The 56,224-nt window shown below is 56.3% G+C and carries 55 protein-coding genes, 1 pseudogene and 1 other annotated feature (1 of these 57 cut by a window edge); of the genes and pseudogenes, 35 read left to right on the forward strand and 21 right to left on the reverse strand.

The annotated features are described in order from the left end of the window. The 4 genes from dnaA to gyrB all read left to right on the forward strand — a co-directional run bounded on the left by dnaA (position 1) and on the right by gyrB (position 6,161). Positions 1–1,401, forward strand: coding sequence for a chromosomal replication initiator protein DnaA (gene dnaA / locus GUC22_RS00005; protein WP_004871826.1), 1,401 nt, complete (start codon positions 1–3; stop codon positions 1,399–1,401). Between the two features lie 4 nt (positions 1,402–1,405). Beyond that, the gene (gene dnaN / locus GUC22_RS00010) at positions 1,406–2,506 is read left to right on the forward strand and encodes a DNA polymerase III subunit beta (protein ID WP_004107206.1); all 1,101 of its coding nucleotides are present in this window, start codon (positions 1,406–1,408) and stop codon (positions 2,504–2,506) included. A 138-nt stretch (positions 2,507–2,644) separates the two neighbouring features. Next, a complete protein-coding gene (gene recF / locus GUC22_RS00015; RefSeq protein WP_160183305.1) occupies positions 2,645–3,718 on the forward strand; it encodes a DNA replication/repair protein RecF in 1,074 nt (357 codons plus the stop codon). Between the two features lie 28 nt (positions 3,719–3,746). Further along, the gene (gene gyrB / locus GUC22_RS00020; protein WP_024360548.1) at positions 3,747–6,161 is read left to right on the forward strand and encodes a DNA topoisomerase (ATP-hydrolyzing) subunit B; all 2,415 of its coding nucleotides are present in this window, start codon (positions 3,747–3,749) and stop codon (positions 6,159–6,161) included. A 33-nt stretch (positions 6,162–6,194) separates the two neighbouring features. On the opposite strand, the gene GUC22_RS00025 is transcribed toward gyrB, so the two are convergent. Beyond that, positions 6,195–7,130, reverse strand: a complete 936-nt coding sequence (locus GUC22_RS00025) for a LysR family transcriptional regulator (protein WP_024360549.1) — start codon at positions 7,128–7,130, stop codon at positions 6,195–6,197. Positions 7,131–7,239: 109 nt separating this feature from the next. Here GUC22_RS00025 and GUC22_RS00030 point away from each other — a divergent pair, with 109 nt between their 5' ends. The 9 genes from GUC22_RS00030 (at position 7,240) to GUC22_RS00070 (ending at position 16,393) form a co-directional block, all read left to right on the forward strand. Then, the gene (locus tag GUC22_RS00030; protein ID WP_024360550.1) at positions 7,240–8,265 is read left to right on the forward strand and encodes a zinc-dependent alcohol dehydrogenase family protein; all 1,026 of its coding nucleotides are present in this window, start codon (positions 7,240–7,242) and stop codon (positions 8,263–8,265) included. Positions 8,266–8,379: 114 nt separating this feature from the next. Then, positions 8,380–9,192, forward strand: a complete 813-nt coding sequence (gene yidA, locus GUC22_RS00035) for a sugar-phosphatase (RefSeq protein WP_004871821.1) — start codon at positions 8,380–8,382, stop codon at positions 9,190–9,192. Between the two features lie 243 nt (positions 9,193–9,435). Beyond that, positions 9,436–10,125 carry a D-galactonate utilization transcriptional regulator DgoR gene (gene dgoR, locus GUC22_RS00040; protein WP_049131997.1) on the forward strand — a complete coding sequence of 230 codons (690 nt, stop codon included), beginning with the start codon at positions 9,436–9,438 and terminating at the stop codon, positions 10,123–10,125. Then, complete coding sequence (locus GUC22_RS00045; RefSeq protein WP_004871818.1) at positions 10,122–10,997, forward strand: 2-dehydro-3-deoxygalactonokinase; 876 nt, start codon at positions 10,122–10,124, stop codon at positions 10,995–10,997. Before dgoR ends, GUC22_RS00045 begins: the two co-directional genes overlap by 4 nt. Beyond that, the gene (locus GUC22_RS00050) at positions 10,981–11,598 is read left to right on the forward strand and encodes a 2-dehydro-3-deoxy-6-phosphogalactonate aldolase (RefSeq protein ID WP_160183306.1); all 618 of its coding nucleotides are present in this window, start codon (positions 10,981–10,983) and stop codon (positions 11,596–11,598) included. The genes GUC22_RS00045 and GUC22_RS00050 overlap by 17 nt, the downstream gene beginning before the upstream one ends. Beyond that, a complete protein-coding gene (dgoD, locus tag GUC22_RS00055) occupies positions 11,595–12,743 on the forward strand; it encodes a galactonate dehydratase (protein WP_004871813.1) in 1,149 nt (382 codons plus the stop codon). Before GUC22_RS00050 ends, dgoD begins: the two co-directional genes overlap by 4 nt. Positions 12,744–12,837: 94 nt before the next feature. Continuing rightward, positions 12,838–14,148 (forward strand): MFS transporter, encoded by a 1,311-nt coding sequence (locus GUC22_RS00060; protein ID WP_160183307.1) that lies wholly within the window; start codon positions 12,838–12,840, stop codon positions 14,146–14,148. A 14-nt stretch (positions 14,149–14,162) separates the two neighbouring features. Further along, positions 14,163–15,107: a 2-hydroxyacid dehydrogenase gene (locus GUC22_RS00065; RefSeq protein WP_160183308.1), complete on the forward strand. Its 945-nt coding sequence runs from the start codon at positions 14,163–14,165 to the stop codon at positions 15,105–15,107. Between the two features lie 59 nt (positions 15,108–15,166). Then, positions 15,167–16,393 carry a DUF3748 domain-containing protein gene (locus GUC22_RS00070; RefSeq protein WP_049132000.1) on the forward strand — a complete coding sequence of 409 codons (1,227 nt, stop codon included), beginning with the start codon at positions 15,167–15,169 and terminating at the stop codon, positions 16,391–16,393. A 1-nt stretch (position 16,394) separates the two neighbouring features. Here GUC22_RS00070 and GUC22_RS00075 read toward each other — a convergent pair whose 3' ends face one another. Next, entirely contained in the window at positions 16,395–16,727 is a 333-nt protein-coding gene (locus GUC22_RS00075) for a YceK/YidQ family lipoprotein (protein ID WP_004871809.1), read from the reverse strand. Between the two features lie 298 nt (positions 16,728–17,025). Further along, positions 17,026–17,101: a sequence feature (ROSE (Repression Of Heat Shock gene Expression) occurs in the 5'-region of heat shock genes and acts as an RNA thermometer to modulate expression.), on the forward strand. Between GUC22_RS00075 and ibpA the strand changes: the two genes are divergently transcribed. From ibpA to GUC22_RS00095, 4 genes and pseudogenes are all read left to right on the forward strand, one after another. Beyond that, complete coding sequence (ibpA, locus tag GUC22_RS00080; protein WP_004126917.1) at positions 17,095–17,508, forward strand: small heat shock chaperone IbpA; 414 nt, start codon at positions 17,095–17,097, stop codon at positions 17,506–17,508. Its footprint overlaps the feature before it by 7 nt. Before the next feature lie 118 nt (positions 17,509–17,626). After that, positions 17,627–18,055 carry a small heat shock chaperone IbpB gene (gene ibpB / locus GUC22_RS00085; RefSeq protein WP_004126915.1) on the forward strand — a complete coding sequence of 143 codons (429 nt, stop codon included), beginning with the start codon at positions 17,627–17,629 and terminating at the stop codon, positions 18,053–18,055. A 138-nt stretch (positions 18,056–18,193) separates the two neighbouring features. Further along, positions 18,194–19,017, forward strand: a pseudogene (gene dinD / locus GUC22_RS00090) (DNA damage-inducible protein D). Positions 19,018–19,118: 101 nt separating this feature from the next. After that, on the forward strand, positions 19,119–20,780 hold the full coding sequence (locus GUC22_RS00095) for a putative transporter (RefSeq protein WP_004126911.1): 1,662 nt from the start codon (positions 19,119–19,121) through the stop codon (positions 20,778–20,780). Here GUC22_RS00095 and GUC22_RS00100 read toward each other — a convergent pair. Further along, positions 20,748–21,494, reverse strand: coding sequence for a GntR family transcriptional regulator (locus GUC22_RS00100; protein WP_004871803.1), 747 nt, complete (start codon positions 21,492–21,494; stop codon positions 20,748–20,750). The two genes, GUC22_RS00095 and GUC22_RS00100, sit on opposite strands and share 33 nt — an antisense overlap. A 341-nt stretch (positions 21,495–21,835) precedes the next feature. On the opposite strand from GUC22_RS00100, the gene GUC22_RS00105 reads away from it, so the two are divergent. The 5 genes from GUC22_RS00105 to GUC22_RS00125 all read left to right on the forward strand — a co-directional run bounded on the left by GUC22_RS00105 (position 21,836) and on the right by GUC22_RS00125 (position 26,184). Then, positions 21,836–23,458: an alpha-glucoside-specific PTS transporter subunit IIBC gene (locus tag GUC22_RS00105; protein WP_004871802.1), complete on the forward strand. Its 1,623-nt coding sequence runs from the start codon at positions 21,836–21,838 to the stop codon at positions 23,456–23,458. After that, complete coding sequence (locus GUC22_RS00110) at positions 23,455–24,777, forward strand: 6-phospho-alpha-glucosidase (protein WP_004871800.1); 1,323 nt, start codon at positions 23,455–23,457, stop codon at positions 24,775–24,777. Before GUC22_RS00105 ends, GUC22_RS00110 begins: the two co-directional genes overlap by 4 nt. A 180-nt stretch (positions 24,778–24,957) precedes the next feature. After that, positions 24,958–25,305, forward strand: a complete 348-nt coding sequence (locus GUC22_RS00115) for a YidH family protein (protein WP_004126880.1) — start codon at positions 24,958–24,960, stop codon at positions 25,303–25,305. Beyond that, complete coding sequence (locus GUC22_RS00120; RefSeq protein WP_049087033.1) at positions 25,295–25,657, forward strand: DUF202 domain-containing protein; 363 nt, start codon at positions 25,295–25,297, stop codon at positions 25,655–25,657. Before GUC22_RS00115 ends, GUC22_RS00120 begins: the two co-directional genes overlap by 11 nt. Next, a complete protein-coding gene (locus tag GUC22_RS00125) occupies positions 25,654–26,184 on the forward strand; it encodes a hypothetical protein (RefSeq protein ID WP_004871787.1) in 531 nt (176 codons plus the stop codon). Before GUC22_RS00120 ends, GUC22_RS00125 begins: the two co-directional genes overlap by 4 nt. Positions 26,185–26,237: 53 nt before the next feature. Here the strand turns inward: GUC22_RS00125 and dsdA are convergent, their stop codons facing one another. Further along, positions 26,238–27,566, reverse strand: coding sequence for a D-serine ammonia-lyase (dsdA, locus tag GUC22_RS00130; RefSeq protein ID WP_160183309.1), 1,329 nt, complete (start codon positions 27,564–27,566; stop codon positions 26,238–26,240). A 17-nt stretch (positions 27,567–27,583) separates the two neighbouring features. Continuing rightward, the gene (gene dsdX / locus GUC22_RS00135; protein WP_004126868.1) at positions 27,584–28,921 is read right to left on the reverse strand and encodes a D-serine transporter DsdX; all 1,338 of its coding nucleotides are present in this window, start codon (positions 28,919–28,921) and stop codon (positions 27,584–27,586) included. Positions 28,922–29,144: 223 nt separating this feature from the next. On the opposite strand from dsdX, the gene dsdC reads away from it, so the two are divergent. Beyond that, on the forward strand, positions 29,145–30,074 hold the full coding sequence (dsdC, locus tag GUC22_RS00140) for a DNA-binding transcriptional regulator DsdC (RefSeq protein WP_154911185.1): 930 nt from the start codon (positions 29,145–29,147) through the stop codon (positions 30,072–30,074). A gap of 245 nt (positions 30,075–30,319) precedes the next feature. On the opposite strand, the gene emrD is transcribed toward dsdC, so the two are convergent. The 4 genes from emrD to tisB form a co-directional block, all read right to left on the reverse strand. Beyond that, positions 30,320–31,504 (reverse strand): multidrug efflux MFS transporter EmrD, encoded by a 1,185-nt coding sequence (emrD, locus tag GUC22_RS00145; protein ID WP_024360558.1) that lies wholly within the window; start codon positions 31,502–31,504, stop codon positions 30,320–30,322. 177 nt (positions 31,505–31,681) lie between these two features. Beyond that, on the reverse strand, positions 31,682–32,515 hold the full coding sequence (locus tag GUC22_RS00150; protein ID WP_004133095.1) for a DMT family transporter: 834 nt from the start codon (positions 32,513–32,515) through the stop codon (positions 31,682–31,684). 70 nt (positions 32,516–32,585) lie between these two features. Then, positions 32,586–33,032, reverse strand: a complete 447-nt coding sequence (locus GUC22_RS00155) for a GNAT family N-acetyltransferase (RefSeq protein WP_004133098.1) — start codon at positions 33,030–33,032, stop codon at positions 32,586–32,588. Between the two features lie 70 nt (positions 33,033–33,102). Next, complete coding sequence (tisB, locus tag GUC22_RS00160; RefSeq protein WP_064362772.1) at positions 33,103–33,192, reverse strand: type I toxin-antitoxin system toxin TisB; 90 nt, start codon at positions 33,190–33,192, stop codon at positions 33,103–33,105. 582 nt (positions 33,193–33,774) lie between these two features. Here tisB and ivbL point away from each other — a divergent pair. The 3 genes from ivbL to ilvN all read left to right on the forward strand — a co-directional run bounded on the left by ivbL (position 33,775) and on the right by ilvN (position 35,955). Next, positions 33,775–33,870, forward strand: a complete 96-nt coding sequence (ivbL, locus tag GUC22_RS00165; protein WP_004107123.1) for an ilvB operon leader peptide IvbL — start codon at positions 33,775–33,777, stop codon at positions 33,868–33,870. A 102-nt stretch (positions 33,871–33,972) separates the two neighbouring features. Next, a complete protein-coding gene (ilvB, locus tag GUC22_RS00170) occupies positions 33,973–35,661 on the forward strand; it encodes an acetolactate synthase large subunit (RefSeq protein ID WP_160183310.1) in 1,689 nt (562 codons plus the stop codon). Between the two features lie 3 nt (positions 35,662–35,664). After that, on the forward strand, positions 35,665–35,955 hold the full coding sequence (ilvN, locus tag GUC22_RS00175; protein ID WP_004107116.1) for an acetolactate synthase small subunit: 291 nt from the start codon (positions 35,665–35,667) through the stop codon (positions 35,953–35,955). 52 nt (positions 35,956–36,007) lie between these two features. On the opposite strand, the gene GUC22_RS00180 is transcribed toward ilvN, so the two are convergent. Continuing rightward, positions 36,008–36,880, reverse strand: coding sequence for a DUF6708 domain-containing protein (locus GUC22_RS00180; protein WP_116944291.1), 873 nt, complete (start codon positions 36,878–36,880; stop codon positions 36,008–36,010). 301 nt (positions 36,881–37,181) lie between these two features. Between GUC22_RS00180 and uhpA the strand changes: the two genes are divergently transcribed. From uhpA to GUC22_RS00205, 5 genes are all read left to right on the forward strand, one after another. Continuing rightward, a complete protein-coding gene (gene uhpA, locus GUC22_RS00185) occupies positions 37,182–37,775 on the forward strand; it encodes a transcriptional regulator UhpA (RefSeq protein ID WP_004107112.1) in 594 nt (197 codons plus the stop codon). A gap of 17 nt (positions 37,776–37,792) precedes the next feature. Further along, entirely contained in the window at positions 37,793–39,274 is a 1,482-nt protein-coding gene (uhpB, locus tag GUC22_RS00190) for a signal transduction histidine-protein kinase/phosphatase UhpB (RefSeq protein ID WP_172616323.1), read from the forward strand. A 9-nt stretch (positions 39,275–39,283) separates the two neighbouring features. Continuing rightward, positions 39,284–40,603, forward strand: coding sequence for an MFS transporter (locus GUC22_RS00195; RefSeq protein ID WP_004133107.1), 1,320 nt, complete (start codon positions 39,284–39,286; stop codon positions 40,601–40,603). 145 nt (positions 40,604–40,748) lie between these two features. Further along, entirely contained in the window at positions 40,749–42,140 is a 1,392-nt protein-coding gene (uhpT, locus tag GUC22_RS00200; protein ID WP_004126843.1) for a hexose-6-phosphate:phosphate antiporter, read from the forward strand. 211 nt (positions 42,141–42,351) lie between these two features. Next, positions 42,352–42,804: a DUF1198 domain-containing protein gene (locus GUC22_RS00205; protein WP_049087028.1), complete on the forward strand. Its 453-nt coding sequence runs from the start codon at positions 42,352–42,354 to the stop codon at positions 42,802–42,804. 84 nt (positions 42,805–42,888) lie between these two features. On the opposite strand, the gene GUC22_RS00210 is transcribed toward GUC22_RS00205, so the two are convergent. Continuing rightward, positions 42,889–43,212 (reverse strand): helix-turn-helix domain-containing protein, encoded by a 324-nt coding sequence (locus GUC22_RS00210; protein WP_160183311.1) that lies wholly within the window; start codon positions 43,210–43,212, stop codon positions 42,889–42,891. Further along, on the reverse strand, positions 43,196–43,555 hold the full coding sequence (locus GUC22_RS00215) for a type II toxin-antitoxin system RelE/ParE family toxin (protein ID WP_116944295.1): 360 nt from the start codon (positions 43,553–43,555) through the stop codon (positions 43,196–43,198). Before GUC22_RS00215 ends, GUC22_RS00210 begins: the two co-directional genes overlap by 17 nt. A 212-nt stretch (positions 43,556–43,767) precedes the next feature. On the opposite strand from GUC22_RS00215, the gene nepI reads away from it, so the two are divergent. Continuing rightward, positions 43,768–44,949, forward strand: a complete 1,182-nt coding sequence (nepI, locus tag GUC22_RS00220) for a purine ribonucleoside efflux pump NepI (RefSeq protein ID WP_024360566.1) — start codon at positions 43,768–43,770, stop codon at positions 44,947–44,949. Positions 44,950–45,067: 118 nt separating this feature from the next. Here nepI and GUC22_RS00225 read toward each other — a convergent pair whose 3' ends face one another. The 4 genes from GUC22_RS00225 to GUC22_RS00240 all read right to left on the reverse strand — a co-directional run bounded on the left by GUC22_RS00225 (position 45,068) and on the right by GUC22_RS00240 (position 48,608). Then, entirely contained in the window at positions 45,068–46,447 is a 1,380-nt protein-coding gene (locus GUC22_RS00225) for a carbohydrate porin (RefSeq protein WP_004133118.1), read from the reverse strand. 102 nt (positions 46,448–46,549) lie between these two features. Next, the gene (locus tag GUC22_RS00230; RefSeq protein WP_004855598.1) at positions 46,550–46,852 is read right to left on the reverse strand and encodes a PTS lactose/cellobiose transporter subunit IIA; all 303 of its coding nucleotides are present in this window, start codon (positions 46,850–46,852) and stop codon (positions 46,550–46,552) included. A 107-nt stretch (positions 46,853–46,959) separates the two neighbouring features. Beyond that, positions 46,960–48,285: a PTS sugar transporter subunit IIC gene (locus GUC22_RS00235; RefSeq protein WP_116944078.1), complete on the reverse strand. Its 1,326-nt coding sequence runs from the start codon at positions 48,283–48,285 to the stop codon at positions 46,960–46,962. Between the two features lie 11 nt (positions 48,286–48,296). Next, positions 48,297–48,608, reverse strand: a complete 312-nt coding sequence (locus GUC22_RS00240; RefSeq protein WP_004133123.1) for a PTS sugar transporter subunit IIB — start codon at positions 48,606–48,608, stop codon at positions 48,297–48,299. A 294-nt stretch (positions 48,609–48,902) separates the two neighbouring features. Here GUC22_RS00240 and GUC22_RS00245 point away from each other — a divergent pair, with 294 nt between their 5' ends. Further along, complete coding sequence (locus GUC22_RS00245) at positions 48,903–49,844, forward strand: LacI family DNA-binding transcriptional regulator (protein ID WP_004133125.1); 942 nt, start codon at positions 48,903–48,905, stop codon at positions 49,842–49,844. Between the two features lie 20 nt (positions 49,845–49,864). On the opposite strand, the gene GUC22_RS00250 is transcribed toward GUC22_RS00245, so the two are convergent. Continuing rightward, positions 49,865–50,158 (reverse strand): YicS family protein, encoded by a 294-nt coding sequence (locus GUC22_RS00250; protein WP_024359674.1) that lies wholly within the window; start codon positions 50,156–50,158, stop codon positions 49,865–49,867. A gap of 209 nt (positions 50,159–50,367) precedes the next feature. On the opposite strand from GUC22_RS00250, the gene GUC22_RS00255 reads away from it, so the two are divergent. Next, the gene (locus GUC22_RS00255) at positions 50,368–51,333 is read left to right on the forward strand and encodes an Rpn family recombination-promoting nuclease/putative transposase (RefSeq protein ID WP_116944077.1); all 966 of its coding nucleotides are present in this window, start codon (positions 50,368–50,370) and stop codon (positions 51,331–51,333) included. Further along, positions 51,333–51,590 carry a hypothetical protein gene (locus GUC22_RS00260; RefSeq protein ID WP_004133131.1) on the forward strand — a complete coding sequence of 86 codons (258 nt, stop codon included), beginning with the start codon at positions 51,333–51,335 and terminating at the stop codon, positions 51,588–51,590. The genes GUC22_RS00255 and GUC22_RS00260 overlap by 1 nt, the downstream gene beginning before the upstream one ends. A 3-nt stretch (positions 51,591–51,593) precedes the next feature. On the opposite strand, the gene GUC22_RS00265 is transcribed toward GUC22_RS00260, so the two are convergent. The 4 genes from GUC22_RS00265 to GUC22_RS00280 form a co-directional block, all read right to left on the reverse strand. Then, positions 51,594–52,496 carry an EamA family transporter gene (locus tag GUC22_RS00265; protein WP_024359676.1) on the reverse strand — a complete coding sequence of 301 codons (903 nt, stop codon included), beginning with the start codon at positions 52,494–52,496 and terminating at the stop codon, positions 51,594–51,596. A gap of 278 nt (positions 52,497–52,774) precedes the next feature. Then, the gene (gene murP, locus GUC22_RS00270; protein WP_160183312.1) at positions 52,775–54,208 is read right to left on the reverse strand and encodes a PTS N-acetylmuramic acid transporter subunit IIBC; all 1,434 of its coding nucleotides are present in this window, start codon (positions 54,206–54,208) and stop codon (positions 52,775–52,777) included. A 24-nt stretch (positions 54,209–54,232) separates the two neighbouring features. Beyond that, on the reverse strand, positions 54,233–55,135 hold the full coding sequence (murQ, locus tag GUC22_RS00275; RefSeq protein ID WP_004133138.1) for an N-acetylmuramic acid 6-phosphate etherase: 903 nt from the start codon (positions 55,133–55,135) through the stop codon (positions 54,233–54,235). Positions 55,136–55,296: 161 nt separating this feature from the next. Then, a protein-coding gene (locus tag GUC22_RS00280) for a multidrug effflux MFS transporter (RefSeq protein ID WP_160183313.1) crosses the window boundary here: on the reverse strand, positions 55,297–56,224 show its 3' portion. It continues 239 nt past the right edge of the window; 928 of the gene's 1,167 nt are visible here — the last part of the coding sequence; its start codon lies beyond the right edge, outside the window; the stop codon is at positions 55,297–55,299.

A 56,224-nucleotide genomic window follows, 5' to 3' on the forward strand; every position in this document is an offset into this window, starting at 1 on the left:
GTGTCACTTTCGCTTTGGCAGCAGTGTCTTGCCCGATTGCAGGATGAGTTACCAGCCACAGAATTCAGCATGTGGATACGCCCTTTGCAGGCGGAGTTGAGCGATAACACGCTGGCACTGTATGCGCCAAACCGTTTTGTGCTCGATTGGGTAAGGGATAAATACCTCAATAATATCAATGGACTCCTCAATGATTTTTGCGGTGCGGATGCCCCACAGCTGCGGTTTGAGGTAGGCGCTAAGCCAGCCGTTCAGATGCAGAGAGGTACGGTAAGCGTTGCGGCCGCAGCGCCCGCGCAGCAGATCCAGACGGCGCGCGTTGCGCCGACGATCGTGCGTCCGGGCTGGGATAACGTTCCGGCGCCGGCAGAACCGACCTACCGCTCTAACGTCAATGTAAAACACACGTTTGATAACTTCGTCGAAGGTAAATCCAACCAGCTGGCTCGCGCGGCGGCGCGTCAGGTTGCGGATAACCCCGGCGGCGCGTACAACCCGCTGTTCCTTTATGGCGGCACCGGCCTGGGTAAAACCCACCTTTTACATGCGGTTGGTAACGGAATTGTGGCGCGTAAACCCAATGCGAAAGTGGTTTACATGCACTCCGAGCGCTTTGTACAGGACATGGTAAAAGCCCTGCAAAACAACGCTATTGAAGAATTTAAGCGCTATTACCGCTCCGTTGACGCCCTGCTGATCGATGACATTCAGTTTTTCGCTAATAAAGAGCGCTCGCAGGAAGAGTTTTTTCACACCTTTAACGCCCTGCTGGAAGGCAATCAGCAGATCATCCTGACGTCGGATCGCTATCCGAAGGAGATCAACGGGGTTGAGGATCGTCTGAAATCACGCTTCGGCTGGGGGCTGACGGTCGCGATCGAGCCGCCAGAGCTGGAAACCCGCGTGGCGATCCTGATGAAAAAAGCCGATGAAAACGACATCCGCCTGCCGGGCGAAGTGGCGTTCTTTATTGCTAAGCGCCTGCGCTCTAACGTACGTGAGCTTGAAGGGGCGCTGAACCGCGTTATCGCCAACGCTAACTTTACCGGCCGGGCGATCACCATCGATTTCGTGCGCGAAGCGCTGCGCGATCTGCTGGCTTTACAGGAAAAACTGGTCACCATCGACAATATTCAAAAGACGGTGGCGGAGTATTACAAAATTAAGGTAGCGGACCTGCTGTCTAAACGCCGCTCCCGTTCGGTGGCGCGCCCCCGCCAGATGGCGATGGCGCTGGCAAAAGAGCTGACCAACCACAGTCTGCCGGAAATCGGCGACGCGTTTGGCGGCCGCGACCATACCACCGTCCTGCACGCTTGCCGCAAGATTGAGCAACTGCGTGAAGAAAGCCACGATATCAAAGAAGATTTTTCCAATTTAATCAGAACATTATCCTCGTGACGCTATGAAATTTACCGTAGAACGTGAACATTTATTAAAACCGCTGCAACAGGTGAGCGGTCCTTTAGGTGGTCGTCCGACGCTACCGATTCTTGGCAACCTGCTCCTACAGGTTACCGATGGCGCGCTGTCGCTGACCGGTACCGATCTGGAAATGGAAATGGTCGCGCGCGTTGCGCTGATTCAGCCGCACGAAGCGGGAGCTACAACCGTTCCGGCGCGTAAATTTTTTGATATCTGCCGCGGCCTGCCTGAAGGCGCGGAGATCGCGGTCCAGCTGGAAGGCGAGCGCATGCTGGTGCGTTCCGGACGCAGCCGCTTTTCGCTCTCGACGCTGCCTGCGGCGGATTTCCCGAACCTCGATGACTGGCAGAGCGAAGTTGAATTTACCCTGCCGCAGGCGACCATGAAGCGCCTGATCGAAGCGACGCAGTTTTCGATGGCGCACCAGGACGTTCGCTATTACTTAAACGGTATGCTGTTTGAAACCGAAGGTAGCGAACTGCGCACCGTGGCGACAGACGGCCACCGCCTGGCGGTCTGCTCGATGCCGCTGGAAGAGTCCCTGCCCAATCATTCGGTGATCGTGCCGCGTAAAGGCGTGATTGAGCTGATGCGTATGCTCGACGGCGGCGATACGCCGCTGCGCGTGCAGATCGGCAGCAATAATATTCGCGCTCACGTTGGCGACTTTATCTTCACTTCAAAGCTGGTGGATGGTCGTTTTCCTGACTATCGCCGCGTACTGCCGAAGAATCCGGATAAGCATCTGGACGCCGGCTGCGATATTCTCAAGCAGGCCTTTGCCCGCGCGGCGATTCTTTCTAACGAAAAATTCCGCGGCGTGCGCCTGTACGTCAGTGAAAATCAGCTGAAAATCACCGCCAATAACCCGGAACAGGAAGAAGCGGAAGAAATTCTTGATGTCACCTATGCCGGGACCGAGATGGAAATCGGCTTTAACGTCAGCTATGTGCTGGACGTCCTGAACGCGCTGAAGTGTGAGAACGTGCGCATTCTGCTGACCGATTCCGTTTCGAGCGTGCAGATTGAGGATGCGGCCTCCCAATCCGCAGCATACGTCGTCATGCCTATGAGGCTGTAGAAAATATCGGGCTATCTTACTTGTTATTCTGGCTCCGGGCAGTGCTCGCAATCCTCACGTACTTTAGTACGCTCCGGTTGCTGCGCGCTGGCCGTGACCAGACTAACTGCGCCGATAACGCCCTGCTTATGAGCTGATATGTCGCTATCCCGACTTCTAATCAAAGACTTCCGCAATATTGAAAATGCGGATCTCGCCCTCTCTCCCGGCTTTAATTTCCTGGTTGGCGCCAACGGCAGCGGCAAAACCAGCGTACTTGAAGCTATCTATACGCTCGGCCATGGTCGGGCGTTTCGTAGTTTGCAGATTGGCCGCGTGATTCGTCACGAACAGGAGTCCTTTGTCCTGCACGGTCGCCTGCAGGGTGAAGAGCGTGAAGTATCTATCGGCCTGACGAAAGATAAGCAGGGCGACAGCAAGGTGCGTATCGACGGTACCGACGGGCATAAAGTGGCTGAGCTGGCGCACCTGATGCCGATGCAGCTGATTACGCCGGAGGGGTTTACTTTACTCAACGGCGGCCCCAAATACAGAAGAGCGTTCCTTGACTGGGGATGCTTTCACAACGAATCCGGATTCTTTACCGCCTGGAGCAACCTGAAGCGCCTGGTGAAGCAGCGCAACGCCGCGCTGCGTCAGGTCAGCCGCTATGCCCAGCTGCGGCCATGGGATCTGGAGCTGATCCCGCTGGCAGAGCTTATTAGCCGCTGGCGGGCCGAATATAGCGCCGCTATCGTCGAAGACATGGCGGATACCTGTCGGCAGTTTTTGCCGGAGTTCGCTCTCACCTTTTCTTTCCAGCGCGGCTGGGAGAAAGAAACGGATTATGCCGAGGTGCTGGAGCGAAATTTCGAACGCGATCGCATGCTAACCTATACCGCCCACGGCCCGCATAAAGCGGATTTCCGCATTCGTGCCGACGGCGCGCCGGTAGAGGATACATTGTCACGCGGGCAGCTTAAGCTGCTGATGTGCGCCCTACGACTGGCGCAAGGCGAGTTTCTGACCCGCGAAAGCGGGCGGCGGTGCCTGTACCTGATAGATGATTTTGCCTCGGAACTTGACGACGCGCGGCGCGGGCTGCTTGCCAGCCGCTTAAAAGCCACGCAGTCGCAGGTTTTCGTCAGCGCCATTAGCGCTGAACACGTTATGGACATGTCGGACGAAAATTCGAAGATGTTTACCGTGGAAAAGGGTAAAATAGCGGATTAACCTAAGATAAAATGAGCGAGAAACGTTGATGTCGAATTCTTATGACTCCTCCAGTATCAAAGTCCTGAAAGGGCTGGATGCGGTGCGTAAGCGCCCGGGTATGTATATCGGCGACACGGATGACGGCACCGGTCTGCACCACATGGTATTCGAGGTTGTGGATAACGCTATCGACGAAGCGCTCGCAGGTTACTGTAAAGACATCGTTGTTACTATCCACAGCGATAACTCCGTCTCCGTCCAGGATGATGGTCGCGGTATTCCGACCGGTATTCACCCGGAAGAGGGCGTGTCGGCGGCGGAAGTGATCATGACCGTTCTGCACGCGGGCGGCAAATTCGATGATAACTCGTATAAAGTTTCCGGTGGTCTGCACGGCGTAGGCGTTTCCGTGGTTAACGCCCTGTCGCAGAAGCTGGAGCTGGTCATTCAGCGCGATAACAAAATTCATCGTCAGATGTATGCGCACGGCGTGCCGCAGGCGCCGCTGGCGGTGACCGGCGAAACCGAAAAAACCGGCACCATGGTGCGTTTCTGGCCGAGCTACGAAACCTTCACTAACGTGGTCGAATTCGAATACGAGATTCTGGCAAAACGCCTGCGCGAGCTGTCGTTCCTGAACTCCGGGGTGTCGATTCGCCTGCGCGACAAGCGCGACGGTAAAGAGGATCATTTCCACTACGAAGGCGGTATTAAAGCGTTCGTAGAATATCTGAATAAAAACAAAACGCCGATCCACCCGAATATCTTCTATTTCTCCACCGAAAAAGACGGCATCGGCGTTGAAGTTGCGCTGCAGTGGAACGATGGTTTCCAGGAAAACATCTACTGCTTTACCAACAACATTCCGCAGCGCGACGGCGGTACCCACCTTGCAGGCTTCCGTGCGGCGATGACCCGTACCCTGAACGCCTACATGGATAAAGAAGGCTACAGCAAGAAAGCGAAAGTCAGCGCCACCGGCGACGATGCCCGTGAAGGCCTGATCGCTGTGGTCTCCGTGAAGGTGCCGGATCCGAAATTCTCCTCGCAGACCAAAGACAAGCTGGTCTCCTCTGAGGTGAAATCGGCGGTCGAACAGCAGATGAACGAACTGCTGAACGAATACCTGCTGGAAAACCCGTCTGACGCCAAAATCGTGGTCGGTAAAATCATCGACGCGGCGCGCGCGCGCGAAGCCGCACGTCGCGCGCGTGAGATGACCCGCCGTAAAGGCGCGCTGGACCTGGCGGGCCTGCCGGGCAAGCTGGCGGATTGTCAGGAACGCGACCCCGCGCACTCTGAACTGTACTTAGTGGAAGGGGACTCGGCGGGCGGTTCTGCGAAGCAGGGGCGTAACCGTAAGAACCAGGCGATTCTGCCGCTGAAGGGTAAAATCCTCAACGTTGAGAAAGCGCGCTTTGACAAAATGCTCGCGTCTCAGGAAGTAGCGACGCTGATTACCGCGCTGGGCTGCGGCATTGGCCGCGATGAGTACAACCCGGACAAACTGCGCTACCACAGCATCATTATCATGACCGATGCGGACGTCGACGGCTCGCACATTCGTACGCTACTGTTGACCTTCTTCTATCGCCAGATGCCGGAAATCGTCGAGCGCGGCCACGTCTACATCGCCCAGCCGCCGCTGTATAAAGTGAAGAAAGGCAAGCAGGAACAGTATATTAAAGACGATGAAGCGATGGATCAGTACCAAATCTCCATCGCGCTGGATGGCGCAACCCTGCACACCAACGCCAACGCGCCGGCCTTAGCCGGCGAGCCGCTGGAGAAACTGGTTGCCGAGTATAACGCCACGCAGAAAATGATCGGTCGTATGGAGCGTCGCTTCCCGAAAGCGCTGCTGAAAGAGCTTGTCTATCAACCGACGCTGGCGGAAGCCGACCTGAGCAACGAGCAGGCGGTGACTCGCTGGATCAATACCCTGGTGAGCGAGCTGAATGAGAAAGAGCAGCACGGCAGCCAGTGGAAATTTGATATCCGCGAGAACGCAGAGCTGCAGCAGTTTGAGCCGATTGTTCGCGTGCGTACCCATGGCGTGGACACCGACTACCCGCTGGATCACGAGTTCATTACCGGGCCGGAATACCGCCGTATCTGCGCGCTGGGCGAAACGCTGCGCGGCCTGATTGAAGACGATGCCTTTATCGAGCGCGGCGAGCGCCGCCAGCCGGTTGCCAGCTTCGAGCAGGCGCTGGACTGGCTGGTAAAAGAGTCCCGTCGCGGCCTCTCTATCCAGCGCTATAAAGGTCTGGGCGAGATGAACCCGGATCAGCTGTGGGAAACCACTATGGACCCGGATAGCCGCCGCATGCTGCGCGTGACCGTGAAGGATGCGATTGCCGCTGACCAGCTGTTCACCACCCTGATGGGTGACGCCGTTGAACCGCGCCGCGCCTTTATCGAAGAGAACGCCCTTAAAGCGGCGAACATCGACATTTAATCGTTGTTACACCGCCAGACTCAGGCCGCGCGTTTAGCGCGGCTTTTTTATGGGCGCAGGCATATCCAGCGACATCGCGGACGGTAAACGGCTGGCGAGCGTATCGACGGCAATTCGCACCCTCAGCGGTAGATGCGGCGTCTGTTGCCAGACCGCGTGAATGTCGAAGCGCACATCCGGCGCCTGCTTTAACAGCGGGACGAGTTTTCCCTCATGAATGTCTTTGCTGACCATCCAGCAGGGCAGCCATGCAATGCCGTGTCCGGCCAGCGCAGCGTCGCAGATCGCCTGCAAATCATCCATATTGAGCGATGAATGGGGTGTAAAGGTATGCGAGGCACCTTCGTTATCCATCAGCTGCCAGGATAGCACTCTGCCTGCCTGCAGATAGTTAATGGCCGCATGATGGGGCAAATCATCAACGCTTTGCGGGGTACCCTTCTTCTGCAGATAATCCGGCGCGGCGCACAGTACCATGCGGTGTTCTCCCAGCCTTCTGGCGACCAGAACGCTGCTGTCCTGAAGCGTGCCGTTACGTACCGCCATATCAAACCCTTCCTCGACGAGATCCACGACCCGGTCGCTGAATGACATCTCCAGCTCAAGGCCTGGATGTTCCTGCGCCAGCGCGATCAGCAGCGGGGCGACGCACTGGCGACCAAACAGCACCGGCATGGCAACGCGCAGGCGGCCGCTGACCTGCTGTTTGCCCGTTTCCAGCAGCGATTCTGCGCCCCGAATTTCCTCCAGCGCCCGCAGGCAACGTTCATAAAAAAGGGCGCCGTTGTCGGTCAGGCTTTGGCTGCGGGTCGTACGTTGAAACAGACGTACCCCCAGTCGTTCCTCAAGGCGAGCGATGCTCTTTCCCACCGCCGAGCGCGACAAATGTAAACGGATTGCGGCCTGCGCAAAACTGCCCGCCTCAACGGCGGCTACAAAAACCGGAATATCCTTCAGCGTATTGGACATAGATTGTTTCTTTTCTGGCGTCAATAGTGGGAAAAGTTATCGCCACTGGTGACGCTGAGTCAACGGTAGACTGTCGATACTGAAGCTTATTTGATGCCAGGAGAAAAAAATGACAGAGACAATGCAGCGCTGGTCGATGAACGCCCTCGGGCGCGAGAATCTCAAACTCACCCAGGCGCCCGTGCCGCAGCCAGGGCCAGGAGAAGTCCGCGTACGGGTGAATGCCGTTGCGCTCAACTACCGCGATAAAATGGTTATCGAAGGCTCCATGCCGATCGCGCTTTCCTTCCCGTTTACCCCGGCATCCGATATGGCAGGCGTGGTGGAAAGTACGGGAGAGGGTGTCACGCGTTTTAAACCCGGCGCTCGCGTCATCTCGACCTTTTTCCCGGAGTGGATCGACGGTAGGCCAACAGCGGACGCCCGCACTTTGCCCTATAAAACGACCGGCGGTTACTTTCAGGGGATGCTGGCTGAGTACGTGATTGTGAATGAAAACGGGCTGGTGGCCGCCCCGGAAACCCTGGATGACGCAGAGGCCAGCACCTTACCCTGCGCCGGGCTTACCGCATGGTTCGCGCTGGTGGAGCGCGGTCATTTGCGCGCCGGACAATCGGTGCTGGTGCAGGGCACGGGCGGTGTGGCGATATTCGCTTTGCAAATTGCCAAAGCGCAGGGGGCGGAGGTTTTTGTCACGTCGGGAAGCGATGAAAAACTGGCGCGGGCCAAACAACTCGGCGCCGATTATGGCATCAACCGGCTTAAAGGCGACTGGGCTGAAGGGATATACGAACTGACAAACGATCGCGGCATTGACCATATTATTGAAACCGTTGGTGGGGAGAACCTGAGGCATTCCCTGCGCGCCGTGGCGGTTCATGGGCGTATTTCGGTCATCGGCGTGCTGGCCGGCAGTGAAATCTCGCTGTCCGCGGGCGAACTGTTGCTGAAATCCCCCGTGATTCAGGGGATTGGCGTCGGGCACCGTCGTGCGCTGGAAGATTTCGTTCGCGCCGTTGACGTGACCGGGTTGAAACCTGTGATCGAGCACCGTTACCGCTTTAACCAGCTTGAACAGGCGCTAGAACACCTCGATCGCGGCGCGTTTGGTAAAATTGTCCTCACCCGCGAGTAATATCTCGTCCCCGGGTTTTGCCTAAAAGGGGGGATTCTGCTGTGCAATGTAGCTCTATTTTTGTGGGCTTAATCGCGTTAGCATGAGTAAGGACTCATCTTACCCGGGGATTTCATGGCTATTAAACTGATTGCAATCGATATGGACGGCACGCTGCTGCTGCCTGACCATACTATCTCTCCTGCGGTGAAAACTGCGATTGCCGCAGCCCGTGAACGCGGCGTCAACGTGGTACTGACCACCGGCCGCCCTTACGCTGGCGTGCACAGCTATCTGAAAGAACTGCATATGGAGCAGCCAGGAGATTACTGCATCACCTATAACGGCGCTTTAGTGCAGAAGGCGAGCGACGGCAGTACCGTTGCGCAGACCGCGCTGGGCTACGACGACTACCGCTATCTGGAACAGCTGGCCCGCGATGTCGGCTCCCACTTCCACGCGCTCGATCGCAACACTCTGTACACCGCGAACCGCGATGTGAGCTATTACACGGTACATGAATCCTATGTGGCGACGATCCCGCTGGTTTTCTGCGAAGCCGAAAAGATGGATCCGAATATCCAGCTGCTGAAAGTGATGATGATCGATGAGCCGGCGATTCTGGACAAGGCTATCGCCCGCATTCCGGCTGAAGTGAAAGAGAAATACACCGTGCTGAAAAGCGCGCCGTACTTCCTTGAAATTCTTGATAAACGTGTCACCAAAGGCACCGGCGTGAAATCGCTGGCCGATGCGTTGGGTATCAAAGCGGAAGAGGTGATGGCGATTGGCGATCAGGAAAACGACATTGCGATGATTGAATACGCTGGCGTCGGCGTGGCGATGGACAACGCGATTCCGGCCGTCAAAGAAGCGGCAAACTTTATCACCAAATCCAACCTGGAAGACGGTGTGGCATATGCTATTGAAAAGTATGTCTTAAACTAAAGATCTCTTTCTGAAAAACCCGCGTTTATCGCGGGTTTTTTTATGCGCTGAGTTTACCCCACCGCAAAATCCCCAAACCGGATTGTCGTTTTTGTGATCTAAATTGTAGTACAACATGTTTGTGTTGTACTACATTGTGTCCATGGCGATGACGAGTGGTATCACGTTAGTACTACAAAGTTGCGGTTAAATCCGCCGGTCGCGGTAAAGTAGAGGGAGATATCCAGAGCACAAGGACTCTCCATGACTCTCAATAAAACCGATCGCATCGTCATCACGCTGGGCAAGCAGATTGTCAGCGGCAAATACGTTCCCGGCTCTGCGCTGCCCGCGGAAGCCGACCTGTGTGAGGAGTTTGCCACCTCGCGCAATATCATTCGCGAAGTGTTCCGTTCGTTGATGGCTAAGCGGCTGATTGAAATGAAGCGCTATCGCGGCGCGTTCGTTGCGCCGCGTAACCAGTGGAATTATCTCGACACCGACGTTTTACAGTGGGTGCTGGAGAGCGATTACGACCCGCGGCTGATTAGCGCGATGAGCGAGGTACGTAACCTGGTTGAACCTGCGATTGCCCGCTGGGCGGCCGAGCGCGCGACGTCGAGCGACCTGGCGAAAATAGAAGAAGCGCTCAACGACATGATCGCCAACAACCAGGACAGGGAGGCGTTTAACGAAGCGGATATTCGCTATCACGAGGCGGTGCTGCAGTCGGTGCATAACCCGGTTCTGCAACAGCTCAACGTGGCGATCAGTTCTCTACAGCGGGCGGTATTTGAAAGGACCTGGATGGGCGATGAGGCCAACATGCCGAAAACGCTCCAGGAACATAAGGCGCTGTTTGACGCCATCCGGCATCAGGACAGCGAAGCGGCGGAGCAGGCGGCGCTCACCATGATCGCCAGCTCGACACGAAGGTTAAAGGAAATCACATGACATCTCGCTACATCGCAATTGACTGGGGATCGACCAACCTGCGCGCCTGGCTTTATCAGGACGACCAGTGCCTGGAGAGCAGGCAATCGGCAGCAGGCGTCACGCGTTTGAACGGAGAATCCCCCGCGGCGGTGTTTAGCGAAATAACCCGGGGCTGGCGCGACGGCGCGACCCCGGCGGTGTTGGCAGGAATGGTCGGTAGCAACGTCGGCTGGAAGGTGGCGCCCTATTTGCCCGTTCCCGTTGATTTCTCCGCCATTGGCCAACAATTGACGTCCGTTGGCGACAAAGTCTGGATTATTCCCGGGCTGAGCGTCTCCCGCGACGCTAACCAGAATGTGATGCGCGGCGAAGAGACTCAGCTCCTCGGCGCGCGGATGATTGCCCCTTCTTCCATCTACGTGATGCCCGGCACCCACTGCAAATGGGTGCAGGCCGACCGCCAACAAATTAACGACTTTCGCACGGTGATGACCGGCGAACTGCATTATCTGCTGCTGCGCCACTCGCTGGTCGGCGCCGGGTTACCGGAGCAGGTCTCCGCTCCCGGCGCGTTTAACGCCGGGCTTGAGCGCGGCCTGCATTCGCCAGACATCCTGCCGCGGCTTTTTGAGGTGCGCGCTTCGCACGTGCTGGGGTCGCTGCCGCGCGAGCAGGTCGGCGAGTTTCTGTCGGGGCTGCTGATTGGCGCGGAAGTCGCCACCCTGAGCGAACGCTTTCGCGACCCGCAGGTCACCATTGTCGGCGGCGAGGCGCTGGCGAACCGCTATCAGCAGGCCCTGAGCGCCATTGGCCGTCAGACCACCGTGGTGTCAGGTGATAACGCATTTCAGACAGGAGTAAGGAGCATCATCCATGCAGTGGCAAACTAACTTACCGCTTATCGCTATCCTGCGCGGGATTACGCCGGAAGAGGTGCTGGCGCATGTGGGGGCGGTGATTGACGCCGGATTTGACGCCGTTGAAATTCCGCTCAACTCACCGCAGTGGGAAAAGAGTATTCCCGCCGTTGTTGAGGCTTATGGCGATAAAGCCCTGATTGGCGCAGGCACCGTGCTTAATACAGAACGGGTGGACCAGCTTGCCCAAATGGGCTGCAGGCTTATCGTCACGCCCAATATTCAGCCCGAGGTCATTCGTCGTGCGGTGAGCTACGGCATGACGGTTTGTCCGGGATGCGCGACGGCGACGGAAGCGTTCGCCGCGCTGGACGCCGGGGCTCAGGCGTTGAAAGTCTTCCCTTCTTCGGCTTTTGGCCCTGACTACATCAAAGCGTTAAAAGCCGTTTTGCCGCCGGAGGTTCCCGTTTTTGCGGTGGGCGGCGTGACGCCGGAAAATCTGGCGCAGTGGATAAAAGCAGGCTGTACCGGCGCCGGGCTGGGCAGCGATCTTTATCGCGCCGGCCAATCCGTAGAGCGTACCCAACGGCAGGCGGCAGCATTTGTTAAAGCGTATCGAGAGGCAGTGCAATGAAAATAACCAAACTCACCACGTATCGTTTACCCCCGCGCTGGATGTTTTTAAAAATTGACACCGACGAAGGCGTGGTTGGCTGGGGCGAGCCCGTGATTGAAGGGCGCGCGCGCACCGTAGAGGCGGCGGTGCATGAGCTCGGCGATTATTTGATAGGCCAGGATCCGGCGCGGATTAACGACCTGTGGCAGGTGATGTACCGCGCGGGCTTTTACCGCGGCGGTCCGATTTTAATGAGCGCCATCGCCGGTATCGATCAGGCGCTGTGGGATATTAAAGGCAAAGTGCTGAACGCGCCGGTCTGGCAGCTGATGGGCGGCCTGGTGCGCGACAAAATCAAAGCCTACAGCTGGGTTGGCGGCGACCGTCCGGCAGAGGTGATTGATGGCATCAAGAAGTTGCGCGGTATTGGTTTTGACACCTTTAAACTCAACGGCTGCGAAGAGCTGGGGCTTATCGATAACTCTCGCGCGGTGGATGCGGCGGTGAATACCGTCGCGCAAATTCGCGAAGCGTTCGGCAATGAAATTGAGTTCGGCCTCGATTTCCACGGCCGCGTTAGCGCGCCGATGGCGAAAGTACTCATTAAAGAGCTGGAACAGTATCGTCCGCTGTTTATTGAAGAGCCGGTGCTTGCCGAGCAGGCAGAATATTATCCCCGGCTGGCGGCGCAAACCTCGATTCCTATTGCGGCGGGCGAACGTATGTTCTCGCGCTTCGAGTTTAAGCGCGTGCTGGAAGCCGGTGGGCTGGCTATTCTGCAACCCGACCTGTCGCATGCCGGCGGTATTACCGAGTGCTATAAAATCGCCGGAATGGCCGAAGCCTACGACGTGGCGCTGGCGCCGCATTGTCCGCTGGGACCCATTGCGCTTGCCGCCTGCCTGCACGTCGATTTTGTCTCTTATAACGCTGTCTTCCAGGAGCAAAGTATGGGTATTCACTATAACAAGGGCGCGGAATTACTCGACTTTGTGAAAAATAAAGAGGACTTCAATATGGAAGGCGGTTTCTTTAAACCATTAATGAAGCCCGGACTTGGCGTAGAAATAGATGAAGCGCGGGTTATGGAATTAAGTCAGAACGCGCCGGACTGGCGTAATCCATTGTGGCGTCTGGAAGACGGTGTTGTTGCTGAATGGTAGTATCTTAATTAGTTCATTAGTTTCTCAATATCAATCTCTGCCTTCTGTCAGAGGGATTCTTACTGCTGAAGGCAGGATGATGAGGTAATAATTTATGAGCATTGAACTCTATACATCTACACTAAAAAAACTCAATAGCAAAATAATACCTTTTGTGATTATTTGCTATTTTGTTGCAAACCTTGATAAAACCAATATTTCTATTGCGGCCTCACAAATGAATGCGGATTTAGGTCTGACAGCCAGCATGTATGGTCTCGGGGTGGGAATGTTCTATATCTCCTATATTATTTTTGAAATTCCCAGTAATGTTATTATGACCCGCATAGGTGCCCGTATTTGGATTGCGAGAATAATGATAACCTGGGGTATTGTAAGCGCAGGGATGTCGCTGGTACATACCCCAACGCAGCTCTATGTGATGCGCTTTTTGTTGGGAATGGCAGAGGCTGGGTTTACCCCCGGGATTATTTATTATATTTCCTGCTGGTTCCCTAAAAGTAATCGAGCTCGCGCTATGTCATTCTTTTATATGGGGTCGGTTCTGGCATCAATTATTGGTTTACCAATATCCGGGTTTATTTTGAATATGCACGGTATTGCTGATATCGCTGGTTGGCGTTGGTTATTTGCGATAGAAGGAATCCCGGCTATTATCCTTGGTGTGATGGTTTTATGGTTGCTGCCATCGAGTCCTGAAAAAGCACACTGGTTAACGGGTTCAGAAAAAGAATGGTTAGTATCACAATTAGAGGAAGATAATCGAAATGTAATGGTCAATAAAAATCATTCGTGGCTGAGCGCTTTGAAAAATAAAGTTGTGCTCTTATTAAGTTTGGTGTGGTTTTTACAAGCTTTCGGTTCTATTGGTATTACCTTGTTTTTACCTTTGATTCTAAAAAGCATCGCCAGCGAGCAAAGCAATTTTGTTATTAGCTTACTATCCGCGGTGCCGTTTATTTTTGCCTGCTTATTTATGTATCTTAACGGCCGGCATTCCGATCTCACCAAAGAGCGATCGTTGCATATGGGGTTACCATTGATTCTTGCCGGCGTATCGCTGGGGGTGGCTATCTATTCAGATAACCTACTGATCTCTTATATCCTGCTGGTGCTTACCGTTGGGTTCAACTTTGCTCTGACCCCCGTTTTTTGGGCGGTCACCACTGAAAAGCTTGCTGGCGTTGCAGCAGCAGCCTCAATTGCTTTTATTAACACTATCGCGAATTTTGTTGGCTTAGGCCTGCCTCCTGTTTTAGGCAAGATTAAAGATGTGACCCATAGCTATCACTACGGCCTGCTTATTGTTGCTATCGCACTGGTATTAGGAGGAATTATCGGTATAGCCGTTTCGCGTACTGGTAAAGATACCTCCTTAAAGCACTCTGCCCACTCTTCCTTATAAGCGAATAGATAAGTATGAAACTGAAAATATTAAAGCAAGCATCATTGCCTGACCAACTTACGGCGGAGCTGAACAGTCTGTATGAAGTTTATGAATATGAGGCGCTTACATGCGAAGAGTTGGCAGTCCTGGCTGAACAATTCACTATTATGATCACCAATGGTGAGGCCACCGTAACGCGCCAGCTGATTTCCAGCCTACCCTCTCTGGAGCTTATTGCTGTGTTTGGCGTGGGTTATGATGGGGTTGATGTTCGTGCTGCGGCAGATCATCGTGTGGCTGTCAGCCATACGCCGGGCGTATTAACGGATGATGTTGCTGATTTAGCGATGGGGCTGATGTTGGCGACATCGCGACAAATCGTTTCTGCACAGAAGTTTATTGAGGCGGGAGGCTGGCGTCAGGGGGGCTTTCAGTGGACGCGTAAAGTCTCGGGCTCGCGTGTTGGGATCGTTGGGATGGGGAGAATTGGGCAGGCAATAGCCCGACGCTGCGAAGGGTTTGCGATGCAGATTGCTTATAGCGATCGGAAAGCAATACCGGGGCTGGATTATCCGTGGATTGAGGATATTTCAACACTGGCGTCACAAACAGATTTTTTAGTGATATGTACGCCAGGAAGTGCGGAAAACCAGGCGCTTATTGATGAACGGGTACTCTCGGCTCTGGGCGCGAGCGGCATTTTAATCAACATTTCTCGCGGCAGCGTTGTCGATGAATTTGCTCTGATAAAAGCCCTCGAACAAGGAATTATTGCCGGAGCAGGATTGGATGTTTTTAGCCAGGAGCCAGAAGTGCCGCAGGCGCTCCTGCGCCGCGCGAACGTGGTGGTCACGCCACATATGGCAAGCGCGACCTGGAGTACCAGGGAGGCTATGTCCAGGTTAGTTCTTGAAAACGTGTCGGGATGGGCAAAAAATAAGACTTTGGTTACGCCTGTTCCCGCGCTTGAACCATAGTCATTTTTTGGCGGATCAACTACTCTGAAGCGCAACTTAGGCTTCAGAGTTTATCTCCCATGAAACAAGTCACTTTTGCTCCCCGCCATCATCAGCTTACCAACACCCGCACCTGGACGGCGGACAGCCGGTGGCTGGTTTTTGACGTTCGTCCCTCTGGCGCCTCTTTTACCGGCGAAACGATCGAGCGGGTGAATGTCGAGACGGGAGAGGTTGAGATCCTCTACCGTGCCGGACAAGGCGCGTACGTTGGCGTGGTGACCGTTCATCCATCGGTAGATAAATATGTCTTCATCCACGGTCCGGAAAACCCGGATGAACGCTGGCATTACGATTTTCACCATCGCCGCGGCGTGGTGACGTATCAGGGGGAAACGCGCAACCTTGATGCGATGGATATCACTCCGCCCTATACCCCCGGCGCGCTGCGCGGCGGCAGCCATGTGCATGTTTTCAGCCCGAACGGCGAGCTCGTCAGTTTTACCTATAACGACCACGTGCTGCATGAACGCGATCCGGCGCTGGATTTACGCAACGTTGGCGTGGCGGTTCCCTATGGCCCGGTAACACCCCGTGGGGATCATCCACGGCAATACGACGGCAGCCACTGGTGCGTGCTGGTCAGCCGCACAACGCCGTCCCCCGCGCCGGGCAGCGACGAGATTAATCGCGCCTATGAAGAGGGCTGGGTCGGTGACCGGGCGCTGGCGTTTATTGGCGATACGCGAGCGTTAAACGGCGACAAAGTGCCGGAGCTGTTTATTGTCGAGCTGCCGCAGAGCGAGCAGGGCTGGAAGCAGTCTGGCGATGCGCCGCTTGCTGGAACGGACGCCACGATGCCGGCTCCCCCCGCCGGCGTGGTCCAGCGCCGCTTAACGTTTACCCATGAACGTCGTTACCCGGGGCTGGTGAATACGCCGCGACATTGGGTGCGGGCCAACCCGCAGGCAACGGAGATGGCTTTTCTGCTGCGCGACGATGCCGGGGTGGCGCAAATGTGGCTTATCTCGTCGCAGGGTGATGGGCTGCGGCAGCTGACCCACAACCGCTCTGATATCCAGTCGGCGTTTAACTGGCATCCGTCGGGGAAATGGCTGGGCTTTGTGCTGGAAAACCGAATCGCGCTTTGTGATGCGCTGAGCGGGGACATCCTCTTTTTGACCGACGAACATGCCAATCCGCCATCGGCCGATGCGATCGTCTTTTCGCCAGACGGCAAACAGCTTGCCTGGATGGAGGAGGTAGACGGTTACCGCCAGCTATGGGTAACCGCAACGGGGCGCTAAATTACTGATTAGTCATCCGCGCTGGCGGGATCACGGAGTTGGTCGCCAGCGTCTCTTTCTCGCTCTTTTCAACGCGCGATTTGACCGAGCTGTCGGTGCGGAACATATCCCACGGCAGCAGCAGCGTGTCCATTACCGCCGTAAGGGGCATATCCAGCGCCACAAGGGATTTCGTTCCCCAGTTGGCATCGCTATCTCCCAGCATTTGCGCGCTGGCGCGCGTTCCCGGATAGGTTCCTTCCTTACCGCCGGTATGTGACATCACGCTGGAGCAACCGCCTAAACTTATCATCCCGCTAAACAGGACCAGCTTTAACAGACCGTTTTTCATCATTTTTCCGTCATCGTTACGGGCGTTGATAGAACCTTCAATGTACAAAAATTTCAGAGCGCCGCCGGTAAAGACGTGGTCTGAAGAATGGCGTACATATCGGTTATATCGGGCCATTCCATGGATGCATAGTGCGATTGCGCCGCACTGTGGCAGGCGTCGCACTTTGCCTTTTGTGCTGTCACTCCAGTCTAAGCAATAGACCGCAAACTGCAAAAAAAATTGCCCTCTTCACCTTGAAAAGGGCATGGATATACCCATTTTAGGAATGTGTCACTCAGAGAATACGCCGAATGGGTATTCCGCTTAATAACGACCTGTCCATGATGGAAGGTCAGATAATTCTCGCTGATTTCAGGAGCTATGTATTATGCGTAATTTCGATCTCTCCCCGCTGTATCGTTCTGCTATTGGTTTCGACCGCCTTTTCAATCTGTTAGAAAATAATCAAAGCCAGAGTAATGGCGGCTACCCTCCGTACAACGTTGAGTTAGTAGACGAGAACAACTACCGCATCGCGATTGCGGTGGCCGGTTTTGCCGAGAGCGAACTGGAAATTACCGCTCAGGATAATCTGCTTATCGTGAAAGGCGCCCATGCCGCCGAACAGAAAGAGCGTACTTACCTCTATCAGGGCATCGCTGAACGCAATTTTGAGCGTAAATTCCAGCTGGCGGAAAATATCCATATTCGCGGCGCCAACCTGGTAAACGGCCTGCTGTATATCGACCTCGAGCGAGTGATTCCCGAAGCGAATAAACCGCGCCGTATCGAGATCAACTAATTTCCTTGGGCCGCCAACGCGGCCCGGTATTAATGCAAAAATCTGCCTGCCGTCAGGGGGCAAATGCGAATCCGCAGGATTTGCAGCTAACCACTCGCTTCTTAGAAGGAGAAACACAATGCGTAACTACGATTTATCCCCACTGCTGCGTCAATGGATCGGTTTTGACAAACTGGCCAACGCGCTGCAAACCGCCGGTGAAAGCCAGACCTTCCCGCCTTATAACATCGAAAAAAGCGACGATAACCACTATCGTATTACCCTTGCGCTGGCCGGTTTCCGTCAGGAAGATTTGGATATCCAGCTTGAAGGCACGCGCCTGACGGTAAAAGGCGCGCCGCAGCAGCCGGAAAAAGAGACCAAATGGCTGCACCAGGGGCTGGTTAACCAGGCGTTTAGCCTGAGCTTCACGCTCGCCGAAAATATGGAAGTCTCCGGGGCTACCTTTACCAACGGCCTGCTGCATATCGATCTGACCCGCAACGAGCCGGAACAGATCGCCCCGCAGCGCATCGCCATCAGCGAGCGCCCCGCGTTAGATAGCTAATTAAGCGAACCACTCATAAGGCCCCGATTTTCGGGGCTTTTTTGTGCGCGGGAGCGCATTAAATCCCCTTGCTGCAACGGATGTTTCAGTTTAAAAAATAATCAGATTTTATAGGCTCACTGAAAAAAAGGATCTGTAATGAACGAACAGCAGCCATTCGAAGCGATCAAAAATAGAGATGAGGCGGGGAGAGAATATTGGTCTGCCCGAAACCTTGGCCATTACTGGACTATAAAGAGTGGAGAAATTTTCAAAAGGTAATCTCAAAAGCGATAATTTCATGTGAGGCGAGCGGTCAGCTACCCTCAGACCATTTTGTTGAGTCCAACAAAATGGTCGAATTGGGTTCCGGTTCCAGCAGGAATCTTGAAGACATTCATCTATCCCGCGACGCCTGCTATCTGGTTGTGCAAAATGGCGATCCGTCGAAACCGGTCATTGCCGCGGGGCAAACCTACTTTGCGTTGCAAACCCGGCGTCAGGAACTGAAGGACGATCAAACCTTTAAATCTCTACGAGAGGATGAGAAGCGGCTATTTTTGCGCAATGAGCTGAAAGAACATAATAAACACCTTGTTGAAACGGCCCAGCTAGCGGGCGTACAGACAACGCTGGATTTCGCTATTTTCCAGAACCATGGCTATAAAGGCCTCTACGGTGGTCTGGATCAACAAGCGATTCATGAGCGTAAAGGGCTAAAGAAAAGCCAAAAAATTCTCGACCATATGGGGTCTACTGAGCTTGCAGCCAACCTTTTCCGCGCTACCCAAACGGAAGAAAAACTGCGCCGGGATGAGGTCGATACGAAGCAGCTGGCCAATCAAACCCATTATGAAGTTGGCCAAAAAGTGCGTCAGACGATTAACGATCTTGGCGATACGATGCCTGAAGCGTTCCCTTCCCCGGAGAAAAGTATTCAGCAGCTGAAAATTGCGGCGAAAAATAAAGGCGTGCCTGAATAGCGAACCCGATCCCGTGATTATTGTGCGCCAGGCGGCATACACCCTGGTCGCTACCGGTCATAATCCTCTTTATTCGTAATGTTATTCACAGGGAAGAGACGATGAGTGATATAGCATTGACCGTTAGCGTATTGGCGCTGGTGGCGGTCGTCGGATTGTGGATCGGCAATGTAAAAGTGCGTGGCGTCGGCTTCGGTATCGGGGGCGTGCTGTTTGGCGGCATCATCGTCGGCCACTTTGTGGACCAGGCGGGCATTACGCTCAGCAGCCCAATGCTGCACTTTATTCAGGAATTCGGCCTGATTCTCTTTGTGTATACCATAGGTATCCAGGTCGGGCCGGGCTTCTTCGCCTCGCTGCGCGTCTCCGGCCTGCGGCTGAACCTCTTCGCTATTCTGATCGTCATTCTCGGCGGCCTGGTCACCGCGGTCCTGCATAAACTGTTCGATATCCCTCTTCCCGTGGTGCTCGGTATCTTCTCCGGTGCGGTAACCAACACGCCTGCGCTGGGGGCCGGACAGCAGATCCTGCGCGACCTTGGCGTACCGCTTGATACCGTCGATCAGATGGGGATGAGCTACGCCATGGCCTATCCATTCGGCATCTGCGGCATTTTGCTGACCATGTGGCTGGTGCGACTGTTTTTCCGCATTAACGTCGAGAAAGAGGCCCAGCAGTTTGACGAGATCAGCGGCAACGGCCATGCGCATCTTCAGACCATCAACGTGCGGGTCGAAAACCCGAACCTGAACAATATGGCGATTCAGGATGTGCCGATGCTCAACAGCGACAAGCTGATCTGCTCGCGCCTCAAGCGTGAGGAGATGCTGATGGTGCCCGCGCCAAATACCCTGATTCAGCTTGGGGACCTGCTGCATCTGGTCGGGCGGCCGGAGGATTTGCACAATGCCCAACTGGTGATTGGCAAGGAAGTTTCCACTTCGCTCTCCACGCGCGGTACCGATCTGAAAGTCGAGCGCGTGGTGGTTACCAACGAAAAAGTGTTAGGTAAAAGGATTCGCGATCTGCACTTTAAACAGCGCTATGACGTGGTGATCTCGCGCCTCAATCGCGCCGGGGTTGAACTGGTGGCCAGCAGCCATGCCAGCCTGCAGTTCGGTGATATTCTCAACCTGGTCGGCCGTCCGGAGGCGATTGACGCGGTGGCCGCCGAGCTTGGCAACGCCCAGCAAAAACTGCAGCAGGTGCAGATGCTGCCGGTATTTATCGGCATTGGCTTAGGCGTGCTGCTGGGCTCTATTCCGCTGTTTATTCCGGGGTTCCCGGCGGCGCTGAAGCTGGGTCTGGCCGGAGGGCCGCTGATTATGGCGCTGATCCTCGGGCGTATCGGCAGCATCGGTAAGCTGTACTGGTTTATGCCGCCCAGCGCCAACCTCGCGCTACGCGAGCTGGGTATTGTGCTGTTCCTGGCGGTGGTTGGGCTGAAATCCGGCGGCGACTTTGTGGCGACGCTGATTGAAGGCGACGGTATGAGCTGGATTGTCTACGGCATTTTTATCACCGCGATCCCGCTGCTGGCGGTCGGTATTCTGGCGCGCATGTTGGCGAAGATGAACTACCTGACCCTGTGCGGCATGCTGGCCGGTTCAATGACCGACCCTCCGGCGCTGGCTTTTGCCAACAACCTGCATGCCACCAGCGGCGCGGCGGCCCTTTCATACGCGACGGTTTATCCGCTGGTCATGTTCTTACGTATTATCACGCCGCAGCTACTGGCGGTGCTGTTCTGGGGGATAGGTTAACGGATTCTCCGCGCGGACGCGCCGCAGGTGGTAGTCCACCTGATAGACGCTGGCGTTACGGAACATCACCGAATAGTTAAGAAACTCGCCGCTGTCGCTGTAGGAAAGAGAGGTAATACGCAGCAGCGGCGTCTGTTCCGGCACGTTCATCGACTGCGCAAGCTGCCTGTCCGCCAGCACCGGCGACAGCGTTTCATAGTTACCGCTGATGGTTAACCCGCACTCCTTCTCGATGTAATCGAACTTCGATCCCTCCAGATGCGCCAGCGACAGATTGCGAAACAGCTTTACCGGCATATAGCTGTCTTCGAGCATGAGCGGCTTGCCATCGACATAGCGCACCCGGCGCGAGAAGTAGATCCGTTCATCAATTTGTATCCGCAGCAGGCTGGCGATAGCCGGAGGGGCGGGCATGACCTCGAAAACCAATACCCGGCTGATCACCTCTTTACCCTGCTTGCGCAGCACTTCGGCCAGCCCGGTCAGATTGGTGGTTTCATGATGCAGGTCTTTACGGGCGACATAGGTGCCGGAGCCGTGCCGACGCACCACCAGCCCCCAGGCGACCAGCAGATCTATCGCCTTGCGGATGGTCATGCGCGCGACGCCAAACTCTTCCGCTAGTTTTTTTTCCCCAGGAAGCGGGCTGCCGACCTCGAAATCGGAGGAATTCAGCCGCAGACGCAATCTGTCGGCGATGGATTTGTAGATCACCAGTAGACCTCTATTCACTCAGTTGAAAACGATTGAGCATGAATTATTCACTATAAAAATACAGTAAATACATGTGGATAAAGACTATTCGTTATAGCGCCTTAAACAGCGCAATTCATCATGTCTAATTTTTAATTAAAAAGTAGACAACATTGGCGTAATTAAAACCATGAAAGCGATCACGAATCGCAACGGCGCCGCATGTTGTTGGAGGGGCAAATTTCTATTCTCATCTCAGGCCAGTACAAATAGTTACCCTGAATAATTCACCGCGGCAGGTGAAGCATGGCGGGTATGAATAAGGCCACTCACCCTATGAGTTGTTACATGAGGATTATCAAATGCTCAGTCAAATACAACGCTTTGGCGGCGCCATGTTTACCCCGGTTTTACTCTTTCCTTTCGCCGGGATCGTGGTGGGTATCGCCATTATGTTGCGCAACCCGATGTTCGTCGGCGAAGCGCTCACAGCACCCGACAGTTTATTTGCTCAGATCGTTCACATTATTGAAGAGGGCGGCTGGACCGTCTTTCGTAATATGCCGCTGATTTTCGCCGTCGGTCTACCGATCGGCCTGGCGAAACAGGCCCAGGGCCGTGCCTGCCTGGCGGTGCTGGTTAGCTTCCTCACCTGGAACTACTTTATTAACGCGATGGGGATGACCTGGGGCCACTTCTTCGGCGTCGACTTTTCCGTTGAGCCAACGGCAGGCAGCGGCCTGACGATGATGGCCGGGATTAAAACGCTTGATACCAGCATTATCGGCGCGATCGTCATTTCCGGGCTGGTGACCGCCCTGCATAATCGCTATTTCGATAAGCCGCTGCCGGTGTTTCTGGGGATTTTCCAGGGCTCCTCGTTTGTGGTGATTGTTGCCTTCCTGGCAATGATCCCCTGCGCCTGGCTGACCCTGCTGGGCTGGCCAAAGGTGCAGATGGGCATTGAATCGCTGCAGGCCTTTTTACGCTCGGCCGGCGCGCTGGGCGTCTGGGTATACATTTTCCTTGAGCGCATTCTGATCCCGACCGGGTTACACCATTTCGTCTATGGCCCGTTTATCTTCGGCCCGGCGGTCGTGGAAGGGGGGATTCAGGTTTACTGGGCGCAGCATTTACAGGCGTTCAGCCAGAGCACCGAGGCGCTGAAAACCCTGTTCCCGGAAGGCGGATTCGCGCTGCACGGTAACTCGAAGGTCTTTGGTTCGGTGGGGATTGCGCTGGCGCTTTACTTTACCGCCGCGCCGGAAAATCGCGTCAAAGTTGCCGGGCTGCTGATCCCCGCCACGCTGACCGCCATGCTGGTAGGTATCACCGAGCCGTTAGAGTTCACCTTCCTGTTTATTTCGCCGCTGCTGTTTGCCGTCCATGCGGTACTGGCGGCCACCATGGCAACGGTGATGTATATCTGCGGCGTGGTAGGCAACTTCGGCGGCGGCCTGCTGGACCAGTTCCTGCCGCAAAACTGGATCCCGATGTTCCACAACCACGCGTCGATGATGTTTATCCAGATCGGCGTTGGCGTGTGCTTCACCGCACTCTACTTCGTCATCTTCCGCACGTTGATTCTGCGCCTGAACCTGAAAACGCCTGGCCGTGAAGAGAGCGAAATTAAGCTCTACAGCAAAGCGGATTACCAGGCCGCGCGCGGTAAAACCAGCGCCGCCGGGGCAGCGGACACCAAACTGGGCCAGGCCGCCGGCTTCCTGCAGGCGCTGGGCGGAGCGGGCAATATCGAAAGCATCAATAACTGCGCCACCCGACTGCGCATCGCGCTGGTCGATATGGCGAAGACCCAAAGCGACGACGTTTTTAAAGCGCTGGGCGCCCACGGCGTAGTCCGCCGCGGCAACGGGATTCAGGTCATCGTCGGCCTGCACGTTCCCCAGGTCCGCGACCAGCTCGAAACCCTGATGAAAGATTCTCTACAGACCGAACAAACCACCATGACGGAGGCAGTATCATGAAAAAATTCTCAGTTGTTATCGCAGGCGGCGGCAGTACCTTTACCCCGGGCATCGTGCTGATGCTGTTAGCGAACCAGGATCGCTTTCCGCTGCGGGCGCTGAAATTTTACGACAACGACGGCGCGCGTCAGGAGACCATCGCCGAGGCGTGCAAGGTGATCCTTAAAGAGCAGGCGCCGGAGATCGCGTTCAGCTACACCACCGACCCGCAGGCGGCCTTTACCGACGTTGATTTCGTGATGGCGCATATCCGTGTGGGCAAATACCCGATGCGTGAAAAAGATGAAAAAATCCCGCTGCGCCACGGCGTGCTGGGCCAGGAAACCTGTGGCCCTGGCGGGATCGCCTACGGTATGCGCTCCATCGGCGGCGTCCTGGAGCTGGTGGACTATATGGAAAAATATTCGCCGAACGCCTGGATGCTGAACTACTCCAATCCGGCGGCCATTGTGGCGGAAGCGACCCGTCGCCTGCGTCCGAACGCTAAAATTCTCAACATCTGCGATATGCCGATCGGTATCGAAGGACGGATGGCGCAAATCGTCGGCCTTAAGGACCGTAAGCAGATGCGCGTGCGCTACTACGGGCTGAACCACTTCGGCTGGTGGACCTCGATTGAAGATCTGCAGGGTAACGATTTGATGCCGAAACTGCGCGAATATGTGGCGAAATACGGTTATGTTCCGCCGTCAAACGACCCGCACACCGAAGCCAGCTGGAACGACACTTTCGCCAAGGCGAAAGACGTACAGGCGCTGGACCCGGATACGATGCCGAATACTTACCTCAAGTACTACCTGTTCCCGGACTACGTCGTGGCGCACTCCAATCCGGAACGCACCCGCGCCAATGAGGTGATGGATCATCGTGAGAAAAACGTCTTTAGCGCCTGCCGGGCGATTATTGCGGCGGGCAAATCCTCCGCTGGCGATCTGGAAATTGACGAACACGCTTCCTACATCGTCGATCTGGCGGCGGCGATTGCCTTTAATACCCAGGAACGGATGCTGCTGATTGTGCCGAACAACGGCGCGATTCATAACTTTGACGCCGATGCGATGGTCGAAATTCCGTGCCTGGTGGGCCACAACGGACCGGAGCCGCTGACGGTCGGCGACATTCCTCACTTCCAGAAAGGGATGATGAGCCAGCAGGTGGCGGTGGAAAAACTGGTGGTGGATGCCTGGGAACAGCGCTCTTACCATAAGCTGTGGCAGGCCATCGCGCTGTCGAAAACCGTGCCGAGCGCATCGGTTGCCAAAGCGATTCTTGATGATCTGATCGCGGCCAATAAAGCGTACTGGCCGGAACTGCATTAATCCCGCTGACCGGCATCCGTGCGGTGACGGTCATTCATTTATCGGCCTGATAACCTGACGTTAAACGGTTATCAGGCCTGAACTTTTTCTGCAACGGGGCGATTATTGATGCCTTCCGCTTTGGCTGTCAGGTAGAATCGGCGGTATTTTACGCAATCGGCAACCCATCACGGAGTCATGATGAAAATATCCCGCCTTGGCGAAGCGCCGGATTACCGCTTCTCGCTGGCGAATGAACGTACCTTTCTGGCGTGGATCCGCACTTCGCTTGGCTTTTTAGCCGGCGGCGTCGGCCTGGACCAGCTGGCGCCGGATTTCGCGACGCCGCTGATCCGCGAAATTCTCGCTCTGCTGCTGTGCCTGTTTGCCGGCGGCCTGGCGATTTACGGCTATATACGCTGGCTGAGCAATGAAAAGGCGATGCGGCTTAAACAGGACCTTCCCTATACCCGCACCCTGCTGCTGATCAGTATTCTGCTGACTATCGTTATCGTGGTGGTCATGGCGCTGGTGCTCTATGCCGGATAATCGCCGGGCGCGCCGCGAGAACGACCCGGGCCTACAGCCGGAGCGCACGTCGCTGGCCTGGTTTCGCACCCTTTTAGGCTATGGCGCGCTGCTGGCGCTGGCGATTAAGCACCACTGGCATCAGGCGGGGCTTCCGTTCTGGATTTCGCTGTGCATATTGCCGTTCGTCGCCGTCATCCTCTGGCGCTATACCCGCAGCCGCAATGTGATGGACGTTGAGCACAGTGATTTCGTCCAGCGGCAGGCGGTTCGTGACAAATTTTTGATCGCATTCGCAGTACTTTCCCTGTCATTGTTGTTTGCTGTAACCCATATACGACAAGTGATTTTGTTTATTAAGGATGTGATATGACAGGATGTCAGGCCGATTACGGTGACGATCGGCACTGCGGTAACTGCCAGTCTCTGGCGAGCGATATCCCGGTACGGGAAGTGATTATCCATCGTCAGGAGTGTGAGCGCCCAGAACGCGTCTACCACCAGCTCAGCGCGCAGGGGGCAGCGGCTATCAAGTTTATTCCCCATCTGCAACCTTCCGACGCCCGGCTGTGGGGGGATTTTCTCTGCGCGGTGTTTGCTATTTGGATCAAAGAAGACGCTAACCGCATCGTCGTGCCGCTGTTTGAGGCCACGCTGCGCGCCTGGCGCGGTGAGACAGTACGTTATGAGAATAATCCGCCGGGACCGGCCTGCGCGGGCTGCGCCTGGCTAAGATTATGCGGTGGCGGCTGCCCGCAGCTGCGACTGGAGGATGGCTCCAACGCGCTATGCGAGGGATACCGGCAGTTTTATAGCTGGAGCGCCCCCTATATGCGCGTTCTGCGCGATTTACTCAACCAGCACCGCTCGCCGGTTGAGCTCATGCATCTGCTGCGCTAAAAAAATGGCGACGAGAGAGCCTTCGTCGCCATGGTGTTTACCTGCCGGGAGGGTTACCGCCCCTTCGCCAGATACTGCGCCATCTCCTCTTCCGGCACCATGCCGCCGCCGGTCGCCCACACCAGATGGGTCGCGTTGCGCATCTGCTCCGCGGTGAAACCGTGCATCCGCTGATACGCCTCGCTGGCGCAGACCCGCTGTGGCCCGGCCATGCCGGCCAGCGCGGATGGCTCCAGGCGAATACCTTCTTCTTCGGCTAACCAACCCAGCATATCGTACATAGTCTGGTCATCGAGAGAGTAGAACCCATCCAGCAGGCGCTCCATTGCCCGGCCCACGAAACCGGAAGCGCGGCCGACCGCCAGACCGTCGGCGGCGGTCAGATTATCGATCCCCAAATCCTGAACTGAAATCTGGTCATGCAGGCCGGTATAGACCCCCAGCAGCATGCAAGGGGAGTGGGTCGGCTCGGCGAAGAGGCAGTGGACGTGGTCGTCAAATGCCAGCTTCAGGCCGAACGCCACCCCGCCGGGGCCGCCGCCCACGCCGCACGGCAGATAAACAAACAGTGGATGACCGGCGTCCACCACGCGCGCTTCGCGGGCAAACTGCGCCTTTAGCCGCTCGCCGGCCACGGCGTAGCCGAGAAACAGGGTGCGCGAGTTCTCATCATCGATAAAGAAGCAGTTCGGGTCAGACTCGGCGGCTTTGCGCCCCTGCTCAACCGCCACGCCGTAATCCTCTTCGTACTCCACGACCGTCACGCCGTGGCTGCGCAGTTTGGCCTTTTTCCACGCCCTGGCGTCGGCGGACATATGGACCGTCACCTTAAAGCCGATGCGCGCGCTCATAATGCCAATCGACATCCCCAGATTACCGGTGGAGCCGACGGCGATGCTGTACTGGCTAAAGAAATCCCTGAACTCAGGAGTCAGCAGCTTGCGATAGTCGTCGGAAGTTTTTAATAACCCCGCGCCGATCGCCAGTTTCTCCGCATGGGTCAGCACCTCATAAATGCCGCCGCGGGCCTTAATGGAGCCGGAAATCGGTAGGTGGCTGTCTTTTTTCAGCAGCAGATCGCCGCTAATCGGCTGGCTAAAAGTTTTTTCCAGCCGGGCCTTCATTACCGGAATAGCCACCAGCTCAGACTCGATAATACCGCCGGTGGCCGCGGTTTCCGGAAAGGCTTCCGCCAGATAGGGCGCAAAGCGATCGAGCCGGGCGTGGGCGTCCTGAACGTCTTCTGTCGTCAGGCCAACGTAGGGTAACCCTTCCGCCAGCGACGTCGTTGACGGGTTAAACCAGGTAGTTTCTTTCAGGGCAATCAGCTCCTCCAGTAGAGGAAACTGTGCGAGTAAAGTGGTCATGTCAGCGTTTTTCATATTACGTCTCTTTGCGCTCAGATGATGAAAGAAAGCAGGAATGTACCGGCCAGTGCAAGCAGCGAAGCGATAAAGGTCGCCGTGGTATAGTATTTGAACGTTTCGTTAAGGCTTGCCCCGCAGTATTGTTTAACCAGCCAGAACAGGGAATCCGTTACGATAGTGCAGCCAATCGCGCCGGAGCCGATGGCGATAGCGATGATTTCCGGGCTCACGCCGGGATAGAGCGGCAGCATCGGCGCGACGATGGCGGTTGCGCCCATCATTGCGACGGTGGCGGAACCGACCGCGGCGTGCAGAATCAGCGCCACCAGCCAGGCCAGCAGAATCGGGTGCATATCGAGGTTCGACAGAATCACCGCCAGCGTATCGGCCAGGCCGCTGGTTTTCAGGATGGCGTTGAAGGCCCCGCCTGCGCCGATAATCAGCAGAATGTTGGCAATCGACCCGAAGCAGTTTTCCGTATGCGTCAGCAGGGTACTCATCCCCATATCCTGGCGGATACCCAGCACGTAGTAGGCCACGAAGACGGCGATAAACATGGCGGTGATCGGGTTGCCGATAAACTCCAGCAGCATATACAGCGTGCCGCCTTTGGTCATATTCAGTTCGGCGATGGTTTTGACCAGCATCAGGCCGATCGGCAGCAGCACCGTAAACAGCGTGGCGCCCAGCGACGGCAGGGTCTCTTCTTTGCGCACTTCGAGGTTAGCAAATTCAGCCGGAACCGCTTTAAACGGCAGGCGGTTGCCGAGCAGCCGCAGGAACAGCGGGCCGCCGACCAGCGAAGCCAGCAGGCCCACCAGCAGACCGTATACGATCACCGTGCCGATATCCGCGCCCAGCTTATTGGCGACAAACAGCGCCGCCGGATGCGGCGGCACCACGCAGTGCACCGCCATCAGCGCCGTACACAGCGGGATGGCCAGCTTGAGTAGCGACGTGTTGGTTTTTTTGGCAATGGAAAACGCCAGCGGGATCAGCAGCACCACGCCCACTTCAACGAACAGCGTGATCCCGCAAATCAGGCCCACCAGCACCATAATGACGTCAGCGGACAGCCAGCGGCAGCGCTGGAGCGTCAGGCCGATACGCTCAGCCGCGCCGGAGACCTCCATCATTTTGCCGAGAATCGTCCCCAGCCCAATCACCGCCGCCAGGAAGCCCAGCGTGCCGCCAATCCCGCTCTCGATGGCGTTAACCATATCCAGCGGGCTCATTCCCATCATGGCGCCGACGAAAAAGCTGGCCAGCAGCAGCGCCAGAAACGGGTGAAACTTCAGTTTGACGATAGTTAACACAATCAACACGATGCTAATCAGCAGCGTGCTCACAACCCAGATCTGAGATTCCATACCCCACCTCGCCTGTGAATAATCTATGGGTATTGAACAGAAAAACGGCACGTGCTGACAAACGATATAAACGGCTCTTCAGGTGAATCAAATTGAATCAAAAAGGTGATTTCGCTCTAATGTTGCCTATTTATTGTGCTATGAATCACTTTTTTTCATCTTTAAGCGCTCGGCAGGGCGATAATTTTCTTACACTCGGCGAGGAAAATTAAAGGAGTAGGTGATGGAGACGCTAAAAGATCTGGGTAATCGGCTGCTCAACGGCTGGCAGCTTTCGAAGCTGTATACGTTTGAAGTCGCCGCCCGCCATGAGTCGTTCGCCCTGGCGGCGGAGGAGCTGTCGCTGACGCCCAGCGCGGTGAGCCACCGTATCAATCAGCTGGAAGAAGAGCTGGGGATTCAGCTGTTTGTGCGCTCGCACCGCAAGGTGGAGCTGACGCATGAGGGCAAACGGGTGTTCTGGGCGCTGAAGTCCTCGCTGGGCAGCCTGAACCAGGAGATTCTGGATATTAAAAACCAGGAGCTGTCGGGAACGTTAACGGTCTATTCGCGCCCGTCCATCGCCCAGTGCTGGCTGGTGCCCGCGCTCGGCGATTTTACCCGCCGCTATCCGTCGATCTCGCTTACCGTGCTGACCGGCAACGATAACGTCAACATGCAGCGCGCGGGCATCGACCTGGCGATCTACTTTGATGACGCGCCTTCCTCGCAGCTTAGCCATCATTTTTTGATGGATGAGGCTATCGTGCCGGTGTGTACGGCGGATTACGCGCGCCAGCATCAGCTGCAGCAGAATCCCGCCAACCTTCGCCACTGCACGCTGCTGCACGATCGTCAGGCCTGGAGCAACGATTCCGGCACCGACGAGTGGTTCAGCTGGGCGCAGAAATTTAGCATCGATTTGCCGCAATCGTCAGGAATTGGCTTCGATCGTTCGGATTTGGCAGTCATTGCGGCGATGCACCACGTCGGCGTGGCGATGGGGCGTAAGCGGCTGGTGCAAAAGCGCCTGGAGAGCGGCGAGCTGATTGCGCCGTTCGGCGAGATGACCCTGGAGTGCCATCAGCACTACTACGTGACGACCCTGCCGGGCCGTCAATGGCCGAAAATCGATGCCTTTATCAACTGGCTGCAGGGTCAGGCGCAATTATGATGACCGGCTTAGTTTCATCCCGGTGGCGCTGCGCTGACCGGGCTACGGGTTTACCGCTGTCTGCCGGTCGGTAGCCCGGACAGCCGCGCCAGGCGCCGCCTCCGGGAAATATGCCGGGACTGATACTTCGCCTCCGCTTCCCGGCTCGCGCTGCGCTTAGCCGGGCTACAGAGTCCCGGCAGCCTGCCAATCCGGTAGCCCGGACAAGGCGCGTCAGGCGCCGCCTCCGGGATGTCCACGAGGCCTTAAACCGGCTGCTGGTGTTGATGAAAGCGCGACGCCAGCGGCAGCCAGCATAGCAGAATCAGCAATCCCATCAGCATCATCAGCAGGCCAAGGCTGCCCTGGCCGGTTTGCGGCATCATTGCCGACAGCCACGCCAGCACGCCGGAACCAATATTCTGCAGTCCGCCCACCAGCGCCCCGGCGGTACCGGCGAGGAACGGGAAGGGCTCCATCGCGCCGCTGGTCGCCAGCGGGAACAGCATCCCGGCGCCAAAAAAGAACAGCGCGGCGGGAACCAGTAGGGTCCAGACGGTCATCACGCCCAGCAGGCCAGGGATCCACATCAGCACGCCCGCCAGCAGGCAGCAAATCACCGACTGCCACATCAGCGTCGGGAAGCGCTTGTTCGGCCGGCCGGCAAACCAGGCGCCAAAGAACGCCGCCGGAATCGGTAGAATAAACAGAATGCTGACCGACATGCTGCTCAGACCCAGCACCGCGCCCATCAGTACGCCGGAACAGGCTTCGAATACGGCAATGCCCGCCAGGCCGCCGATCAGCATCAGCAGATAGCAGTTGAACGCGCCGGTACCGAACAGCGTTTTATAGTTGGTGATGAGCCGGGTACGCGGTGCGCCGGTGGGCCGGGTTTCCGGCATCCAGCGCGCCATGCTAAAGGTGACGCCGGCGCAAAGCACCAGCAGGAACACGAAACAGGCCCGCCAGTTCCACAGAGTATCGAGAATGCCGCCAATCAGCGGCGCCAGCAGCGGGCTGACCAGAATCCCCATATTCAGCAGACTATTGGCGTGCCTGAGCTGCGCGCCTTCATACAGATCGCGCGGCAGGGTACGCGCCATGACGCCGCCGACGCCGGTGCCCATGCCCTGCATCGCGCTGGCGGCAATCAGCACCGGCAGGCTATGGGTGGTGATGGCAACCAGCGTCGCCAGCATAAAAATAGACATCCCAACGAGGATCACCGGGCGGCGGCCAACGCGATCGGACAGCGGGCCGTAGAAGAGCTGCGAGACGCCGTAGGTCAGCAGATAAGCGGCCATCACGCTCTGCACCGCGCCTTCGCGAACGTTTAGCGATACCGCCATATCGGCAATCGCCGGAATATAAATGGTCTGCGCCATCTGGCCTACGGCCACCAGCAGTACCAGCATCAACAACAAATTGAAGTTCTTATGCCGTTTCATGTCGATGAATACTTTGTATAAAGTTGAGTATAGAGAATATGTGACTGGCACACCCGCAAAACGATGGAGGAATCTACCACATAATAATGACAGGACAACCACGTGACGGTGATTGTGGGAGGATTTTCAGGCAGGTTTTGTAAACAACAATCGGCAACTAATGTTGCCATGTATTGCTTATGACAGCCGCAGCAAAATCGCCCCGGCGGCGATACCGCAGGCGGCAACGATACGCACTGGAACCATCTTCTCTTTCAACAGGATAAATGCGATAACCGCGCCGAAAAGAATCGAGGTTTCGCGCAGGGCGGCAACCACCGCCAGCGGCGCCTGGGTCATTGCCCACAGCGCCAGACCATAGGAGCCCATGGTGCCGACGCCGCCGACCATGCCTTTCTTCCAGTGCTGGCGCAGATAGCGGCTGGCCTGCGGGCGTCGGGCAATCATCGCCCAACCCAGCAGGCAGAAGCCGTTCATAAAAAAGGTCCACAGGGTATAGCCCAGCGCGGTTTCTGAAAGCCGTACCCCGGTTCCGTCAACCAGCGTGTAGCCGGCAATGAAGCAGGCGTTGATTAGCGCCAGTACGATACCCTGGCTTGAACTGGCGCGGCCGTTAAAAGCCATCGCCAGAATCGCCAGACAGATGACGCCGATGCCCAGCCACGCCAGCGGGGAAAGATGGTCGCCCAGGAAGATGACGCTGATTATTGCCACCAGTAGCGGCGCGGTCCCGCGCATCAGCGGATAGGTCTGGCTCATATCCGAGACCTGATAGGTTTTTGCCACCAGCACCGTATACACCACCTGCAGCGCGCAGGAAACCGCAAGAAACGGCACGCTGGCCAGCGTCGGCTGGGGAGAAAAGGGGAGCAGAACCAGGGCGATGAGCGACGCTGAGCCACTAACGCCGACCGCCGCGTACAGCTTATCGCCGCTGGCTTTTACGATAGCGTTCCAGCTGGCGTGAAGCAGGGCGGCGAACAGCAAAATAGAGAATACGGTAATGGTCATTGCGGCCTGGCGCTGAGGAAAAAATCGTCACCGGACTGTAACATGCGTGCTTGTCGTCAGCCAGCGGCGGCTAGAGCGAACAGAAGAGACGATGCGTAACCCGGGGCTCATCATGCACCGGGCGAAACCCCAGATTTTCATAAAACGACCAGGCCGTTGACGGCGCATGGGTGTTGAGAAAATCGAAGCTAGCACCGGAATGGGTGATAACCGAGACCAGCAGCTGATGCCCGATCCCCTGTCGACGGTGGCGTTCGCCGATGTATAAATGGCGAATGCGGCCAGCCCGTAGCTGCTGGCTAAACGGGTCGGCATTCAGCCCGCAAACGCCGACCAGCTGCCCGTAGGCAAAGGCTCCCAGTAGCTTTTCTCCGGGGGCGTTAAAGCGATTTTCCCCATTTTGCCAGTTCTCCGCCAGGCGGCGCAGCATATTCAGGTTTTGCGCCTGGCTTTCGGCGCGCAGTGCCGAAAAACCGGGTTCGTCCGGGGTGATGGCGGCAATCAACAGCGGTGGCATGGTTTTCTCCATCGGGTTAGCCTGTAGAGGGGCGGTTTCCCGCCCCTCCCAGGTGCGACTTGAACCTGAATCAGCGGAACTGCTTCAGGACTGCATCAAGTAGTTGCAACACGGCAACCATGAGTTTCAGGATCAGAACAATGATATCCACTCCGCCCATACGCGTCTCCTCTGGTTCAGGAGCACGACCGGCTGGCGTACCTTTCCGCCGCCTGTTGCCAGCCAGGGATACCCGTCATAATTCAGGCGCCGGCCTGTCGGCGGCGGGCTAAACTATTCGGGGTACTTGTTGACGTAACACAGTGTGCTCTTCTGGGGTTAAGGCGCTGACGGCACCACCCGTTTCAGCCAGGACTTCTTTGCGCCGGTAAAAGTGCGGCCCCAGATTCACCCTGCGTACCCCCTCAGTATAGAATGAATACTGTATGTATGAACAGTATTTTTTGGACAAATTTACGTGGACGATCCATACTCTACATCAGCAAAAACCGTCGTGAAAATTGCGCCTTCTTCGCCGATCGCGTATACTTTTTTCGTTGACGTAATACAGTGTGCTTGCGGCTACCAACCGTAAAAACACCGAACAGAAAACCTCGCCGCGGCGGGGTTTTCTGTTTTTCATCCCTCCGCAAATTAATGTGATCCTTAACGCAGTTTCTTGTGGTTGAAAATAAATCGATTGTGAAATGACACAAGCTGTGTTTGTATAAATTCATTCACTTTTTGAGACAACAGGTCCCTCATGAACGCTACCACGCTGACTTCGACCCTACTACTAACCGCGCCTGCCGCGGTGGTCGTCGTGTCTGTGGTGGTCGTCGTCGGCAACGCGCCGTAGGGTCCGGAACAACACGAATTCCAAACCCCGCCGGCGCAAACCGAGCGGGGTTTTTCGTTTCATGCCCCCCGGTAAGTCGGCCCAGAATAAAAGGACTGGAGCATGGCAAGTTCGGGCACAACATCAGAAAAAATGCGCTTCACTGGCGCGCAGTTAGTCGTTCATTTACTGGAGCGTCAGGGGATCACCACGGTCAGCGGCATTCCGGGCGGCTCCATTCTTCCCATTTACGACGCGTTAAGCCAAAGCACGCAGATCCGCCATATTCTGGCGCGTCACGAGCAGGGGGCGGGATTCATCGCCCAGGGCATGGCGCGCACCGAAGGCAAACCCGCCGTCTGTATGGCCTGTAGCGGACCGGGGGCAACCAACCTGATCACCGCGATCGCCGACGCCCGCCTGGATTCGATTCCGCTGGTATGCATTACCGGCCAGGTTCCGGCCTCGATGATCGGCACCGACGCTTTCCAGGAAGTCGACACCTACGGTATCTCTATCCCCATCACCAAACATAACTACCTGGTGCGCAATATTGCTGAACTGCCGCAGGTGATGAGCGACGCGTTTCGCATCGCGCAGTCCGGGCGACCAGGGCCGGTGTGGATAGATATTCCTAAGGATGTTCAGGCGGCAACCATTGAGCTCGACGCCCTGCCGGAACCCGGCGCCCGCATGGCAGCCCCGGAATTCGATAGCGCCAGCGTACGTGAAGCGGCGGCGATGATTAACGCCGCGCAGCGTCCGGTGCTCTACCTGGGCGGCGGGGTGATCAACGCGCCTGAGCATATTCGCCAGCTGGCGGAAAAGGCCAACCTGCCGACTACCCAGACCCTGATGGCGCTGGGGATGCTGCCGAAAGCGCATCCGCTGTCGCTGGGCATGCTGGGGATGCACGGCGCGCGCAGTACCAATTTTATTCTGCAAGAGGCTGATTTACTGGTTGTTTTAGGCGCGCGTTTTGATGACCGGGCGATTGGTAAAACCGAGCAGTTCTGCCCGAACGCGAAAATTATCCACGTTGATATCGACCGTTCAGAGTTGGGTAAAATCAAGCAGGCGCACGTGGCGATTCAGGGCGACGTTGGCGAAGTGCTGGAACAGCTGATCCCCCAGGTTGAGGCGCAGCCGCGCAGCGCATGGCTGCAGCTGGTGGCCGATCTGCAGCGGGAGTTCCCCTGCACCATCCCGCAGGAGCAAGACCCGCTTTCCCATTATGGCCTGATTAACGCCGTCGCCGCCTGCGTTGACGACGAGGCTATCGTCACCACCGACGTGGGCCAGCACCAGATGTGGGTCGCGCAGGCGTATCCGCTGAACCGCCCGCGCCAGTGGCTGACCTCCGGCGGTCTCGGCACCATGGGCTTTGGCCTGCCTGCCGCGGTCGGCGCGGCGCTGGCCAACCCGCAGCGCAAGGTCATCTGCTTCTCCGGCGACGGCAGCCTGATGATGAACATTCAGGAAATGGCTACCGCGGCGGAAAATCAGCTGGATGTGAAAATCATCCTGATGAATAACGAAGCGCTGGGGCTGGTTTATCAGCAGCAGAGCCTGTTCTACAAGCAGGGCGTGTTCGCCGCGACCTATCCGGGGATGGTTAACTTTATGCAGATTGCCGCCGGTTTTGGTCTGCAAACCTGTAATTTAAATAACGAAGCCGATCCGCAGGCGGCGCTGCAGGCGATTATCGACCGCCCGGGTCCGGCGCTGATCCACGTGCGTATCGATGCCGAAGAAAAAGTGTATCCGATGGTACCGCCGGGTGCGGCCAATACTGAAATGGTGGGGGAATAAGCCATGCAACAAGCGACTCATGAAAACGTTATTCTACAGCTCACCGTGCGCAACCATCCCGGCGTGATGACCCACGTTTGCGGCCTGTTTGCCCGTCGCGCTTTCAACGTGGAAGGCATTCTTTGTCTGCCGATTCAGGACAGCAACCAGAGCCGCATCTGGCTGCTGGTCAACGACGATCAGCGCCTCGGGCAGATGATTAGCCAGATCGAAAAGCTGGAAGATGTTGAGAAAGTGGTGCGTAACCAGTCCGATCCCTCTATGTTCAGCAAAATCGCGGTCTTTTTTGAGTAACTAGTCTTCCCGGCGGGAATATTCTTGCCGGGAAGTAAAGCCTACTCTGAGTTTATTCAGAGCAGATTTTACTGTACTCATTCAAAGATGATACTTTAGATTTCTTATCCATATCATCAGGCCACTTCACTTCGCGTCCATAAATACCTGGTTTCGTGTTAACGGACATATCTAATAACTCATCGTTAAATTTCATATAATTACTAATCCATAACCACAGCTTGTAGTTAGGCATAAACAGCGCATCCGTACCCGCGTCCGTCGATATCAGGTTAAAGGAATCGATCATAGTGGTACTGATGCTGGAGTCATAAACGACGCAGCGAATTGTGGAGTATGATGAGTGCTTATTGCGTGAATATATACTGATGGCTTGAATCTGGCTCCAGTCATACTCTTTGCATTCAGGTTTAGTTCGTTTATAAAAAGGATGATGCCACCAGAAAGTATAGGTTAATTTATAAGTGATACTATACATCACGTAATCGTAAACATAAACCTTGCCGGTTTTTCTATTAAAACGAACCGGATAATGCTGGGGCGCGAAGATAAAATAGTTTACGATGGCTGCGAAAATAAACGTCATGAAAAATGAAATAAAAAATCCAAAACATAGTAAAAGATAATCGCCCGACCTGGAATTCCAGCTTTCAACATGTCGTTCAAAATTGAATGTTATATCATATAAGGAAAATAAAATACCCACAAAACACAAAATAACAACAGGCAAGAAAAGCACAATGCCCAGGATGTTCATCCCATAAAATGAAGTGTAATTACGCGTTATCTCGCAGTAGTCATCGTTGATATAAGCTAATTTTTCGCTGTGCGATAACTTCTCCGTTTTACTCTGCGTTTTTGTATTTAGCTGGTTAAGCAAACGTGCATCGATCGTTTGCTTAGCTAAATGAGGTCGTTGGTGCATATATATTCCCTTGCTGATTTTACAGGGACGATATCATTTAGGTTACTTCCTGTACATAATGGATGTAGTGATCTTAGGCAATAATGGCATCAATATATTTTACATGTGAATAATTGGCAGCGTTATATTGCGATTGTAGCCATAACACATAGAGATTAAATATCTCACCCGCTGTTGTGAATGACTTGCTGGCAACTCAATCAGTCGTGCCATCAAGGCGGCAAGTCTGCGCAGAGGCAGCTTGAAGGATGAAGTGTATATCGTTAAGGTAAGCGCGTTTTTTAACCCGTCAGGAAACGCCATGACTACTATCGCCCTTATTGACGATCACCTTATCGTCCGCTCCGGCTTTGCCCAACTGCTGGGGCTGGAAGCCGATTTTCAGGTCGTTGCCGAATTCGGTTCCGGGCGCGAGGCGCTGGCGGGGCTGCCCGGTCGCGGCGTGCAGGTCTGCATCTGCGATATCTCGATGCCGGATATCTCCGGGCTTGAATTATTAAGCCAGCTGCCGAAAGGGATGGCGATCGTCATGCTGTCGGTACACGACAGCCCGGCGCTGGTGGAGCAGGCGCTGAACGCCGGGGCGCGCGGTTTTCTCTCCAAGCGCTGCAGCCCGGATGAGCTGATCGCCGCCGTGCGCACCGTGGCGGCTGGCGGCTGTTACCTGACGCCGGATATCGCCATGAAGCTGGCGGCCGGACGACGGGACCCGCTGACCAAACGCGAACGCGAGGTGGCGGAAAAGCTGGCACAGGGGATGGCGGTAAAAGAGATTGCCGCCGAGCTGGGCCTGTCGCCGAAAACCGTCCACGTTCATCGCGCTAACCTGCTGGAAAAGCTGGGCGTCAGCAACGACGTCGAGCTGGCGCGCCGCATGTTCGATAGCTGGCAATGAAAGCCTTTTTCTCGCGGCTGCTCTCGGTTGTCGGCTGTTGCTTTATCTTTTCCGCCGCGTGGTTTTGCCTGTGGAGCATCAGCCTGCACCTGGTGGAGCGCCCCGATCTTGCGGTGCTGCTTTTCCCCTTTGGCCTGCGGCTTGGCCTGATGCTGCAGTGCCCGCGCGGCTACTGGCCGGTTCTGCTGGGCGCGGAGTGGCTGCTGATCCTCTGGCTGGCGCAGGAAGTGGCGCTGGCGCACCCGATAATATTGATGACCGGAAGCCTCTTGACCCTGCTGCCGGTGGCGCTGATTTCCCGCTATCGCCAGCAGCGCGACTGGCTCACCCTGCTGCGTCAGGGGGGCGCGCTGATCGCCGCCGCGCTGCTCCAGTCGCTGCCGTGGCTGCTGGAGGGCAAAGAGGGACTGAACGCGCTGCTGCTGACCCTGACCGGCGGCCTGACGCTGGCGCCCACCTGTCTGGTTATCTGGCACTATCTCACCAGCACCGTCTGGCGGCCGCTGGGGCCATCGCTGGTCTCGCAGCCGGTGAACTGGCGCGGGCGGCATCTTATCTGGTACCTGCTGCTGTTCAGCGTCAGCCTCTGGCTCCAGCTGGGGCTGCCCGCCGAGCTCTCACGATTTACGCCCTTCTGCCTGGCGCTGCCGATTATCGCTCTGGCCTGGCACTACGGCTGGCAGGGAGCGCTGATCGCGACCCTGATGAACGCCATCGCGCTGATCGCCAGCCAGACCTGGCACGATCATCCGGTGGATTTACTGCTTTCGCTGCTGGCGCAAAGCTTGACCGGCCTGCTGCTGGGCGCCGGAATACAGCGGCTGCGCGAGCTGAATCAGTCGCTGCAAAAGGAGCTGGTGCGTAACCAGCGGCTGGCGGAACGCCTGCTGGAAACCGAGGAGAGCGTGCGCCGCGAAGTGGCTCGCGAGCTGCACGATGATATCGGCCAGACCATTACCGCCATCCGCACCCAGGCGGGGATCGTCCAGCGGCTGGCGCCGAATAGCGCCAGCGTCAGGCAGAGCGGCCAGCTGATTGAGCAGCTTTCGCTCGGCGTCTACGATTCCGTGCGCCGCCTGCTGGGCCGCCTGCGCCCGCGCCAGCTGGACGACCTGACGCTTGAGCAGGCGGTGCGCTCGCTGATGCGCGAAATGGAGCTGGAGGATCGCGGTATGGTCAGCCATCTGGCGTGGCGTATCGATGAGGCGCTGCTGAGCGAAAACCAGCGCGTCACTCTGTTCCGCGTCTGCCAGGAGGGGCTGAATAATATCGTCAAACACGCCAGCGCTAGAGCCGTCACGCTGCAAGGCTGGCAGCAGGAGCAGCGGCTGATGCTGGTGATCGAGGACGACGGCTGCGGCCTGCCACCGGGCTCCGGTCAGCAGGGCTTTGGCCTCACCGGCATGCGCGAGCGCGTCACCGCCCTGGGCGGCACCCTGACCATCTCCTGCACCCACGGCACTCGCGTTTGCGTCAGCCTGCCGCTGCGCTACGCTTGAGGAACGATAATGTTTGCCTTTTTAAAATCCCCGCCCGATGCTCCGCCGATTACCGACAAACAGGCGCTGGACGAGCGCTACCGCTACTGGCGTCGGCATATTCTGCTGACCATCTGGCTGGGCTATGCGCTGTTTTACTTCACCCGCAAAAGCTTTAACGCGGCGGTGCCGGAAATCCTCGCCAGCAACGTTTTGACCCGCAGCGATATCGGTCTGCTGGCGACGCTGTTCTACATCACCTATGGGCTATCGAAATTTTTCTCCGGTATCGTCAGCGATCGCTCTAACGCCCGCTATTTTATGGGCATCGGCCTGGTCGCTACCGGCGTAGTGAATATTCTGTTTGGTTTTTCCACTTCCCTGTGGGCCTTCGCGCTGCTGTGGGCGCTGAACGCCTTCTTCCAGGGCTGGGGCTCGCCGGTATGCGCCCGCCTGCTGACGGCCTGGTATTCGCGTACCGAGCGCGGCGGCTGGTGGGCGCTATGGAACACGGCGCATAACGTCGGCGGGGCGCTGATCCCAATGGTGGTTGGCGCGGCGGCGCTGCACTACGGCTGGCGAACGGGGATGATGATTGCCGGGACGCTGGCGATCCTCGCCGGGCTGTTTCTCTGCTGGCGGCTGCGCGACCGGCCGCAGGCGGTTGGGCTGCCCGCAGTGGGCGACTGGCGGCATGATGAGCTGGAGATTGCCCAGCAGCAGGAGGGCGCTGGCCTGACCCGCAAAGAGATCCTCACCAAATACGTGCTGCTGAATCCCTATATCTGGCTGCTCTCGCTGTGCTACGTACTGGTATACGTGGTGCGCGCGGCGATTAACGACTGGGGCAACCTGTATATGTCGGAAACGCTCGGCGTCGATCTGGTGACGGCGAATTCGGCGGTCACCATGTTCGAAGTGGGCGGTTTTATCGGCGCGCTGGTGGCGGGCTGGGGCTCGGATAAACTCTTCAACGGCAACCGCGGGCCGATGAACCTGATTTTCGCCGCCGGGATTTTGTTGTCAGTTGGCGGGCTGTGGCTGATGCCGTTCGCCAGCTACGTGATGCAGGCGGCCTGCTTCTTTACCGCCGGCTTTTTCGTTTTTGGCCCACAGATGCTGATCGGCATGGCGGCGGCGGAGTGCTCGCACAAAGAGGCGGCGGGGGCGGCAACCGGCTTTGTTGGCCTGTTTGCCTATCTTGGCGCATCGCTCTCCGGCTGGCCGCTGGCGCAGGTGATGGAGATCTGGCATTGGAGCGGATTTTTCGTGGTCATCGCCATTGCCGCCGGTATTTCCGCCCTGCTGCTGCTGCCGTTTTTAAACGCCCAGGCGCCGCGAGAAGCGTGACCGACTTCACCTTTCTTCGCCGAATGGCGTAAAACTAAGAAATTTTCCCGGTTTCGCCTGGACGCTGTCTCAGGCGAGTCTCCCGGCTGATTTTTACAATGCCTGCCATTCGCAGGTATTAAATCAGCTCAGGAGTCACCCAATCATGCTGGCCTTCTTAAACCAGGTGCGCAAGCCAACCCTGGACCTGCCGCTCGAAGCGCGGCGCAAAATGTGGTTCAAACCGTTCATGCAGTCGTATCTGGTGGTTTTCATCGGCTATCTGACCATGTACCTGATCCGCAAAAACTTTAATATCGCGCAGAACGACATGATCTCCACCTACGGGTTGAGCATGACGCAGCTGGGGATGATCGGCCTCGGCTTTTCTATCACCTACGGTGTGGGTAAAACGCTGGTCTCCTACTACGCAGACGGTAAGAACACTAAGCAGTTCTTGCCGTTTATGCTGATTCTCTCGGCCATCTGTATGCTCGGCTTCAGCGCCAGCATGGGCGCGGGGTCGACCAGCCTGTTCCTGATGATCGCCTTCTACGCTCTGAGCGGCTTCTTCCAGAGCACCGGCGGCTCGTGCAGCTATTCGACCATTACCAAGTGGACGCCTCGCCGTAAGCGCGGCACCTTCCTCGGCTTCTGGAATATCTCCCACAACCTCGGCGGCGCCGGCGCGGCGGGCGTGGCGCTGTTTGGCGCCAACTACCTGTTCGACGGCCACGTGATTGGCATGTTTATCTTCCCGTCGATTATTGCGTTAATCGTCGGTTTTATCGGCCTGCGTTTTGGTAGCGACTCCCCGGAATCCTACGGCCTCGGTAACGCCGAAGAGCTGTTTGGCGAAGAGATCAGCGAAGAGGATAAAGAGACGGAAGAGAACGCCATGACCAAATGGCAGATCTTCGTCGAATATGTGCTGAAGAATAAAGTCATCTGGCTGCTGTGCTTCTCCAACATCTTCCTGTACGTGGTGCGCATCGGTATCGACCAGTGGTCCACCGTTTACGCTTTCCAGGAGCTGAAGCTCTCCAAAGAGGTGGCGATTCAGGGCTTTACCCTGTTTGAAGTGGGCGCGCTGGTCGGCACGCTGCTGTGGGGCTGGCTGTCGGATCTGGCAAACGGTCGCCGCGCGCTGGTGGCCTGCGTTGCGCTGGCGCTGATTATCGCCACGCTGGGTGTTTATCAGCATGCCAGCAATCAATACGTTTATCTCGCATCGCTGTTTGCGCTGGGTTTCCTGGTGTTTGGCCCGCAGTTGCTGATCGGCGTCGCCGCGGTAGGCTTCGTGCCGAAAAAGGCGATTGGCGCTGCCGACGGGATCAAGGGCACCTTCGCCTATCTGATCGGCGATAGCTTCGCCAAGCTGGGACTCGGGATGATTGCCGACGGTACGCCGATTTTCGGCCTCACCGGCTGGGCGGGCACCTTTGCGGCGCTGGATGCGGCGGCAATTGGCTGCATCTGTCTGATGGCCATCGTTGCGGTGTTTGAAGAACGTAAAATCCGCCGCCAGAAAAAGACACAAACTTTGCAGACTGCCTGAGTCATTGGATGTGAGTCACTTTGCCCGGCCTCTGCGCCGGGCTTTTTTATGCTTCTTGCCGGGCGGTTTGATGTAGCCGCTCCCCGGGTGGGATCGGTGATTTCATGAACGCGCCAGGGGGCCGCGATAAGTCACATTCTGGTATTTCCGACAGTCGACAGCGGGCAATTTCCCATTATGATAGTGGGGCTGCGATTGAGTGAGAGGATGCATGATCTGGTTAGGACTGGCCACGCTGATAGTGGTATTTTTTGTGGGATTTCGGGTGCTTACCTCTGATTCACGCCGTGCGATTCGCCGTCTGAGCGAACGATTAGGCATTACGCCGGTACCGCTGGAATCGATGATCGATCAGCTAGGAAAAACCGCCGGTAACGAGTATTTACGCTACCTGGAACGGCCTAATGAGGCGCATTTGCAAAATGCCGCGCAGGTGCTGCTGATCTGGCAGGTCGCTATCGTCGATGGCAGCGAGCAGAACCTGCACTACTGGTACCGGTTGATGAAAAAGTCCCGCCTCGGGGCGCCGATTACCGAAGCGCAAATCCGCCTCGCGCAAGGTTTCCTTCGCGAGCTGGAGCCGGAAGTGAGCGAGCTGCACGCTTTGCAGGAGCGCTATAACGCGCTGTTTTTGCCGGAGGATGGCGTCCACTGGCTGCACTGATATCACTTCCCGGTGTACTGTTGGCTTCGTTAAACGTCACGCTGACGAGGCCAACTGTGCAAAAGTCATCACCTCAAAGTGGCATCATGCCAGTACTTTTAACCCATGTTTTTGCACGATATTGAGTAATTTCAATGCCAGCCCACCGGGGCGTTTTGCCCCGCTTTCCCATTTTTGGACCGTGGACACGCTGGTGTTCAGATAGCGGGCAAAAACCGGCTGACTGACGTTGAGTTGGTCACGTAGAGCCTTAATTTCACCAGGTTGGAAATCGCTTACGTGGCTGATGCATGTTTCATCAAAGCTGCGCATCGTCTCCTGCGCGATCGCATCAACACTGTATAAACCTGCGGCAGCGCTATGGATAGCTTCAAAGGCGGGGCTTTTGAATTTAGTTTTTGCAGTCATGACAAATCTCCACCAATTCTTTTCTCTTAACCAATGCCGCCATTTTCTCCTCGCTGAGAAGGGAATAATGCCTGGCTAACTCACGGAACACCGCGAGTTCTCGGTTATCGATATTGGCGATATCCTGTTTGGCGTATAAAAATGTGTAAAACCAATGCTCAGCACCCTTTGCCAGGATGATTGCGCGATCGCGATTTTTATTGAGGCGTTTTTTGTAAACGCCGCCACCAAGGTTATCTACTTTTCCCTGGAGAGTGGCTTCAATCGCTTTGCAAAGTTCGTCGTCATCAATCGCATGAGCCCGGGCTTCCCTGGTAAACCATTTTGTTTTAAAAATACGCATTGGCTGACATCCTGTAACCATAAATATAGCACCAAGTGCTATGTTATTTCTTCCTCTTACTGTTACGGAATACCTAAAAACGTGATTTTCCGGTTATGCGAGCAGCTACGCAGGTACTTTGCAAAGCCTGAAAAGTTGTCAAAACGTTAAATTCGTCACATTTTAAATGTTACACTGCGCGGCTCCTCCGTATTCAACCATGCAGGTAACTTATGACTCCTTCGAATGCCTCTGCGCCGCAGGCTAATCAGGCGGCGCGACCCAACTGGTCGGCGGTTTTTGCGGTGGCCTTCTGCGTTGCCTGCCTGATTACCGTTGAGTTCCTGCCGGTCAGCCTGCTCACGCCGATGGCGCAGGATTTAGGCATCTCCGAAGGCGTTGCCGGGCAGTCGGTTACCACCACGGCGTTCGTGGCGATGTTCGCCAGCCTGTTTATCACCTCGATCATCCGCAATACCGATCGCCGCTACGTGGTGATCCTGTTTTCGGTTCTGCTGACCCTTTCCTGCCTGTTGGTCTCGTTTGCCAACAGCTTTTCGTTATTGCTGCTGGGCCGCGCCTGCCTTGGTCTGGCGCTGGGCGGCTTTTGGGCGATGTCGGCGTCGCTCACCATGCGGCTGGTGCCGATGCGCGTGGTGCCCAAAGCGCTATCGGTTATTTTCGGCGCGGTATCGATAGCGCTGGTGATCGCCGCGCCGCTGGGCAGCTTCCTTGGCGGTATTATCGGCTGGCGTAACGTCTTTAACGGCGCGGCGGTCATGGGCGTGGTCTGTACGATTTGGGTGCTGAAGGCGCTGCCTTCTCTACCGGGCGAGTCGACCTCGGCGCAGCAAAATATGTTCGGCCTGCTGAAGCGGCCCGGCGTGATGGCCGGGATGTGCGCCATCTTTATGGCCTTCGCCGGCCAGTTTGCCTTCTTTACCTATATCCGCCCGGTGTATATGACCCTGGCGGGCTTTGACGTCGACGGTCTGACGCTGGTGCTGCTCAGCTTCGGCATCGCCAGCTTTGTCGGCACCTCGCTCTCCTCAATGCTGCTCAAGCGCTCGGTGAAAGCGGCGCTGGCGATTGCCCCGGTAGTGCTGGCTATCAGCGCCGCGGTGCTGGTGCTGTGGGGGGAGAGTAAAATCGTGGCGTCGACGGTGGCGGTGATCTGGGGCTTTGCCTTCGCGTTGATACCGGTAGGCTGGTCAACGTGGATTACTCGCTCCCTGTCCGATCAGGCGGAAAAAGCCGGGTCGATTCAGGTGGCGGTGATCCAGCTGGCTAACACCTGCGGCGCAGCGGTTGGCGGCGTGGCGCTGGATCACCTCGGTTTGCTCTCGCCGCTGGTCCTCTCCGGTACGTTGATGCTGATTACCGGCCTGCTGGTGGCGACGAAAGTGCGGGTGTAATGGGGCTACGGGTTCACCGCAGTCTGCGGTCGGGTTGCCCGGACAGGCGCGCAGCGCCACCTTCGGGAATGCGCACCCGGGTCTGGCTCTTACACCGCGACCCGGGATGGTTTCACTCTTAGAACCACGCTTCAAACATGCCGCCGACGTTCAGCGAATCCAGCTGTTCGTCTTTGGTGCCGTTGACCTTCGCGGTGCGCTTGTTATCCACCTGGCCGCCGGTTACGTAGAAGCGCAGCATCGGGCGGAACTCCGGCCCCATTCCGATGGCGATGTTCTGCGACAGCGTCAGCTTCCAGCCGTGGTTATCGCCGCCCTGGTCGTAGTCGACGCGCTGGTAGCCCGCTTCCAGCCAGGTGGAGTGAACGTCGTTCCAGAAGTACATCGGGCGGACGATGGCGCCGTAGTTTTTACGGTTGTCGGTGTTGTCCTTGCCGTTGTCATAGTCGTGGAAGGCCAGCAGATATTCGATCTGCGCCTGCCGGGTAAATTTATGCAGACCTTCAAAGCTGGCGTAGATAGCGGTCAGGTCATCGGTTTTGTTGTAGACGCTGTTATCCGAGTTATCGGAGTAGCGCAGGATCACTTTATTGACGCCGCTGTCGTTGGTGTGGCTCAGCACCAGCCCGCCCTGCCAGGCGTCGAGACGTTCGTCGCTGTCCACCGCTTTCGAATCGAAGCCGTAGTTGGCGTATACCTCAACGTCGATCGGCCCGGCCTTGATGTTGTGGGTTTTGGTGGTCAGGGCGTAGTGGCCGTTATCGCCGGTACCGGAGCCGCCGGTACAGGTGATGCGCGACGGGTTGGCCTCATCGGCCATCACTTCCGGGCTACAGGACTCCACCTGCGACACCCCCGCCACGTCAAACTGCACGCCGCCGATATCAAAGTTTTTCACCCCGGCGCCCTGGCCATCGTGGTTCATCCAGAAGTAGTCGTTGATCCCCTGCTGCGGACGCTGATGGAAGTCGCGGCCGGCCCAGATATAAGCGTTGGGGTTAGATTCCAGCACGTTGGTGACGCCGACGTAGGCTTTTTTCAGGTTAACTTCATCGCTCCAGTGGTCAAACATGACGTTGATATCCCAGATCGCGCCTTTACTGCTTTTGAAGGCTTTGGTTATCTGGAATTCACCGCCGTTGCCTTCGTTGCCTAAACGACCGATCGCCGAGGCGCCGTTATAGGAGCCATCCACGCCGACAAACTTCTGATCGCCGGTCTGGAACTGCGCGCCGTAGCGGGCGTAGCCGCTGAACTTGAGGCCGAAGGGGATCGCCATATCCGGCGAGGCCGCGGTGGTCTGCGGGTTGGTAATGACATCCACTTTTTTATCGGCGGCAGCGTCGATTTTCGCCTGGCGCTCGGCGAGGGCTTTATCGACGGCCTTCGCCACAATGGCGTCGATCTGTTCCTGCGTAAATTCTTGCGCGAATACGGAAATTGGGCACAGCGCGGCGACGACCGCCATTGCTAATGGCAGCATTTTTACAGTTTTCATAATTATCTCGCTTTTAATAATTCATATATTCAGATAATAGCCATCCCGCCAGGATAAGCTGGTGTATTTATTCCGGATACAGTTGTTAAATATTGATATAAATTAACGCTGGTATAAATGAATTAACTCTTCCGAAAATTCACGGGCGAGCAGTGAGTTCATTAAGTGATCCTGAGCATGGACCATAATTAACGTCATCGGCTGGCGCGCTTCGCCGGCATCCTGCTCGATAAGCCGGGTCTGCATCTGATGCGCCCGACGGGCGTAACCATCGGCTTCATTCAGTAGTAAGCGCGCTTCATCTATATTACCGTTACGGGCGCAATGGAGTGCTTCAAAACACAATGAGCGTGACTGTCCCGCGTTAACGATAATTTCCATTACCGCATCTTCTAATTCAATCATGATAGATCCTGAGGTCATTAACTTTATTATTTAAATAATGCAGCAAAATCCCTTTTCCGCATTATTTATGCCGTCATCTAAAAGATAATATTAAATATATTGCTTCATTATTGGCTGACCGTTTCGGCAACCGGAACCGCGGCTTTTGCTTTTTCAACTTCAGTTGTCATTAAGGAACGTTCATAGGCGCGCAGGAATGGCAGATAGATTAGCGCCGACATCACCATACAAATCAGGCACATGACCACCGGGCTTAACGTCCAGTTTGCGGCCCACGATGCGCCGATAGGCGCCGGCGTTGTCCACGGCGTCAGCGAAACCACCTGGCTGAGCCAGCCGAGACGCGTCGCGCCATAAGCCAGAACGGCGTTGATCATCGGGACAAAGACGAACGGGATAAACATCATCGGGTTCATGATAATCGGCGCGCCGAACAGGATCGGTTCGTTGATATTAAAGAAGCTTGGCACAATGCCCATTTTACCGATGGTACGCAGATGGGTTACGCGGCTACGCAGCAGCAGGAACGCCAGCGGAAGCGTGGAACCGACGCCGCCTATCAGCAGATAGTGATCCCAGAAACCTTGCAGATAGACATGCGGCAGTGCCGCACCGGCCGCCAGCGCGGCCTGGTTTGCCGACAGGTTGGCCATCCAGAAGGGGTTCATAATGCCGGTCACGATCAGCGAACCGTGGATCCCGGCGAACCAGAAAATCTGGCACATCAGGACGGAAAGCAGAATCGCCGGCAGGGAGTCAGAGGCGGAAACCAGGGGCTCCAGCAGGTGCATAATCGCCTGCGGCAGGATCATACCGGTCTGCGCTTCGATAAACAGATTCAGCGGATGCAGGGTCGCGATCACCACCAGTACCGGGATAAGAATTTCAAACGAGCGGGCAACGCCGGTCGGCACCTCTTTTGGCAGGCGAATCGTAATATTGTTCTGCTTTAACCAGGCGTAAACGCGGGTGGAGTAGATGGCGGTGATCAAGGCGGTAAAAATGCCCTGACCGGAGAGGTACTGGGTGGAGATTTTGCCATCGGCGTACGGCGCGGCAACCAGTAAGAAGGCCATGAACGCCAGCAGACCGGACATCACCGGGTCGAGTTGGAACTGACGTCCCAGGCTGGCGCCGATTCCCACCGAAATAAAAAACGTCATTACGCCCATGCTGAGGTTAAACGGCAGCATCAGCTGTTCACGGTACTGCTGGGAGAAATCCAGCCAGCCGCGGGCGAAACCATTCGTGGTATCCGGGGAGAAAGGTGGAAAGATAAATACCAGCATGAATGAGCCGATGATCATAAACGGCAATGCGGCAGTGAAGCCATCGCGAATCGCGATAACGTATTTCTGCTGCCCAAGGCGTCCTGCCAGCGGGGTAATTGATTGCTCGATCACGGCAATCATGGACTGATACAGAGAACTCATTTGCACACCTCTTAATGCGCTGCAATCAGCGACAGGGCATAATCCAGGACGTTATCTCCCCGCTGCATTCCGTAATCCATGGTGTTAATCGGCTGGACCGGAATATTCAGGGGAGCGGCTTTCTCAGATAAGTTTTTCAGCATGTATTTCACCTGTGGCCCAAGAAGCACCACCTGGTATTGCGGAAACTGCATGTCAAATTCGGAAACTCCATAGGCGTCAATCTGCACCGGCAGATTACGTTCCTTCGCGGCATCAACCATCTTTCTGACCAGCAGGCTGGTGGACATTCCGGCAGAGCAGCACAGCATAATCTTGTACATCGACGTTCGTCCTCAAAATGTAAAAAGTTATTGCGTGGATGATTTGATATCAGACGGAAACCGGTTTCCATTTATAAAAAACAGAACTGTGATAACCATCAAGATCTGTCAGTCAAAGGGGCTGTTAATTAGATTTGGCTCACAAATTTTCCTGGTTTTTGCTGCGATTTTCCATGAAATGGAAAATCGGTTTCCAAATAAAAAGGGAAACGGATATACTGCCGCTGGTTATTATTGAAGCGATTCAGGTTTAAGGATTTACAGGGATCGGATTGACCCTGTCAGGGGAAAATAATGTCTACAATCAACGATGTATCACGGTTAGCTGGGGTGTCGAAAGCCACAGTCTCTCGGGTGTTGAGCGGTTCGCGCGGCGTAAAGGAAGCCAGCCGACAGGCGGTACTGCAGGCGGCGGAAGAGCTTAACTACCGGCCGAATATGATAGCGCAATCTTTGCTGAGTCAGACTACCGGCTGCATCGGCGTCATTTGCGCCCAGGACAACATTAATCAAACCACCAGCTATCTCTACGCGCTGGAGAAACAGCTTAGCCAGCACCAGAAGCATCTGCTGCTGCGTTTTGCCAACAGCCGCAGCAGAGTGCTGCATTCGCTGGATGAGTTGACCTGCGGCCTTTGCGATAATGTATTAATCATCGGCGCACGGTTTCCGCTCAATATCGACCGGCCCGACGTAGTACTGATTGACTGCCTGGAAAGCGACGGAACGAATAGCATTCAGTTTGACCATGCCTTCGCGGCGGAAACGGCCTGCAACTATCTGATAAGCCAGGGGCGGCGCCAGATTGCGCTGATCCATCCCCAGGCCAGCGGCTTTGCTGACCAGGTTTTGCTGGGCTATAAGCACGCGCTGGAAAAGAATTTTCTGCCGTTCAATCGCAACCTGGTTTTTCTCGACAGCCATTCGCCGTCCGTGGCGGTGCAGGAGCTGGTAAACAACACAACCACCCTGAATTTTAATGCGTTATTGGTGGCCAACGAGCAGCAGGCGCAGCTGGTGGTGCCGCAGCTTCAGGCGTTTAATCGCGCGGTGCCGGAAAAAGTTATGGTGTTCAGCCTTGCGGGCTCGTTACAGCTGCCCGGTATTCCGACCATTCCGGCGATAGAATATTCAATGGACGCGATGGCCAGCCAGATCGTCAACTGGCTGACCGAGAAGACGCAAATACTCGGCAGCAGCCCGCTGCGCGGGGATTTGATCATTCCGAACCGTTGATGGCGACCCTGCAACCGGCGCTAGGGCATGGGGCAAGCAATGGCGCTAATGGCCTTCTGGTAAGCGGCGCTGTTGTTTTTATCCAGCGCCCGCGTCGCGCTTTGTACGGCAGTCTTATTTTCCGCTGATTCCAGTACGCGGTTAGCAAACTGCGTATCGTCCAGCGCGCTGCTTTTAGGGCAGTTTTTCCTCACATCCTTCACTATCTGCTGCTTTTGCTGTTCAAACTTCAGCCCGGAGAGCGGTGCGGCTGTCGCCACGCTGGGGAGCACCAGACAGACGGCCAGCGAAAGCGCAATTTTCATTCTCTTCATCACGGATATCCTTATTTTTATTAAAGCGTTCCTCTAACTATAGACGCATTCCTGAATCAACATTTTGCGTGTTGCTTTCCGCAGGAATGTATCTGTTTCAGTCGCTGAAATTTATCTTCCGTAGCGGCAAGCAAAGCCGTTGATGCGCAGATGCCCGGCGTCGCGGTGATGGATATATTCCAGCTATCGCGTTTCAGGGATGGCGGACCATGACGAAAAAAGGAACGACCTCGACGCCGCACGATGCGGTTTTTAAACAGTTTTTATCGCATCCCGAGTGCGCAAGGGATTTTATCGAGATTCATCTTCCCGCTTCGCTGCGCCAGCTGTGCGACCTGCAAACGCTTAAGCTGGAGTCCGGCAGCTTCATTGAGGCCGATTTGCGCGCCAGCTACTCCGACGTACTGTGGTCGCTGAAAACCAGCGACGGTGACGGCTATATCTACGTGGTGATTGAACATCAGAGCACGCCGGATGCGCACATGGCATTCAGGCTGATGCGCTACGCGCTGGCGGCGATGCAGCGTCATCTGGACGCCGGGCACAAAACGCTGCCGCTGGTGGTGCCGATGCTGTTCTATCACGGCGCGAAAAGCCCCTATCCTTTCTCGCTGTGCTGGCTGGAAGAGTTTGCCGATACGGAGGCCGCGCGGCGGATCTATGCCGCCGCTTTCCCGCTGGTGGATATTACGGTGGTGCCGGATGACGACATTATGCAGCACCGGCGCGTGGCGTTGCTGGAGCTGATTCAAAAGCATATCCGCCAGCGCGATTTACTTGGCCTGGTGGAGCGATTAGCCGAGCTGTTGGTTAAAGGTTGCGCTAATGACAGCCAGTTGAAAGCGCTGTTTAATTACATGCTGCAGTGCGGCGATGCGCCTCATTTTGGTGAATTTCTTCACGAGGTCGAGCGGCGCGTTCCTCAACATAAGGAGGTACTCATGACGATTGCGGAAAGGCTACGGCAGGAAGGGAGACAAGAAGGCAAGTTGGAGGGCAAATTAGAGGGCAAGTTAGAAGGTAAACAAGAGGGTAGAGAAGAAGAAGCGTTGCGTATTGCCCGTTCACTTCTGGAGCAGGGGTTTGAGCGCGAGCTGGTACGGATGACTATTGGGCTCTCGGATGACGATCTGAATGCATTCCAGGATGCATCCCTCAAGATGGGGGAAAATTAATGACGATTGTAGAGAGGCTACCGCTGGAAGAGATACCACAGGAGTTACAACAAGAGTATTTACTGGAATACCTGTTGGAATTTTACCTGGGGTTTTATGAAGGATTTCAGGAAGGGAAACGAGAAGAGGCGTTGCGTATTGCTCGTTCATGTCTGGAACAGGGATTTGAGCGCGAGCTGGTGCAGGTGGTTTGTGAGCTGTCGGATGACGACCTGAAGATGCTGCAAACGCAGGTCGCAGCATCTCCTGCCCGATAATCGTCAGGCCGTTTTAACCCGCCGCCGCGAATCCAGGGCGATCAGCACCACCGACGAGAGGATCAGCAGCGTGCCCAGCCAGTCCGGGAGGGTAAAGGTGATGCCGAGCAGCAGCAGAGAGAGCAGAGCGCTACTCAACGGCTCCGCGCAGCTGAGGATCCCCGCCTTCGCGCCGCCAATCTTCTGCGCGCCGTTCAGGTAGAGGCTAAAGGTCAGCGAGGTGCCGATTACCACCAGGTAGAAAAAGGCCAGCAGCAGGCCGCCGGTCACCACAAAATGGTTGCCCTGTCCGGCGTAGAACGGCAGCAGCATCGCGCCGCCGAGCAGCATGCTCCAGCCGACAATCGGCAGCGTGCCGTAGCGGGCAATCAGCGTCGAGGGATAAGTGGTGTAGAAAGCAGCGGCAAACGCCGAAGCAATCCCCCAGAACAGCGCCGTGGGGGAAATCGACAGCGTCGTCGGGTTACCGTGGGTGACCAGCAGGAAAGTGCCCGCCAGCGAGGTGGCGATGGCCGCGAGCACCAGCGGGCTGGGACGCGTTTTACGGGCGATGGCAAACCAGGCGACGATAATCGTCGGCGACAGGAACTGCAGCACCGTCGCGGTGGCGGCGTTGGATTGCTCGATAGTCATCAGGAAGGTGTATTGCACGGTGAGCGCGCCGAACAGCGAAAAGATCAGCAGACTGACGGCGTCTTTGCGGTTTTGCAGGACGCGGAAAATCTTATCGCCGTGAAAGAACGAGAGCATCAGAAGGATCAGGCCGGCGAACAACAGGCGCGTCATGGTCAGAAACGGCGATGACATCTGGCTTTGCTGCATAATATATTGCGCGCAGACGCCGGAACTGCCCCACAGCACAGCGGCGATCAGTACGTTCAGCATCCCTTTTTTGCTGGAGCCCATCTTTCCCTCAGGTGAAAATAGTGCGAAAGCAGCATCATAGCATGAGCACGCGCGGGAAGCGGGGCAGGAAATGGTAGCCGGATCCTTTATCAGATGTACCCTGGCCGACGTTGCCCGGTGGCGGTTGGCGCCTGACCGGGCCGACAGAAACGCAACGCCACGCGCAAAAAATATTCAGCATGGGGCGTCAGTACCTCCCGCCATGCGGCGGATAAACTCACGTTCACCGCCATGCGGCGGATAAACTCACGTTCACCGCCGTGCGTCAGATGCGCGCTCTAGCTCAAATCAACGTTTTTACTGCCGAACAGCCAGGTCAGGGCGAAGCCGCACAGATAAGAGACCGCCAGCCCGGCGGCATACACCGCCATTCCGGCGTAGATCCCGCTTTTGGAGGTCATCAGCGGCAGCGCCACCAGCCCGGACGGGCCAAATACCGTATTCAGGCCGACCGGTAGCCCCATCCAGGCGACAAGCCCGAGGAAGAAACCGCCGCAGGCGCCGCCGAGGCAGGCGGTGATAAACGGCTTCATGCGCGGCAGCGTCACGCCATAAATCAGCGGTTCGCCGATGCCGAGGAAGCCGGGAATAATCGCCCCTTTAATTTGCGTACGCAGCAGAGAGCCGTGCTTCGCCCGCCAGAACAGCGCCAGCGCCGCGCCGACCTGTCCGGCCCCGGCCATCGCCAGAATCGGAAACAGCGAGTTAAACCCCTGCGCATCCACCAGCGCGAAATAGACCGGCACGAAGCCCTGATGGACGCCGAACATCACCGCCAGCAGGAACAGGCCGGCCAGCACCGCAGAGCCGAACGGGTTGCCGTTAAGGTGCAGGAATAGCCATGACATTCCGGTAAACAGCCAGCCGCCGATCGGCATAATGACGGTAAAAGTGATTGCGCCCATGATCAGCAGCGTCACCGCCGAGGTGAGGATCATATCGAGGTTGGCAGGCATGATGCGGCGCACCTGTCTTTCCACCCACGCGCCGATAATCGAGGCGATAAGCACGCCGATAATATTGCCGCGCGGGTCGATACCGTGGCCGAAGAAGGTCGAAATCCCGGAATAGAAGCCGCTGGTGGCCTCCGGGTTGTAGCCGAGGACAAACAGCGCAGCGATGATGGCCCCGTTGACCCCGGAGCCGCCGAAGGCTTTCTGGGCGTTATAGCCGATCAGGATGCTCAGGAAGGTAAACATCCCCTTGCTGAATACCTTCATGTAGCCGATCAGCGCCACCATCGTCGCGTTCGGATGCGCGTTTTCGAGGACAAATATCTGCTCCGCCAGGGTCGCGAATCCTAACAGCAGGCCGACGGCGATAAAACCGGGGATCAGCGGGGTGAAAATGGTGGCGAATTTAGCGAGGAATTTTTGGATGCCGCTGGTTTGCTTGCTCTTCAGCGCCTGCTTCTTCTCGGCGGCGACATCGGCCAGCGACTGCGTCTCCGCCGGAGCGTCTTCCAGTAACGCATTCATCATTTCCGCCGCGGTTTGCGCCTTGCCGGGGCCAAGCACGACCTGGAACTGCTCATCGCTGACGATAACCCCCATCACGCCCTCAATCTGACGGATGGCGGCGCTATCGGCCCGTGATTCATCGCGCAGAGTCAGGCGCAGCCGGGTCATACAGTTGCCCGCCTGCGCGACGTTACCGGCGCCGCCAACGTGTTGAAGGATCCGCGCTATCATCTCTTTATTTATTTTTGCCATTGCAGATTACCTGTTGGTCAGCGGTCAGGAGTGGCTCAGCGCCTTGCGGATATAGCCGTTATTTTTTGCCAACAGCGCCTGGGCATCCGGGGCGCTTAAATCAGCCAGCACCATCACAATCGCCGTTTTGCAGTGGCGACCGCAGGCCTCCAGCGCGCTCTGGGCGGTTGCGCGATCGCATTCGGTCGCTTCCATGACGATGGACACCTGGCGCTCGATAAGCTTGGCGTTGGTCGCTTCCACATCCACCATCAGGTTGCTGTAGACCTTGCCAATGCGGATCATCGCCCCGGTGGAGATCATATTCAGCACCAGCTTCTGCGCGGTGCCTGCCTTGAGCCGCGTTGAGCCGGTAACGACTTCCGGGCCGACCACCGGCGTAATGGCGACGTCCGCCAGCTGGGCCATTTCCCCGTGCGGGTTGCAGCTGACGATGGCGACGAAAGCGTTCTGGCTGTAGGCATACTCCATGGCGCCGATGACGTACGGCGTGCGTCCGCTGGCCGCGAGCCCGACCAGCACATCGCGGCTGCTAAAATTAATATTCTGCAGATCCATCGCCCCTTGCGCTTTGTTGTCTTCAACGTTCTCTACGGCGCTCAGAATCGCTTTATGGCCGCCCGCGATGATGCCCACCACCTGTTCGGGGCGAGTGCCGAAGGTCGGCGGACACTCGCTGGCGTCAAGGATCCCCAGACGACCGGAGGTCCCCGCGCCGATATAAATCAGTCGCCCGCCCGCCTGCAGCGCCGCTGCGACCTTATCCACGACCTGGGCAATTTGCGCCAGATAGGGGGTGATGGCGTGAGCCACCTGCTGGTCTTCCTGGTTAATCACCGTCAGCATCTCTTCGGTGGAGAGGGTATCAATGTTGGCGCTATTGGCGTTGCGGCGCTCGGTCAGCAGTTTGCTCAGGTCGATACTCATAAGAACCTCTTTATTCACAGTGGCGGGCAGTATAAGGAATTAATTATTCCTTTCATGTGAAGACTATCACGATTGGTGTTGAAGAGATAATAGGAGATTTCAGCGTTGGCGGGAAATATGGCGGTAATAAAATTGGAATATTTTATTACCGCCAGGGGAGGTTATGCGACGGAACGTGGTTTTTTCAGGCCAATCAGCAGCGCGGCCAGATAGCAAAGGGTCATCGCCAGGCTCATTTTGAGCATCGTTTCGCCGCCGAGTCCGGCCAGCGGCGCGGCAATCCCGCCGAACACAAACATCAGCGTGCCCATCAGGGCGGAAGCGGTGCCGGACTGGCGGGCGTGAATGGCGTTCATCGCTTCCGAGCCGGCAACGGTACTGATGCCGCTCATCATGGAAACGGTAAAAAACAGGCCGACCAGCGCCAGCGTCGGCTGCGGTAGCCAGGCGAAGAGCAGGGTGATGGCGGCAAACGCCACCGCCAGCAATTGACCGCCGCGCAGCAGAGATTCGGCGCTGAAGCGGCGCGCCAGGCGGGAAAAGATCAGCGCCGCGATAATCAGCCCAATACCGTTCAGGCCGAACAGCAGGCTGAACTGCATCGCGCTCATGGCATATTCGCTCTGAATAACAAACGAAGATGAGCCGATATAGGAGAACAGCCCGGCCATCATAAAGGCCTGAATCAGGCAGTAGCGCATAAAGCGGCGATTTTTCAGCACCGGCGTCTCATCCTGCCGCTGCGCAACCGATGCGGCGCTTTTTTCCGGCAGCGTTTCGTGCAGCACCGTCAGGCTGAGCAGCAGTAACACCACGCCAATCGCCGCCATCGCCCAGAACAGAATACGCCAGTCGAAGGCGGTGATGATCCAGCCGCCAAGTACCGGCGAAAGCACCGGCGCGATGCCGTTTACGGTCATCAGCAGGGCTAAAAACTGGGTCAGCAGGGTGCCCTGATAGCGGTCGCGGGCGATGGATCGCGACAGCACCGAGCCGCCCGCGCCGGCGAAGCCCTGCAGAAAGCGCCAGGCGATCAGCATATGGATATCGTAGGTTATCGCGCACATCGCTGAGGAGAAAATAAACAGC

Source organism: Klebsiella sp. MPUS7 (assembly GCF_009905335.1).
Lineage (GTDB): Bacteria > Pseudomonadota > Gammaproteobacteria > Enterobacterales > Enterobacteriaceae > Klebsiella > Klebsiella grimontii.

Bases quoted from the DNA above. Each gene is read 5' to 3' on its own strand.
- dnaN (WP_004107206.1), top strand. From the start codon at position 1,406: ATGAAATTTACCGTAGAACGTGAACATTTATTAAAACCGCTGCAACAG.
- recF (WP_160183305.1), top strand. From the start codon at position 2,645: ATGTCGCTATCCCGACTTCTAATCAAAGACTTCCGCAATATTGAAAAT.
- gyrB (WP_024360548.1), top strand. From the start codon at position 3,747: ATGTCGAATTCTTATGACTCCTCCAGTATCAAAGTCCTGAAAGGGCTG.
- GUC22_RS00025 (WP_024360549.1), bottom strand. From the start codon at position 7,130: ATGTCCAATACGCTGAAGGATATTCCGGTTTTTGTAGCCGCCGTTGAG.
- GUC22_RS00030 (WP_024360550.1), top strand. From the start codon at position 7,240: ATGACAGAGACAATGCAGCGCTGGTCGATGAACGCCCTCGGGCGCGAG.
- yidA (WP_004871821.1), top strand. From the start codon at position 8,380: ATGGCTATTAAACTGATTGCAATCGATATGGACGGCACGCTGCTGCTG.
- dgoR (WP_049131997.1), top strand. From the start codon at position 9,436: ATGACTCTCAATAAAACCGATCGCATCGTCATCACGCTGGGCAAGCAG.
- GUC22_RS00045 (WP_004871818.1), top strand. From the start codon at position 10,122: ATGACATCTCGCTACATCGCAATTGACTGGGGATCGACCAACCTGCGC.
- GUC22_RS00050 (WP_160183306.1), top strand. From the start codon at position 10,981: ATGCAGTGGCAAACTAACTTACCGCTTATCGCTATCCTGCGCGGGATT.
- dgoD (WP_004871813.1), top strand. From the start codon at position 11,595: ATGAAAATAACCAAACTCACCACGTATCGTTTACCCCCGCGCTGGATG.
- GUC22_RS00060 (WP_160183307.1), top strand. From the start codon at position 12,838: ATGAGCATTGAACTCTATACATCTACACTAAAAAAACTCAATAGCAAA.
- GUC22_RS00065 (WP_160183308.1), top strand. From the start codon at position 14,163: ATGAAACTGAAAATATTAAAGCAAGCATCATTGCCTGACCAACTTACG.
- GUC22_RS00070 (WP_049132000.1), top strand. From the start codon at position 15,167: ATGAAACAAGTCACTTTTGCTCCCCGCCATCATCAGCTTACCAACACC.
- GUC22_RS00075 (WP_004871809.1), bottom strand. From the start codon at position 16,727: ATGATGAAAAACGGTCTGTTAAAGCTGGTCCTGTTTAGCGGGATGATA.
- ibpA (WP_004126917.1), top strand. From the start codon at position 17,095: ATGCGTAATTTCGATCTCTCCCCGCTGTATCGTTCTGCTATTGGTTTC.
- ibpB (WP_004126915.1), top strand. From the start codon at position 17,627: ATGCGTAACTACGATTTATCCCCACTGCTGCGTCAATGGATCGGTTTT.
- GUC22_RS00095 (WP_004126911.1), top strand. From the start codon at position 19,119: ATGAGTGATATAGCATTGACCGTTAGCGTATTGGCGCTGGTGGCGGTC.
- GUC22_RS00105 (WP_004871802.1), top strand. From the start codon at position 21,836: ATGCTCAGTCAAATACAACGCTTTGGCGGCGCCATGTTTACCCCGGTT.
- GUC22_RS00110 (WP_004871800.1), top strand. From the start codon at position 23,455: ATGAAAAAATTCTCAGTTGTTATCGCAGGCGGCGGCAGTACCTTTACC.
- GUC22_RS00115 (WP_004126880.1), top strand. From the start codon at position 24,958: ATGAAAATATCCCGCCTTGGCGAAGCGCCGGATTACCGCTTCTCGCTG.
- GUC22_RS00120 (WP_049087033.1), top strand. From the start codon at position 25,295: ATGCCGGATAATCGCCGGGCGCGCCGCGAGAACGACCCGGGCCTACAG.
- GUC22_RS00125 (WP_004871787.1), top strand. From the start codon at position 25,654: ATGACAGGATGTCAGGCCGATTACGGTGACGATCGGCACTGCGGTAAC.
- dsdA (WP_160183309.1), bottom strand. From the start codon at position 27,566: ATGAAAAACGCTGACATGACCACTTTACTCGCACAGTTTCCTCTACTG.
- dsdX (WP_004126868.1), bottom strand. From the start codon at position 28,921: ATGGAATCTCAGATCTGGGTTGTGAGCACGCTGCTGATTAGCATCGTG.
- dsdC (WP_154911185.1), top strand. From the start codon at position 29,145: ATGGAGACGCTAAAAGATCTGGGTAATCGGCTGCTCAACGGCTGGCAG.
- emrD (WP_024360558.1), bottom strand. From the start codon at position 31,504: ATGAAACGGCATAAGAACTTCAATTTGTTGTTGATGCTGGTACTGCTG.
- GUC22_RS00150 (WP_004133095.1), bottom strand. From the start codon at position 32,515: ATGACCATTACCGTATTCTCTATTTTGCTGTTCGCCGCCCTGCTTCAC.
- GUC22_RS00155 (WP_004133098.1), bottom strand. From the start codon at position 33,032: ATGCCACCGCTGTTGATTGCCGCCATCACCCCGGACGAACCCGGTTTT.
- tisB (WP_064362772.1), bottom strand. From the start codon at position 33,192: ATGGGCGGAGTGGATATCATTGTTCTGATCCTGAAACTCATGGTTGCC.
- ivbL (WP_004107123.1), top strand. From the start codon at position 33,775: ATGAACGCTACCACGCTGACTTCGACCCTACTACTAACCGCGCCTGCC.
- ilvB (WP_160183310.1), top strand. From the start codon at position 33,973: ATGGCAAGTTCGGGCACAACATCAGAAAAAATGCGCTTCACTGGCGCG.
- ilvN (WP_004107116.1), top strand. From the start codon at position 35,665: ATGCAACAAGCGACTCATGAAAACGTTATTCTACAGCTCACCGTGCGC.
- GUC22_RS00180 (WP_116944291.1), bottom strand. From the start codon at position 36,880: ATGCACCAACGACCTCATTTAGCTAAGCAAACGATCGATGCACGTTTG.
- uhpA (WP_004107112.1), top strand. From the start codon at position 37,182: ATGACTACTATCGCCCTTATTGACGATCACCTTATCGTCCGCTCCGGC.
- GUC22_RS00195 (WP_004133107.1), top strand. From the start codon at position 39,284: ATGTTTGCCTTTTTAAAATCCCCGCCCGATGCTCCGCCGATTACCGAC.
- uhpT (WP_004126843.1), top strand. From the start codon at position 40,749: ATGCTGGCCTTCTTAAACCAGGTGCGCAAGCCAACCCTGGACCTGCCG.
- GUC22_RS00205 (WP_049087028.1), top strand. From the start codon at position 42,352: ATGATCTGGTTAGGACTGGCCACGCTGATAGTGGTATTTTTTGTGGGA.
- GUC22_RS00210 (WP_160183311.1), bottom strand. From the start codon at position 43,212: ATGACTGCAAAAACTAAATTCAAAAGCCCCGCCTTTGAAGCTATCCAT.
- GUC22_RS00215 (WP_116944295.1), bottom strand. From the start codon at position 43,555: ATGCGTATTTTTAAAACAAAATGGTTTACCAGGGAAGCCCGGGCTCAT.
- nepI (WP_024360566.1), top strand. From the start codon at position 43,768: ATGACTCCTTCGAATGCCTCTGCGCCGCAGGCTAATCAGGCGGCGCGA.
- GUC22_RS00225 (WP_004133118.1), bottom strand. From the start codon at position 46,447: ATGAAAACTGTAAAAATGCTGCCATTAGCAATGGCGGTCGTCGCCGCG.
- GUC22_RS00230 (WP_004855598.1), bottom strand. From the start codon at position 46,852: ATGATTGAATTAGAAGATGCGGTAATGGAAATTATCGTTAACGCGGGA.
- GUC22_RS00235 (WP_116944078.1), bottom strand. From the start codon at position 48,285: ATGAGTTCTCTGTATCAGTCCATGATTGCCGTGATCGAGCAATCAATT.
- GUC22_RS00240 (WP_004133123.1), bottom strand. From the start codon at position 48,608: ATGTACAAGATTATGCTGTGCTGCTCTGCCGGAATGTCCACCAGCCTG.
- GUC22_RS00245 (WP_004133125.1), top strand. From the start codon at position 48,903: ATGTCTACAATCAACGATGTATCACGGTTAGCTGGGGTGTCGAAAGCC.
- GUC22_RS00250 (WP_024359674.1), bottom strand. From the start codon at position 50,158: ATGAAGAGAATGAAAATTGCGCTTTCGCTGGCCGTCTGTCTGGTGCTC.
- GUC22_RS00255 (WP_116944077.1), top strand. From the start codon at position 50,368: ATGACGAAAAAAGGAACGACCTCGACGCCGCACGATGCGGTTTTTAAA.
- GUC22_RS00260 (WP_004133131.1), top strand. From the start codon at position 51,333: ATGACGATTGTAGAGAGGCTACCGCTGGAAGAGATACCACAGGAGTTA.
- GUC22_RS00265 (WP_024359676.1), bottom strand. From the start codon at position 52,496: ATGGGCTCCAGCAAAAAAGGGATGCTGAACGTACTGATCGCCGCTGTG.
- murP (WP_160183312.1), bottom strand. From the start codon at position 54,208: ATGGCAAAAATAAATAAAGAGATGATAGCGCGGATCCTTCAACACGTT.
- murQ (WP_004133138.1), bottom strand. From the start codon at position 55,135: ATGAGTATCGACCTGAGCAAACTGCTGACCGAGCGCCGCAACGCCAAT.